Below are 57,671 nucleotides of genomic sequence, written 5' to 3' on the forward strand. Positions count from 1 at the left end.
TTGCTCTATATCTGGTTGAGCGTGAACTTGGCCCCCAGATAGCACACGCAGTGGAACAACTATTTGAGTACGAACGCAGGGGGACAGTTTGGAGAGCAGAAGGAAATATACCGAAAGAAACTCAACAAGAAAATCTTATTGAAACGGCAAGTAATTCGAATTGTCAAACTGATTTGAGCTTTGACTTTCAAGGCAAGTGGGATATAACGATCTCCACTCCTATTGGAGAACTCCCTGTTCTATTAAATTTAGAGTATAAAGATGGACAGATAATTGGGACTGCAAATCAAGGAGATGAGATAGTCACTCTAGACAATACAGTGTTAGAAGGGAATCAATTAAAGTGGTTCATGAAAGTTTCAAAGCCTATGCGTCTTAATTTAAAATTTATCGTTACTGTAGATGGAAACAATATGACTGGTGAAGCAAAAGCAGGAATGCTTCCTGCATCAAAGTTAGCCGGGCATCGAATTTTATAAAACGGAGCGATAATAATGTTTTCAATTTTATTTTTTATAGTAAGTGCGGTATTTTAGGTTGTTTTCATAATAACCATTAAACGCTTTTTAACGCGTTTGGTTTTAGGGGACAGAATCATAAATAACATAACTATTAACAGACCAATTCACAGTTGAATTGGTCTTGTGTTTTCGTTGATATTAAAGGTTATTCACTCTTTTAACGCGTTAAATATCACAATAAATAGCATATAAATTAACAAGTGATTTTGTATTGTCGAACAAACGCTATCCTTTAGTTGAGGAAGAAACGAAAGCCTCCAATCATTAATCAGCTTCAGTCTTGCTTAAAAGTTCACCGGTACGACTTGTGCTTAAAATACTTGACGTAATTCAATCTGACCTTCCCCAAGTCCTTGTGGATCGGGCATCCGTTTGGCCCACTCTATTGCTTCTTCTCTCGACTTCACATCAATCAGAATAAACCCTGCAATCAATTCTTTTGTTTCCGTAAACGGCCCATATGTAACGACCGGCTTTTCTCCTGATTTTGGAAATGAAAGGCGAATCCCATTTGAACTTGGGTGAAGTCCTTTAGCCATAACCCGTACCCCAGCGTTAATTAATGCCTCATTATACTTATCCATAGCTTCCATGAGTTCAGGGCTGGGGAGAGTTCCGGCTTCCGAATTCTTTGAGGCTTTTACAATCAACATAAACAGCATAAAATTTCCCTCCTTTAATTAGCGGAAAAATTGACCTCATTATAAATAAAACAAACCTGGATCTTCAAAAGCGGCAAATTATAAAAAAACAACAGCAATCTCCCCTTAATAAAAAGAGGGCTATTAAATAGTGAATTGAAGGAATCGATTACTCATAACTAATCAGTGATGGCAACGTATAAATCGATTTCATTTTCAGGTTTTCCCGGTTTGTACCTATTATCCCAAATTTCAAAGTCATAACCAGCTGGCTGACAGTTATTCAGTTTCATCCATGTTCCATACAAATAATCGTAAGTTCTCGCAAGATCCTTTTCGAGCCCCTCGTGAGTAACTGTCACATATTTATTTTCCGGGACAGTATGCAGGATCATGTCTTCAGGAAGATCCTCTGCCTCTGAGATTTCATAGCCAATTACCTGTGTAAACGGATCTACCATGGGGTCAAAATTAGGCTTCATATCATAAACCTGTACTAAATAGATTTGTTCCCCCACTTTACTTTTCACCAACTCCCCATTCTCTTTCAGTCTTGCAAGTGTTTGCTTCCCTAATTCCTGCTCTTCAATTTCCTGGAGATTTGCTTTAAACTCATATCCTGCAATTGAAAAAGCTTTCTTAGTTACAACTCTTGCCGACATATGTACACGCTCCTTTATTTTAATTTGTAAGCCCCTTTGAAAGGTGCCTGGCATCTGTCGCCCCATTTTTATGCAACCATGTATATCCCTTTCTTTTATTTTATCGTATGTATCTATTTAGTGTTCTGGAAACGTGACAACACCGAGCATGTTTCCATCTGGGTCAGCGAAGTCATAAAATCTCATCCCATCTTCCTCATGGATGTCTGATACTACTGCTCCTTGTTCTTTCATGTACTGGTATGATTCATCTACATCTGTAGTATAGAAGTTAAACGCAATATGTGAGGTTTCAGGGACCTTATCCACTTTGTAAAGTGTTAATCCAGTTTGTAATGGACCTGCTTCATCGAATCTGAAACCCACATAATTACCATCCTGACTCCGGTATCCAACCTTAAAGTTAAACATCCTCATATACCATTCCTCCGAACGGTTCGTATCTGTAACAGGAACAAATACAGTATCAATGCGTTTTACATTTTTCATTTTTGGTCCTCCCTATTTTAATCCTATTGTTATTTTAATAATGTATAGGTATCAGATCTAACTCGCGGCCAAGTTCTTATATAAATGGTAAACCTAAATTCAACAACTGAACGTAATTTAATGACGAACCTAAAAGTAGAAAGTCTGTTTCTTTTCTGTTTATCCTTAAATTGCCGGGCTAATCGTTCCTGTTCAGCCCCTTTATACAAATCATCAATATGCTGCTGCACTAGTCTGCGATCAATTTGATTCATGTTTTCCCCCTTTATTGAACTTACACCAACTGCAAACTGATAAGCGTCATGTACCATTTCAATTCTTTATACCTGTCTACGTTACAATGCCAAACTGATTTCCATCCAGGTCCGTTAGGGTAAACCCTCGTACATTGCCATAATCATGAATATCACTTACTTGTGCACCTTTTTCAATGAGCTCTTCATACACCTTGTCAATGTCTTTTGTAAGGATATTGAAATAGCCTCTCACATCGTAATTGTTTTTTGGAAACTCAGGCTGCTTAATATCCTCACATGTAACAAGGCAAAAAATTGTGTTTAAACCTTTCATAGTCATCGTATTCGCCTCAGGTGCATCACTGTGGAGCATTTCGAATCCGAGCATTTCTTTATACCACTTTGTTGATTTATTTAAGTCACTGACTGGAATGAAAATGCCGGTTCCGTAGTAAAACTTATTTTCCATGCCAGGCCTCCTTTCCTTGTTCTATTTCAATAAACGATGATTTATCGCAAATCCTTACACCTTTTTTTAAAAAAATCACGTGCAGATCATCAGAACATTTCCATCTGGATCTGTTACATTAAAACAAATACTCTTCCCAACACTTCTTACTTTCCTGATTTCCATACCGAGGCCATTCATTGATAAATATGATTCATAGATTAACTTAGGATTTTTAGTACGAAATCCATTTAAAAAGTTTTCAAATAAAGAGGGGTCAATCATTTGGTCTGCCTTTTTCCTGAATTTTTCCTGGGGTAAATTAACTTGTAAATGTAGATAGCGCTTTAATTTCTTTTTAGTTCGGTGCAATGTCGTATAGACATTTGATTCCGAATCTTTGATTAATGCAGCCGTTTCCTTTGCTGTGAAATCGAAAGCTTCTGTCAATAAGATGATTACAAATTGTTTGATAGATAAGTATTCCGCTAGTTCCTCCAACACTTCCCTTATTTCGTATCCTTCATTGTACCGGGCTTCATCTTGAATAATCCCTTCTTCCAATGGCTCGGTACTCAAACATTTTTTTCTTTTTTGATCAATCCATGTGTTTTTTATGATTGTGTATAATAACTTTTTTGTAATTTCACGATCCGGTTTTTTCTTCCAGGCAAGATAAATCTTTAATAAGCTGTCCTGAAACAGATCTTCTGTTTCCCAATAATTTGATGCAATGCTTTTACAATATTTTTTTATATCCGGATAGTAAGGTGAAATGATTTCATTAAATGCTGATTCGTGTCCTTCTTGCATGTTTTCTTCCATAACGACCACCTGTTTTATCATTATTGTTTAAGAACACGAGTGTTTTCCTTTTCTCACTGATGAGTGTCCTCCTAAACATGAAACTTATTGCCACCTATATCTTTAAACGTAATTGTAAGCTGCATGGACCCCCATCTATTACTGGTTCTGCCTCAACCCCTTGTTCGATAAGGTGTTTGCGAAAAACCCGCTATATCACTTGTCTCAAACGTCATTGAGTATATTTCATCCTGCATTATTTAATAAATTTCTATTACGACACCATCCTTTCTATATGTATAGATGCCATTAGAATTATATATCTTACATAATAATATTGTAAATTTCAGAAAATTTCTTTTTCTATAATAAACAAATTTACTGCTTTTGAAAACAAATTAGCGACCTGGAATTGAAAAACTTTTCACAGTGATTGTGACAAAACGAGAAAAAACGCCAGGTCTCATACACCTGCTGTTCTATGCAATTTTTCCCGAAAAGGGAACAGTGCCAGTCACTGTTCCCTAAAAAAAGCAACTCCTTAAATACAAGGAGCTGCTTTACTCTGATAATGCCTAACCTCTTTTATACTCAATAACAGGTAAGGCAACTGCACAAACTAATGAAGTATAATAAGGCAGAAACTTGATTCCCACAGCCTGGCCAAAAACTGTTATACCTATGACACCTATAAAGCTTGATAAGGCAATCCCCAGAATAAATCCTCCAATTAACCCCACTATCATTGCTAAAAACATTTTCATGTTGCTGCACCCTTTCTTACTGTTCAATTTTATTAAAGGTCATCTTGATAATGCTTCTTAAATTAAGACAGGCGATACCTAAAAGGAATAATCCGAATAATGGATGTAATGCTCCGATCCATGGTATTTGAAAGCTCATATTGGCGGTAAAATACATCGCAAATATTAAAATAAACAATCCAAAAATATGCCAGTACATCAAACGGGGAAGAGAGCCAAGATAGGCAAACAAAAGTAAAAGCAAAGGGATATTCCAGCCAAAAAGATGCACGAGGCTCCGGTGATAAACCCAATTAGAGGAATCCACAAACATCGCAAGTCCAACTGTAAAAAACTGAAATAATACACATAAAATAAATACACTGATAAAAAACAGATAAAGATATCTATTAACCTTGACTCGTAATGAGGCTCTATTCAACGGTATCTCTCCTTCTTTTGTATATTTTAAATGACAACTGTTAGTATACTGACAACTTCTGAACAAACTATTAGGAGATTATTAAATATTTCTTAACTATTGGAAGTTCATACAAATAACAAAAAAAGAACAAAAGGTCACTAACTGCCTTTTGCTCTTCCATAAAGAACTGCTGCATTTATTTTTTAAAACGATAGCCTACTCCCCAAATTGTTTCAATGTACTCCGGGGCAGATGGGCTCGCTTCTATTTTTTCTCTTATCCTTCTGATGTGGACAGTAACAGTAGAAATATCTCCCATGGAATCATACCCCCATACCTTTTCAAATAAATGGTCTTTGCTAAATACCTGGTTTGGATTTGTAGCTAAAAATAAGAGTAAATCAAATTCTTTTCCCCTAAGAACCTTTTCTTCCTCGTTAACAAAAACCGTACGCGAGCTTTTATCGATAACCAAACCCCGAATCTGTATTTCATTTTGAGATGAATTACTATTAGTCAGCCTGTGATACCTTGATATATGTGCCTTTACTCTTACTACCAGCTCGTTTGGATTAAAAGGCTTTTCAATATAATCATCGGCTCCCCTGTCAAAGCCTCGAATAATATCGATGTCTTCCTTCCTTGCTGTTACCATTAGAATCGGAATGTTTAACTTCTCCCTGATCCTTTTACAAAGTTCAAACCCATCAATCCCTGGTAACATCAAATCCAGAATGATAAGTTGATAATCATGATTCATTGCCATTTCAAGACCTTCTTCACCGGCTGCAGCTATATCGCATTCAAATCCACTCACCTCTAAATAATCTTTTTCCAATTCTGCAATGCTCTGCTCATCCTCTATAATCAGGATCTTCCCCATTGGTTCCCCTCCTATGACGTGTGGCAGGTAACGAAAAGAAAATACTTGTCCCTTCCCCAGGTTTACTTTTCGCCCAAACAGTTCCGCCAAATCCTTGTATGATTTTTTTTACAATAGCCAGGCCTAACCCGCTCCCGCCAGTAGTTAAACTACGCGACGGGTCAATACGGTAAAAGCGATTAAAAATCGCCGACAGTAATTCTTCTGGTATGCCAATTCCATTATCCTTTATTTCTACAATGACATTTTCTGCTTCTGACTTTAAATAAATCGATATTTCTTTGTTTCCTTTATTTATATACTTCAAGCTATTTTGTATAATATTGTCAACTACACGTTTTAGTTTCTCCCGATCAGCCAGCACAATGTATGACTTATCTTGCTTCTTCTCATAGAAAACCGTACCTCCAACTGGTTCCAGTTCAAATTGTAATTCCGCTGCATAATCTTCCATATAAGCATGCAAATCAACCTCTTCCATCTCAAAGGGAACACTTTCAAGATCCAATTTCGAGTAAAGAAATAGTTCTTCTATTAGCTGATTCATCCCTTCTGCTTTTCGATCGATTGTTTCCATATAACGATCCAGTTTTTCGGGGGTATTAGCTACTCCATCCTGAATCCCTTTTACGTATCCTCTTATCGAAGTGATTGGGGTCTTTAAGTCATGTGAAATACTCGCTATTAATTCCTTCTGATTTTCCTCATACGTTTTTTGAAGCTGTTGGGCTTCCAATAGCTTCTTACGCATGGATTCAAACGTCTCTGCCAGTTGGTCAAGCTCATCTCTTTTCTCCGTTACATCTAATTTATAATTTAAATTGCCATTACTAATTTCTTCGGCAGCATTCATCAGCTTTTTTATTGGACGAATAATACTTTTAGAAACAAAATAAGTAAGCAGTCCATTTGTAATGATAATAACTAACAGCATTCCAATTAACCTGAGAGTCATAAATAACTCAAAATCATCTTCAATGTTCCCTCTCAATAGAAAAAATAAAATATAACCTAAAGCAATCTCGATTGCGAGAAATCCTAAAATCGGAATAAGAATCATCCCTGCATTTGAAAGTAACAGTCGCTTCCTGATCGTCATACAATCACTGCCTTTATACGTTTTTACAGCCCTGACCATTGGAGTTGTTTTTCTAATCATACTGAAAAATGCAGTTGTTTACCAACTGCATTTCATTAACTATTCCCGGGCAAGGCATCCATCTTTCATCACATAAACTTTATCACATAAATCCAGCATCCGTTCATCATGGGTAACCATGATAGCAGCTTTATTTCTTGATTTAACCTCCTGTGATATCATTTCTACAACCTTACGTCCCCGAACAGAATCCAGACTGGCCGTAGGTTCATCCGCCAGTATAATTGAAGGATCATTCATAAATGCCCTGGCAATTGCCACTCTTTGTTTTTCCCCACCTGATAATTCAGCTGGATAATTGTTCCTTCTTTGAAGGAGATCCAGGCGGCTAAGCAGCTCATTTGCCCGTTTCTGGCCTGTCGATTTATTATTTTTAGCAATTTGATTAACTAGCTTCAATTGGCCTGAGACATTTAAATATGGAATGAGATTGTCCGACTGAAAAATAAAGCCTATTTTTCCCGCCCGTAGCTGGTTAAATCGTTTCTTTGACTGCAGATGGACAACCTCCTGATCAATCAGTATATCTCCTTCTGTCGGTGTCAACAAAGCGCCTATAACAGAAAGAAGCGTACTTTTTCCAGAACCAGATGGTCCCACTACAGCAATGAACTCTCCTTGTTTTACGGTTAAATTAATATTTTTCAAAACTCGAATAGTACTATTGCCGTCACCAAAATCTTTTGTGACATGTTTAATCTCTAAAATTGACCTTCCCATCATTCCATCCTCCCTATTGCCTCTAATGCATCAATTTTTGCCACTTTCCAAATAGAAAGCATCGCTCCGAACATATTCAGGATTAAAAACAGTCCGCCAGTTCCAACGATTAGCTGCCAGGATAACTGGACTGGCATTTCTTCTGGCATCAGCTGGACAATTCCGTAGAAAGCAAGACTGCTCAACATCAAACCTAATAATGTAATGAAAGCAACCTGCAGTAAAATTGACTTTGCAATATACCATGTTTGTGCTCCGATTGCCTTTAAAATTCCAAACTGGTGTGTTTTCTGGAGTGTAATAACGTAAAAGAAAACACTGGACACAAAGACAGAAATGATAAACAAAAAGCTTTTCATCATCATAAAAGAACCTTGTGTTTCTGAATAACCAGGAATAGTCCTTATTGTATCCTCTAATGTCTGCATGTCGTAATGCTCAAGATCCATTTCTGAACCTTGATAAAACACCGCATTATACGTATCCTCCATTCGATAGAAAGATTGAAATCCAATCGATGCATCAGTAAAAATAACTGGCATATGGGAATAAACATGATCCTCTGTAAATCCGGCAATCGTCATTTCAATATCTGTTCTGGAATCTTTAATCGTGTCATGTAATTCATAACCAAACCGTTTTAAACTCTCATCAGCCACTACCTCATTATCTTCTAATTCACGTAGATTCTTTCCTTCAGTTATAGTGACATCTCCGTACCTTTCCGTATCTACTGTAAAATAAGCCACGTCTACAGTGCGCTCATTCACTTTTTCCAAGCCCGATACCGTTATGGCAAAAGGAGAATATTGTTCACCTAGTAAATCAAAAAGTTCATCTAAATCATCATTATTTAATTCCGATTTAATTAAGACCCCTTCTGCTTCTTCACTTAAAATGACATATTCCGTTTTCAGATTACTCATTGCTGCGCTGTCCGCATAGCCCAGCCCGTTTGATAAAGCAGTAATAAAAAAGACCAGAAATAAAACAGCGATCATAATCAAACTAAGTAATCCGTAGCGAAGCTTATTCCTCCTGAATTCATTCCATGCTAAAAACATAATCTTCCTCCTCTGATTTAATGATCTTACCTGTGGGATATGACCTGATATCAGAATACAGAGGAAATCTAAATTAACTATTTCCTATTTATTAATAGTTTCTTAAATTTATAGAGATACGATAATTGTTTTTATTGTAAGAGGTCTTAGCTCTGATTATGTTTCTTGTTAGGCATCTCCGCCAGAAATTCACACACAAAAACGACAGGTCTCATGCACCTGCCGTTCTAAAGAAACGGGCATTAATCTTCAATGTTTTCTTTATTCATTTTCTATGTGGGAGAAAAGAGGGGAAAAGGATGGGAACTTTAATGATTCCATTTTATCTTTTCATGAAAAAAGATAACCCTATATTGAGTGCGTGGCTCAAAATGGGGTAACTTATCATCATATCCCTGCGCCAGTCCCCTTTGAAGGGATCTAAGCTGTTTCGGCCGTTATACTGTACCAGCACTAACGATCTTTTTACCACCCGGCAAACATTTGGAACAAGGCATTGATGTCCCCTTTCTAAATAAACGGAAATTTTCCGGTTAAATGGAGATTGGACCTCTTTCCTGGTAGATATAAGGGGAGATTTTCCGGTTAAGCAGCACAAAGTCGTTCATTTTCAAAGTTTTTGAGTAAATAGGCGGAATCTCTCCGCCTATTTATGCGCTTTTATATAATAATTACGAATTAACAGGAATATTTCCGTCTATTTTTTAACCGTGAAAGAGAGACAGGTCCATTTTGACCTCTCTCTCCTTAGTCTTCTCTACTGATTGTCTACAATAAGGGCCCTTTCTTTCATGGTACGAAAGCAGAACTAAATATTGGAGATCTTTTAGAACCGCAACATTTATCAAATTTACAGGATAAAAAAACTAATTATATATATTCTACCGCAACAATAGATGCTACTAGGTCCTTTCAGCATTGAAAAAAACGATTACTTTTAATGTAATCGTCTTTTGGTGGTTGTTATTACGAGTTTCGTTGGACTATTAGTCTTCCTATATTTTCGTTCATATTATTTATCTGTTTGTTTTTGTTTCTTTTTCAAATACTCCGCACGTAATTTTTCGAGTTGCTGCTTTTTATCAAATTGGGCAGATTTCTGTTTTTCATGAAACTTTGTCACAGCCATCTGACTTTTAGCATCCAATTGATATTTTCCCATTTTCTTCACCTACTTTTCTTGTCTTTGTATTAATTCTTTTATTCATCAAACTTTCGCTACGGCTTACATCCTTCTTCAAGTAAATATTGCTTCGCTTCATTATACGATGGAAACGTTCCGTCCAGTTGTTCACCTGCATAGACGTTCCACATGTCATCTTCAAGAATGATAACACAATTTAGCGATACATCGCGACGTTCTAATTCTGGGAAAGACTCGGTAATTTTAAGCAAATGTAAACATAGTTCTTCCAAATAACTCTAATTTAATAATTCATTATATCATTAGTAGATATTATCAAAAAATACACTTACTTGCACATTCAACTAATTTTCAGTTGAGCCTGGTAGTGGGCTTCCCGGGAAAGAAACGAAGTTATGAAACGATGGCTTCTTTGCGTGTTGTATTTTACAATCAGGCTGACAGCCCTGTCCTCGGCCCTTACATTTACCTGAACAAAAAGATTTAACGAAAAATAAGATTTAAAAGCCGCCTAAGTAAATAGACGGCATATCCACTCTGTATTAAAATGTTTTTTGAGCCTGAATTTTATGAAGTGCATCTCTTCCCGTATTTAATACTTCTGCAGATTTTCTTGTAATCTCACCATCTTCATCAAGTAATGGTGTATCAATGACACCTTTAATTAACTGAGCAGTTAAAATTACTTTTTGAATGGCTTCTTTCTCGTCACGTGTAAAATCATTCCAGTTTGTACCTTTGTCTGAAATTATTGATTTCAGTGTATTGATACCAGCGAGAAATACATCATTTATATCTGTTAATAATGAATGAAGTAAATCAGACCTTCTTCTAATAGCTGATAAAACAGTTGTTGCACTATTCATTTGTTCTGCAATAGTTCTGGCCTCACTTAAATTTTCGTATGCAGAATTCAACTTCTTTTTCGATTGGGCAGACATAATTAATCCTCCGACCGCTAAAGCAGGTCCAGCAACAATTCCACCTAATACTAAAGTCCCTCCTGCAATTCCATAACCTCCTGCAGACAGTGCTCCGCCACCTAACCAGGCTAAAGTAGCGTTAGTGGCAGCAACCCCACTTAAACCACTAATTGCCGCACCGGTTGAAGCTGTACCTAAAGCCATTGTACCAGCATAAGCTCCATAAGCTGCCGCAACTCCTGTACCTAATGAAGCCAGGCCTCCACTTGCAACTTTTACAGCTTTGTATGAATCAGTTTCCAGATCATTTAAAAGATCTCTGGAAACACCAATATGCTTCAACTCTTCGATCCCCACAGTATTTTCGTTTAATTCAACATTTTTTAGTAATTGAAAGTAAGTTACAAAGTCTTTTACTGAAGAGGAGAGAATACTTATTTTATTTTTCCCTAAAGTTTCAATACTTTCGTTTGTTGTTTTACGTTCAGTGTTTAATATATGTTCTGCATCGTCTACAATTCCACGAGCCATCTGATTAACATTCTTAGCTTCTTTTGAATTTTTTGCCGCTTTGACTCCACTTCCAACACCACTAATGGCAGTGGCTGCAATTACTCCGGCAGCAATAAAAGGAATTGGCATATTCTCATCTCCTATGATTGTTTAAAAATATTACCCACTTTAATTAGTAAATCAAAACTTAAATACACTTGAATCGTCAGACATAAAATCATCAAACTCATCGAAGTTCGTAAATTGTAGTTCTACTCCAAAAGTAATTGCCAGTTCATCAAGATTTTCTACAAAACTTTGATGGTCGCCAGTAAACAATGCATTATTGATAGCAGAAAAACTTCGTTCAAATACTTCCTGGCGCTGGTTCATATGTACTTCAATTAACTGGGTTAACTCCTGGTGCTGCATTTTAATTGATTCAATAGCTTCCTCTGCCATTTGCTCGACTATTAAACGATTTTCTTCTGATAGATTTCCTTCTTTCAATAAATCCATGGAAGATTTATAAATTGTGGAACTTGTCATATATCCAACCATTCCACCGACGACTGTGCCTACTCCCGGGAAAATAGCAGTACCAACTGCAGCACCCATACTTGCTGCCATCATGCCTGTACCTTTTTCACCTAGTTCTTCTATAAGCTGCAATTCATCAAATTCTTCTTCCGTCAAATAACGTTTTATAGACTTTCCGACTTCTAAACTAGCTGTTGCGATCATGGCAGGCATATTAGTTTTAGAAAGATTGCGAAATACTTCTTTCCCGCTGCGTTCCATAATTGCTTTAACAGCAGTTCCGGAATAGCCTGTAGCATAACTCAAAGTTGCTGCCCCTGCAGTATCTTTGGCTACATTAAGAGAAACTTTCTTTATATCCTTCTCTTCTCCTCTGGCAATTGCAACAATATTTCTTGAAACAGAAATTGCCCCACCAATAATGGCCCCATTCTTTGCCTGTTTTAACCCTGCACGATGCGAAACAGAGTGCACCTCTTTTACTGTCTGGAGTTTCGGGTTAGTTCGAGCACTCATAGCGTCTTTACTGGTCACACTCTTTTTAATCCGCTTATCAACGGATTCTACGCGTTCTAATTGCGCTTTTTTTGCTTCTGCAGCTTTCATATCCCCCTTTTTTTCAAGGGTCTTTATTTGCTGTTTTAAGTCACTTTTTTGCTCTTTTAAATATTTTTTAGCAAAATCATACTGCTCAGATGGTATATCCAGAGACTCGGCTTTTTTGTATTTGGAGTAGTCTTTATTAAATAATTCTTTTACATTATCTTTAGCACTTAGTTCAACAAGTTTCCCTTCTGTTAAATCTTTTGGCGGTTTCCAGTTCGGGTTATTTTTTTGCTTCATTTTTATGTACTCATCAACATCATAATGCCCACGTAGTTTCATCTGGGAAGTACCTGTAAAATTTCCTTGCTGATCGAGAATTGCTTTCCCATTAACATCAGTTTTTACATGGTCAAACTCCTGGTGATTCGTTTTCCCTAATGCATCCGTTCTCCGGATCCTGTCTTTGGATTTGTTAATAATGTTTTCAGCATTTGTTCTGCTTTCATGCAATACCTCACCAGCAAATCCTGCTTGCTGTTTCAGAGATTGATATGTATCACCTTTTGATCTTGCAATATCTTTAAGTCCTTTTATTACACTTCCATCAGGACTAATTTCACCTTTATATCCTTTAATAAACTCGGAGGCAGCACTGCCATAACGCTCTACTACCTCAGAAGCCGCAGCACCTATTGCAGCGTTTACTGCAGAATCTGTATTTTTCTTATTATTGCTTATTTTGTTCTCCAATTAATAACCCCCAGTATTTATCTAGATCAATTTGTGCTGCTTCACTGAGATTATTGTCAACTTGCATTTCTTTACACGCCTTAAGATTTATTAAATAATACTCTTCTTTGGAAAATTGTTTATGATATGTTTTTTCATACATTTCATCAATTCGACAGATCAACGGCCTGGTCTCATATATAGAGCACTTATTATTTATTAAAAATTTGCATGCCCCATCACCATTGTTATAAGCCTCCAACTCGACTATATGACCTATGTTTTTGCAACATAACCCACAAGAGTTACAGGGAAACGGATTAGACTCCAACCAGCTCATTTGCTTGTGAATAAAGTGAATTTACTTTAATTACCCAGCCTTTAAATTGTTCATACTCATCATCACTAATTGCCAAAGCTTCTTTTATCTCCTGAATTAAGTTTTTCTGTTCTTCTTGATAAATACCATCAGCAAAAGCTACAGCTATAGCTTCCAGAAAAACAATACGCTTAATTCTCTCACTCTTAAAAACTTGTACTATTTCCTGCAAAGTCAATTCCTTTAAATCCTCAATTTTATAATTAACTCCCATTTCACGATCATATGTTTCCAGCATTTTTTGTTCATTCTCATCAATAATACCATTCGAAATCGCTACTAAATGAGCTAATTCTAAAAAAGCTACTTTTTCTTCAGCATTTAATTCTTGTAAAAACATAGTAAAATCCTCCTAGTAAATTTGTATCTGTACATTACCATATTATATGAACAGTTAGAATAAATATAGTGTTTTATTATGTTTCAACTATAATTTTTTTTCTGTTTAAAAAGTTCACAATTTTTTTACTGATTTTACGATTATTTTTCCTCTAAGATTGTTGGTGTTTACCAATTAACATCCTCTCCCACCATATGAAAAAAGTTGTCCACCCTATTTCTGCCGCTCAAAATGGGGTGACTTATCTTTATCCAATTCTGGAATAATAGTTCTATTTCCTGCAAAAATGAATCATATCTAAATTAGCCTATATGCTCCTGCCGCTATTCAGAACTTGTCTGATGTATTCAATTCGTTCTGGATCAAAGCCGGCTGTCATGGATCCACCAATTCGGACACCAGTTCCGAAATGATATTCATCGGCAAGGATTTCTTGATGAATCTTTCCGATTGTTTCGGCATTCAAGCCGCTTCCCGGCAAAATAACAGGTCCGTTTGTCTCTCTTTGTAACTGGACAAGTTTTTTTAGAACGGGTTGTCCTTGGCTGCAGTTTGGCGTACCGCCGGATGTTAATATCCGTTTCACATGTTCCTTGTATGGCATTAAATCCTGATATCCTTTTTGCAGATCGGAAAGTTCATCAAAAGCACGGTGAAAAGTAATATTAATCTCGTTATTTTGCTCTATCGCACGTTCAATCAAATCCCTGTCGATTGTTCTGTCTTCCTTAATGGCTCCTAATACAATACGGTTCACACCATAACTCTTGAGAAGTTTAATATCCTCCAGTATCACATTTTTTAAATCATCAGTGTAAACAAAAGAATAGGCATCTGGCCTGACCATTACTTGAACAGGAATCGTAACAGCATCCACGACTTGTCTGATAAGGGCGATACTTGGTGTTACACCGCCCACTGGATAACTGGATATCAATTCCAGCCGGTCTGCCCCCAGCTTTTCTGCGGAAACAGCATCCTGTTTATTTTCAACAATCCATTCCATCATTAGAACCCTACCACCTTTACAGAAAAATAGAAAAGACACAGGGACAGGATTGATGCGATCTGTCCCTCTTTACTTTGCTCAACTGATCTCTATAATAACTATAAAAAACATTATTACAAAAAGTCGTAATAATGTCTTCAGACACTTTCTTCGATTAGCAGGATATTAATCAATTAGTTGGCATTGACTGATAATAGCCTGACCCCCAGCACGTTAAAGCTGGGGGTCAGGTATTGTTATTCCAAATTATTTTTTCACACGAAATCTTTACGCGCGCCGCTCCATCAAATTGATTCCAATCCCCATGCAGACAACGCCGAACAATAGCATAATCGATATTGGCTGTACCAACTCAGGCAATCCAAAGTTATAAATCGCTGCCCCTTTCAAAGCATCCAGTCCGTAATAAATCGGCATTCCCTTTGATAAAGCAAGCAAGATTTCATTCGTGACAATCTCAATCGGCCAATAGGCTCCTCCAAGCATTGCCATCGCCGTTGCCAAGATGGGAACTACCGCCTGCATCTGCTGAGATCTCTTTACTAGTCCCATCACCAGCATTCCAAGACTTACAATTGCAAAGGTATAGCAAGCAATAACGAGTAATAACATACCATAACGCTCTCCTAAGTCAAATCCAAATAAGAATTGGAAAAATAAGAAGGCGACAAGAATTTGAAAATATCCTATAAGAAAGCTGTATAGCAGATGCCCTGTATAGATCTGCCATTTATACAGTGGGGAGACAATGAGACGGTCCCATGTTCCCACTCTTTTTTCTTCCGCCACATTCATTAAACTGAACATGATCGTATATATGGAGAAAAACAACGTCATTCCGAACAACACGTGGAGCTGGTCATCATATATAAATGTGCTTTCCTCGCCACTTAAGGATTCAGTTACTATCTGAATCGCAGGTTCATTCATTACTCGTTCCAACTCTGAACGAAATTCCTCTCCGTCTGCCTGTGATGCCACTTCCTGTAACCGCAATTCCTCTGAAAATACTTGATATACATAGTTTTCCACCGAAACACTAGATGGCTCCTGCACAGCAATTAGAATGCGGTAATCATCGTTCATCAGCTTCAGTGCGAGGCCAGCGTCCCTGCTGGAAACAGCATCGTGTGCTTCTGATTCTTCCACCCACTTGAAAGTCAGGTTCTCCGCTTCATTCAATCGATCCAGCCACTTCACCTTCATTTCTTCCTCCAAGGATGGATCTCCGTAGGTGTAAATTGTAAACTGGCTGTTCGGCCCGCCAAATCCTGCAAGCACTGATACAAACAAGATCGTCATTCCAAGGAAGGAAAGAACAAGTATAGGTGCACGGCGGAACCGCTGCCACTGTAATATAAAGACTGATTTCATCTACACCGACCTCCTTTTTGGAAAAATGAGAATGCTGCTGGCAATAAGGATGACAGATAACACTGCAATTCGAAGCAAATACGGGAGAATCACATTCATATCAAGCTCCTGCATCCACTTTAAAAATGCAGTCAATGCCGCGCCATTTGGTGTCCAGTTCCCCATTGTACCAATGATTGCAGGCATTTCAGAGGTTGGAAAGAAACTTCCTCCAATAAAGGCTAATAACGTCACAATTCCACCTGCGAAAATGTGATTTAGAGCATCATTTTCGTATTTCACCGTAACCGCAGTTAACAACGCTGCAAAGCCACCAACACAAATGGCAAGAATCATTGCAATGACTGCAATCCCTCCCCAAAACGCAGGTTCATCGAGAGGAAAGGTACGGAATACTAAGCTCGACACCAGAAAGAGAATGAATAGCTGGAAAAAAGAAATGAATGATGCCGAAATGATTTTTCCACCTAAATAAACGATCGGATGTTGATTGGAAAGTATGATTCGGTTAAACACATGTTGCTTTTTTTCTACATAAGCTTTACTCGCAATAGCCGACCCAACAAACAATACAAACATTACCGCCATACTAATCGTATAATATTGGAAGGAGGTGACCGGCTCCCTAGCCGAAATGGATTCTACCCCTCCCAGCTCTTGTGCTTCTATATTTTCTCCTTCACTTCCACTCAAGACTTCCTCATGTCCCAATTTTATTAATGTTTGAGATATAGCCGTTTCAAAATTCATAGTGCTAACATACCGATCTATCATATTGATAAATGCATCTGTTCTGATGGAACCGTAGTCTTTCACGGTGATTAGCAGGTCACTTCCGTCCCCTTCATTCAACAACATTTTTTGTAGAGAACGATATGTGAAATCTTCGGGTATCGTTAGAATTGCAACGATATCTTCGTTTTCCAGTGCTTCCTCAGCTTCAGAAAAATCAAGTTCTGCCACCGTTACCATGTCGCTGACGGTTTCGCTTTCCATCAATTGTTCCAACATGGTATAAGGTTTTACTTCCTCTACTGCATGTTCCAGCTCAAGAACAACTTCTGGAGGCATCCCTGTGTTTTCTAAATCCGCTATAAATTCTACTATCCCTTGCTGCTCATCATCCTCTATCACAAATGCCACATCCATATGAAAATCAGAAGTTTCGCCTCCAAGTAATCCCCTTAAAGCGAAACTCAAAATTGCGATTAAAATGATTGGCATGAGCAGGAGAATCATTAGCTCTGTTCGATCACGAAGCAGAACTAGTATATCCTTTTTCAAAAAGTTTCCCATCACCTTCACCTCAATCCCTTAGCTTTCGGCCTGTAAGGTGTAAAAACACGTCTTCCAACGTCGGCACTTTTACATTGACATTTAAGATTTGCGCCTGATGGCGTTCAGCAACTTGAAAGATGCTTCCAAGGAGCTTACTTCCCTTAGGTACGATTAACTTCAGGCCTTTCTCCGTTTCAATCGTCTGACGAATCCCATCGTGTGACTGTAAATCCGTAACCAAGTCTGGGTACGGACGGTCCAGGTCGATCAAAATCGTTTCCTCACCAGATAAAATGCTCTTTAACTCATCCTTGGTTCCTGAAGCAATAATCTGGCCGTGATCCATAATGTAAACCCGATCGCACAGACGCTCCACTTCCTCCATATAATGACTTGTATAAAGCACAGTTAACCCTTTCTCCTGGTTGAGGTGCCTCACTGTATCCAGAATATGGGTTCTTGATTGTGGATCGATTCCCACAGTAGGTTCATCCATGATCAGAAGCTCTGGTTCATGCAGCATCGCTGCTGCCATATTAACCCGACGCTGCATTCCCCCTGAATAAGTTTTGACAATCTCTTTTTGCCGTTCCTTCAAACCTACTATTTCAAGGACTTCCTGGATTTTTGCCTCAAGCTCTTTTCCTTTCAACCCGTATATTCTTCCAAAAAACTTTAAGTTTTCGTAGGCTGTCAATTCTTCATACAAAGCAATTTCCTGAGGAACAACACCTAACACATTCCGAATAATGCCTGGATCCTTCAAAACACTCTGGCCTTTCAGCTTCACATCTCCTGAAGTTGGTTTGATAAGAGAGGAAATCATAGATATAGTTGTTGATTTCCCTGCTCCATTCGGCCCTAATAGTCCGACTGATTCCCCTTTATCCATATATAAGTTGACACCATTTACGGCAGTCTTTCCTTTAAAAACTTTTTTCAGTTCTTCTGTTTCAAGCATTTCACTACCTCCTTGTTATCGTAAAATAATTATTTATTACATAAAGCTGCTTCACTTCTTGTTTATGTATCAAAGTATAAACATTAAAAGACAGTGTTCCCACTGTCTCCGGTCATCAGTTTTTTCTATTTTCATGACTTAAGTCATTTTATTTACAGCTTGCTGTCATTTTTTCAATCAACACACTTATACAACGTTATGTCTGATCGCATAAATCGCAATCTGTGTACGGTCTCTCAGCTCCAGCTTATCCAATATTATGCTGATATTATTCTTTATGGTACCAACCGACAAAGAAAGTTCTTCTGAGATTTCCTTATTGCTTCTCCCCTCGCCTATGCGACGAATAATATCTAATTCCCTTGGAGTTATCGACGGATCCACCTCTTGGGAGCCTGTCTGTTGTTTAATCAAGCGGGGCATTACTTTTGCTGCCACTTGGTCCTGTAAGGAGAGGCCTCCTGCCAAACAGCTGCGTATTGCTTTGATAAGGTCATGCGGTTCTGCATCCTTGAGCATGTAGCCGCTCGCTCCACTTTTCAGTGCCTCTAATGCATATTCATCATCATTAAAAGTTGTCAGCATGAGCACTTTTCGGTCCGGCCAGCGGGAGTGTATGATACGGGCAGCTTCCAAGCCATTCATTTCTGGCATGCGAATATCCAATACAATGACATCAAAATGTTGTTTTTCACAAAGAGTAACAGCTTCCTTCCCATTACTCGCTTCTCCTGTTACCTTCAACTCAACGTCTGTCTCCACCATCAATTTCAATCCCTGTCTGACCATCCCCTGATCTTCAGCCAGTAAAATACGAATCACTCCATTTTCCCCCTCTTCATGTCGAGAAGTGGTAACGTCCCGCGCACGATAAAATTCCCATCATAATGATTAACTTCCAGTTTTCCACCAGTTTGTTCAATACGTTCTCTCATAGAAGACAATCCAAATCCTTCTTGATGCTGTCTTGACGTTTTCACTGGGTTCGATACTTCAAATCTGAATACGCCGCCAGCTGGTGCTTCAAAGATAATATTCACTTCACGCCCGCCGGAATGGCGCATTACATTTGTCAGTGCTTCCTGCACAGCACGGTACACTGCAATAGCCTGCTCATTTCCCAATGGAGCAGTTAACGCTCCATGTCGAATGGAAAACTGAATTCGCATATAGCTTTCAGCTTCCAGTTTTCGAATCAGCCTGATAATCGCTGACAACCCTCCTGCTTCATCTTGCTTCAATGTTTTTACTGCATTGCGGGTTTCCTCCAGACTATCCTTTGCAAGTTTTTTTAATTCCAGAAGCCTTTGATCAGCAGCTTCATCCTTTTGTTCCATTCGAACTACTTCCAGCTGCATGAGCAAAGCTGTTAGTTTGTGCCCGACAGAATCATGGATTTCTCTTGCGATCTGAGTACGTTCCTCCTGCCGGGCAGCATTTTCATCTTCCACGAGGCGCCGCTTCATTTTTTTATATTCACTCATTAGCGCTTCGTTCCTCGCTTCAATTTCATCTGCCCTGATTTTCGTAAAACGGTAATTCGCCAAAGCAACTCCTGCAAACAACACATACAACACAATAAATATTTGTGAATGACTTGGATATCCGAAAAAAGAAGGTACGATCATGCCCGCAAGTAAAATTGCCGCGACAATAAGACTCTGCCAAGCCTTAAGATAAATAACTGCCATTCCTGCTATGATTGCAAAAACAAGGAGAGTATAAAGGTTGATTATTCCCTGACTCTCAGGCCACAAAGTTAATACCGCCAGTACAGCCATAATACTAGTGATGATCATAAATATTATTTGCTGTTTCTTTAATAAAGGTGATAGGAAAAACAGGGCAAAAAAAGCTGCACTTCCTATTAGGCGATCAGGAATATCTAATAAACCCCCTTGAAACTGCAATAGGGCAAATAACCATGATATTAAAAGTAATAATAGCCAAATCCAATATGTATACAAGCCCATTCTTCTCCCCCAGCCTTATTTTGAATGATGATTCCCGCGTGTTCTTGAACTTTAGCTAGTCATATCATAGCAAATTAGATTAGGGGAAAAAACAGGAAATTAAAATAGTGAGGGGGATGAAAAAGAACTTTATTTGCATAATCATTCTCATCTTAAACTTATAATTATCTCTCTCTTCTTTAAAGGCGGGTATTTTTAATAGCTGAAAAAAAGTGTTGGTTAAAATAAGTACAACGAGGTGATGGTTCAGAAAGAAGTTCGTCAACGACAGTGAACTTTCCGAAACACCTGTAATTTAATATGACTTCTGACGACCTAAAACAAAAAGACGCTTTTCCTGTTGTAGAAAAACGCCAGATTGTTGAAGTTTGTTGGTATTAAAATTACCTGTTGTTTTCAAGATAGAGTCAAGCTTGAATGAAACCTTCCCGCAAGCCATGTTGTAATAACGGGCTCGGTTCACCTACGCTGTAAAGAAGCAAATAATGCATCGCTCTTGTGCAGACAGTGTATAAAACTCTGCGCAGACTCTCATCACCGTATACCTGCTCTGATGCATCATAAATGATGACGGCATCGAATTCGATTCCCTTGGACAAATACGATGGTACAACAACAACTCCTTGCTCATATTCAATCGAGCTGCTCTTTAAAAGTTTAATCTCATCAATACCAGTCAGGGATTCATATGCACGTGCACTTTCCTCAGCAGATTTGCATATAATCGCAATGCTATTAAGTCCAAGACTACGAAATTCTTCAACTTTGGCTGCAGTGCACCTGTGCAGTTCTGAGTGATCTGCCACTTGTTTCAGCACCGGTTTCTCACCTTCCCGTTCAAATGGAACAATCTTATCTCCATTAGGAACGAGTCTTCGAGTAAATTCAATAATCGGTTTCGTAGAACGGTAACTTTGTGTGATATTGATCAATTCCGTTTCATCTGATCCGTAAAGGCTTGTTAGTGTGTTGAAATCAGCTCTTTCGCTGGCATGGGCGAATATCGCCTGATTAAAGTCGCCAAGTACTGTCATCCTTGCCGCCGGAAACAATCGTCTCAAAAACTCAAATTGAAATGGTGAATAATCCTGAGCCTCATCAACAACAATCTGTTTGATTGAGCTGTTCGTCTGAAAGCCCTGTATCAGCTCTTTCAAAAGTAAAAATGGAGTTGCATCCTCATAAAATAATTTATTTTCATCCAGCATTTTCAGCGTCACTTGGCAAATATCCGTCCACTGTACCGGTGTTTCCCCTTCAACCCAACGTTCAATTTGCTTAGGATCTGCAAAAAGCTGCTTGTACATTTCCTTAAAATCAATGAAACGAAACGCTCGGACTCGTTTTCGTAACGGCTTCAATTTTTGGTGAACAATCAATTGGGCAAGTGCTTTTGGCTCCATCTCATAGTCGGCAATTGCTTCCCTTTTAAAGCCTCGTTTTTCTGCTAAGTAACGATGCGCCATATGGTATTCATCGTTGCTAAGGAGCTCGATTTCCTCCTGTACCCACGATTTTTTCCATTCGACCCTTTGGACCTCTTTTATTTCTTTTAGCAGCCATTCCACCAATTTATCAAGTCTGTTATGAAAGCGGAGTGAAGTATCATTACTGTAAAACCTTTCTGCTATTTGTTGAGCAGTTACAATTGGCTTTCCACTGAAGTTAATGTCGAAAAATCTCATTCCTGATAATTCCAGTGACTGTCTATATAATTGAATCGCATCAAAAAACCGGGTAGACGCTTTAAAACGGATACTTTCAAGTCTTGATCTGTACGAAGGAGTATTCGCCTGAGTTAAAACATACTCCAATTGCTCATATGGATTTTCAACTTGAAACTCTTTACTCAGACGACGATTCAAGTATTCCTGAAATGTGACCTGCTGCATATTCTCTTCACCAAGTTCTGGGAGCACATTGGACACGTAACTGCTAAACATCGAATTAGGCGAAAAAAGAATGATTTGATCAGCATTCAGCCGATCTCGGTATTTGTAGAGCAAATAAGCAATCCGTTGCAGGGCGGCTGATGTCTTGCCGCTGCCTGCTGCACCGTGAACAATCAGCAGCCTCCCGCGGTCATGGCGAATAATCCGGTTTTGCTCCTGTTGAATGGTCGCTGCGATATTGTGCATCTGTTTGTCAGTACCTTTACCGAGAACCTGCTGTAAAACCTCGTCTCTAATGGTAAGACTCGTATCGAACATCGATTGAAGAACGCCCTCGCGGATAAGATATTGCCACTTTTTCTCCAATTTGCCTTCGATTGTACCACCAGGTGTTTCATACTTAGCCGGACCAGGCTGATAATCGTAGTAGACACTCGAAACCGGAGCTCTCCAGTCGTAGACCAGGAAATCTCCATTATGATCCTTAAGCGAGGAAAGACCAATATAGAATTGTTCCTCAGTTACATCCCCTTCTTCGACAAAATCGATCCGGCCAAAATAAGGAATCTCCTTCATTCGCTTTAGTGTTGATAAGCGTTTTGAAGCATGTCTATGAGTACTTTGGCTAACAGACAGAGCTTGAGCTTCTTGCCGCAAGCCAATAACGGTCTCAAGGTAATCATCAAAGGTATCCGTATTCACTTTGACTTCATCCCAAAAGTGCTTGCGGATCTGTATCACTTCTTTCTTACGCCTGGAAGTTTCTTCTTCCAATCTGTTGATTTCATCCGTGATTGTTTTCATTACACTTTCTACTCGCTTTTGCTCCAGCTGAAGTTTCAAATTCAAGGCAAGCACTCCTCGTAAAAAATTTGATAAAAAGGGTTGACTAACACATCGATAGTATTGTATAGTTATAGTAGGAAAAGTATGTTTAAATTCCAACAAGTGAACACATACTTATATAATTTACCATAGAACCTCACTCTTTTCAATATATTTGTGAGGAATTTTAGGATTAAAAGATCCACGATTCTTTCTGGTTCTTTTAATCCTTGGTTCACGGCTTTATCTAAACTTCTTTTATAATCAAAACCACCCGTAATAGCGGGTGGTTTTTTCTGCCAGAAGCCTTTGGTACTGGCCTGACCTAAAGGCTTTTACATTATCCTCACTTTCAATGAATTCAATTACACTGTTGTCGGTTTCTTTCATCTTCGGTTCATACATATATGCGCCCACCTATTTTCTAAGTAAATACTTGTAACATTCTTCATGGAGTTTACACCTTGGGTTATTTTGCAGGCAGAAAAAAAGAGTTGCAGCTGCAACTCTTAATTTTACTCCAGCCATCAATATTATTTCATATTCGTTCAAATAAGCTTCCGATACAAAAGTTACGTTACTTGAAGATGTCTGTAACTTTTTATCAATATTATTTATTGTTTTGCCTGAACCCACCAAAGATTTTGAAATGGGTCAACGAAACCACCCATATTACCAGTTTCTTCAGATGGTTCCATTAACGGGGTTGCCCCTTGGGAAATTGCATTTTTGTAAGTATCAGTAACATTTTCCACAAAAACATACATTTGTATAGGAACTAAACCATCATTATTTAAATCTCCACATACTCCCGGGCCACAGCTTCCATCTGCAGATGTATCTGCAAAGTATATGGTACTGTTTCCTATTTTCATTTCTGCATGAATGACACCCTCTGTGCCTTCCAACTTATCAATTCTTACTACTTCTGCCTGGAAAACCTTCTTAGTAAATTCAATAAATTGTGGTGCATTCAGTACCATAAAATAAGGTACTATTGTTTGGCCCACTTGTTGATTGTTCATAAAATCCGCTCCTTTTAAATTAATTTTAACCTTACCTTTCTATAGTATAATATTAATGCAAATGCTAATGTTTCATATATTTTTCGTTAAAAATATTATATTATATAACTATAACCCGTCATGAACTTTAACTTTAAATTGTAGGTTAAGTAAAGGAGGATACCTTTTATGAAAGGTATTGAAATTGCCAGGAAATTGAATATAAGCACCAGTGCCTTAAGGCATTATGAATCATGGGGACTAATTCCAAAAGTGGAGAGAGCAGAAAATGGATACCGCATTTATACAAAGGAACATGAGGCATATTTTCAATGTATACGTGCATTGAATGCTGGATTCGGAATGGATTTGGTTAAAAAGATTATGCCACTTATAATAAATAGGAAAATTCATGATGCCTTATGGCTAATTAACAAAGCACAAGTTGATCTTTATACCGAAAAGGAAACAGTACAAAAAACAGTGGAAATACTCGATTCTAAAGAGTTCAACGAATTGACTGATATAAAAAAGTACCGTGGCAAAGATTATTTCTCAATTGGTGAAGTGGCTAAAGAGGCTAATGTCTCTCCTTCATCAATTCGGCATTGGGAAAAGGAAGGGTTAATTGAACCTGAACGGCATAATGAAAGTGGGTTTCGTATATACAGCTCATCTGATATTAGAAGAGTATTTATTATTCGGACGGTCCAAAGGGTCGTTTACTCTCTGGATATTGTTCGTGAGGTATTATCGGATATTGATAAAAACAACATTGTTCGGACGAAGGAAATGGCTCTTCAATCTCTTCAATACATTGATCAGGCACTTGTTGAGCAAATTCGGGGTATCGCTTCATTGCAAAATCTTCTGGAAGTTGTGTCAAAAAAAGATGAACAGGAGATATAATCCATTTACAGTTTTATAAGAGTTTATGCGCTGTTTTAGGTCCCCTTCATCTTACATATTTCCCAATGGCAAACGGGGACAGTTCCCGTTTGCCACTTATCGCACTTTGCTAATTAGTTGTAATATTGTTTTTTTGTTATTTATAACTCCTCTAAGATTTGAAGGGTAGCAATTACTCTCAAATGTTCAACTACTATAAATTCCTGGCAATTACCATTAATATGAACCCCCTTTAAGAAGTACTTTAAAGTATATGACTACTTTAGTTTTTTAAACATCCAATTAACGGCTTTTGTATTCACTAACCTTAGCATTTGCTTCAATTTAATAGAATAGAAAGAGTAGTATGCAATTTTTAAAAGAATAGAAAATGTAAGGATGTGATGTTTAGGTGGATAAGGAAAAATTAGTTGAAAAAAACCGTAACCGTTCTGTCCCTCTTTTCGAATGTGATTACAACTTATTTGATCATCATCTGGAATTTTATACTGCTCTGGGGTTTGAAATTATTTACTACCAGAAGGCACCGTACCGTTTTGCTTCTGTTATTAAAGAAGGAATTGGAGAATTTGGCTTTTACGGAAATAAAAACTTTAAGGAAAATGGCAATAGGGGTGGTTGTTACATCTATGTACCTAATATTCAAGAGGTATTTGCCGATTTAAAATCCAATTTGAAAGCCTATTATGGAAAAATCCCCTCGAAAGGCATACCAAGAATCTCCCGGATAAACAAAACAGCGGAAGACTGGAGAGTAAATATTACGGACCCTGGTGAGAATACCATCATAATTGGAGAAACGTTCGGTGATTCAACCACACTGATGGAAGCAGAAGATGAACGAGTAAGAGAACTTGAATCAAAATTTGAAAAAGCCTACGCTGCAGCTTATCGATTAGCCTACTCCAAAGAAGATTTCCTTGCTGCAAGAAATACATTAGAAGTTGCATTTCGCAAATTCACTGCCGGCCTTAATAGTGATATTTTATTTAAGGCGAAAGTTCTGCAAGCTGAAGTTTTTGCATCTTTAGGACAAAAAAAGCAAGCAAAAGGAGCAATACGAGAAGCAAATGAAATACAACTAACCGAACATGAAAAAGTCCAGCTTAATAGGTTTTATGAACGTCTTAAAGAAATTAACGAACAAGTTGAAACAGATTAGCCGCATTTTATTAAAAGAAAGAAGGTCTGCATTAATGCAGACCTTCTTTACTCTAGACCTCTCGAGAAAAATTAATATATTAAAACAAAGTTAACATGCTAAGTAAAAGAATATTTTTCCATGCAGAGTATCGTTGTACTGTTCAGTAAAATCATTTGTGTGTTTTATGAAGAAAGAATTAAATACTTTAGAGACATCTAATGTCTTTAATTAAACAAAAAATAATTGCTTACTCCGTCTTCTGTGCAACTAGCATGTATAGAGATTCTGCTGGAAAGAATTTTTCCGTTACTTTGAATCCTGCTTCGTTCATTTCACGCTCCATGCCTTCCAAGGTAATTCTCGGTGCTTTACCGGCACTTACCTTTGGTTCTAATTCCAGACAGATTAGATAACCTTCTTTTTTCAGTACGTTTTTCATTTGCTGTAATTGCGGTGCGAGTGGCTGAATTTCATGCAGGACCAAAGAAGCAATAATGATATCGATAGAACCATCTTCTAAAGGAAGTGCCTCCATACTCCCCTGCACTGTGACAACATTTGTCACCTGTTCCTTCAAAGCTTTCTCATTGATTATTTCCAGCATAGCAGCATCGATATCTAATGCGTATACGTTGCCCTTAATCCTTTTCGCAGCAGGGATGGAAAAATAACCGGTTCCAGCACCAAAATCCAACATGCTGTCCGTTTCTTTTAAAGGAATCATGTTCAGCAGTTGTTCTGGAGAGAATTCCTTTCTTCGTTCGGGACTTTCCAAGTACGATACTTTTCCTTTACTGTGCTTACCATGCGAGTGATGCATCATATAAATCCTCCTATTCTTTATTGTTATATCTCCTGGCTGAATTTTTCTTCTATAAGTGCTGCATTCACAGCAATGGCGGCCATACTACCTTCCCCTGCCGCAATAATTAACTGGGAAGGACCGGCAATTCGCGTATCACCGCAAGCATAGAGCCCTTCTGTTTTCGTGCGTTGCCAGCTGTCAGTTGTAATCCCTCCCTGCTCATTTAACGTATAGTCGAGTGAATCAAAAGAAGCAGCCTGCTTCCATTCCGCGGTGATAAACCCTCCTTCACGGAGCACTGAGGTTCCATCTTCAAGCTGGACTTTTTCCAGCATCCCCTCTTTGCCACTGAGTGAGGAAATCTTCTTTTCATTAATACTGATGCAATTGTTTTTGAGCAATTCTTGTTCTTCGAGCGAAAAGATTTTCCTGCCGTTAGTAAAAATAATTAGATCATTCGTCCAGTTGGACACCACTTTCGAAAAATGAAAAGCCTTTTGATCTTCAGTGATCACTGCCAGCGGCCGATCTCTTAATTCCCAGCCATCACAGAAAGGACAGCTGAACAGGCTCTTGCCATAGAACTCTTTCACCCGTGGAACATCTGGAAGGATTTCTTTAAAGCCGGTGGCGAGTATGACCTTTTTCGCGCCGTAAACTTCCCCATTTTCTGTTTCTACTTGAAACAAGTTGTTTTCTTTATTTATACTATGCACCCGATGCTGTTCAACCCTCACATCCGGGTACCTGCTCAATTCTTCCTGGGCAATCCTTTTGAATTCCTGCGGATGTATACCATCCCTTGTGATAAACCCGTGGGACTCAGATGTCACCGCATTTCTCGGTTTATTGTCATCAAACAGGATCGTTTTCCGTCTTGACCTTCCCAATACTAAAGCAGCATTCAATCCAGCCGGTCCTCCGCCAATCACAGCGCAGTCTAATGTCATTTTGTTCACTCCCTCTATAAATTTAACTTATTACTTATTTCTGATTCGATTCTGCCTCTTTAGCAATATCGATCAAAAGCTTTGATGCCAGTTCATCTTTCATGTTTTCTTCTGCCTGTCTCATGACGTTCTCAATCAAGCAGCCTTCATGATGAATGGAGCAGTCGAATAAGCTAGTCTCTCCTTCAATCGCATGAATAACATCCAAAAAGGATATTTCATGTTTTGTTCTGGAGATCTTATAGCCTCCCTTCGCTCCTGGTGTCGATTCAATCAAACCCGCTTTCGCAAGTTTGGTTAAAACCTTGGAAAGGTACGTCGGGGAAAGATGCTGCATTTCGGCTAATTCCTGCACTCCCACTGAGCTCCCCCCAGGCTTCAGCATTAAATGGACCATCGTATGCAAAGCGTAGTTAGTTGCGTTTGAATATCTCATACATAACCTCCTTAGACATAAAAGATATTAAAGACTCTTAATGTCTGTAATTTGTTTTAGTTTATCACCTGGCTTAAAGGAAGTCAACTAGAGAATCTTTAAACTTCGACTAAACACCGCTACCTTAAATACAATATTTTACAAAGAAGAGTAAATTTATTTGGTCGTTCAAGATCAGGATGAACCTCACCTAACTCAACTCTTCGAATATAATACTCTGATAGAACAGTAGACTATTTATTCTATGTATTTTCAACTTCGATGTTGGGTACAACTCTTTTAAAGCTGCGACAAAATTTGATAAATATTTGTTCTCCTTGGTTCATAATAATCAACTCTCCTTAGATTTTATTAGTAAACTAAGGATTACTTCAATAAATACATTTTTTTTAGAATAGGATAGTTTCGTATCTTGCTAGGCCAGGTGTTCTTTATGTAAGAAGAAAGACGATTACGCTAAGCATAATCGTCTTTCAATGATTGTGTATTGCCAGTATCGTTGCTGCATATTACTTTTTCTTATATCCCGCTCTCCTTGCAAATCAGCATTACAAATTACTAATCTGTTATTGCCCCTTTCGATGCAGAGGAAACTAAACGTGCGTATTTAGAAAGATACCCTTTTAAATTTTGTTGTGGAGCAGACCATTCCTTTGCTCTTACCTTAAATTCTTCTGGTGAAATATCGACCTGGAGTTCCTGAGTCTTACTATTGATCGTTATCATATCTCCTTCTTTAATTAATGCTATTGGTCCACCTGCCTGTGCTTCAGGAGAGATATGGCCAACGACTAATCCATGTGTACCCCCTGAAAATCTCCCATCAGTTATTAAACCGACCTTTTCGCCTAAACCTTTTCCGACTACGATGGCAGTAATAGACAGCATTTCAGCCATCCCTGGTCCACCCTTGGGACCTACATAACGGATTACTATAATATCTCCTGAATTAATCTCATTGTTTAACACAGCATTAGTAGCATCTGTTTCTGTATCAAACACACGAGCAGGTCCGGTTATTTCTTTTATTTTTAATCCTGACATTTTTGCTAAAGCTCCCTCAGGTGCCAGGTTTCCTTTCAAAATAACTAAAGGCCCTGTTTTACGCTTAGGATTTTCAAAAGAGATAATTTCCTGACCTTCCCTTAATGGTTCCACTTCAGCAAGATTTTGTTCGAGTGTTTTCCCAGTAACTGTCATACACTCACCGTGAAGAAGCCCCTTTTCAAGAAGTAATTTCATGACTCCCGGTACGCCTCCAATTTCTGACAAGTCTTCCATAACATATCGCCCGCTTGGTTTAAGATCTGCAATATGCGGCACACGCTCTCTGATTCGCTCAAAATCATCTAGCTCAAGGTCAACATCAACTGTATGAGCAATAGCGAGTAAATGGAGCACTGCGTTAGTAGATCCACCAAGAGCCATTACAACTGTTATTGCATTCTCAAACGCTTGTTTAGTCATAATATCCTTTGGAGTAATCCCTTTATCCAGTAAATTCATCACTGCTTTGCCTGCTTCTGTACAATCTGTTAACTTTTCTTTCGTTTCAGCTGGATTGGAAGAACTTCCTGGCAGACTCATTCCCATTGCTTCGATGGCCGAGGCCATTGTATTTGCTGTATACATCCCGCCACATGACCCAGCTCCCGGACAGGCCTGACATTCAATTTTATGTAGTTCATCACGGTCTATATCTCCATTATTGTATTTTCCGACTGCCTCAAAGGCAGAAACAATATCTATGTCTTTCCCATCTGCTTTTCCTGGTCGAATCGTCCCCCCATACACAAATACAGACGGCAAATTTAAACGCCCTATCGCAATCATACATCCTGGCATATTTTTATCGCATCCACCAATAGCTACAACACCGTCATAATTTTGTGCACCGATTACTGTTTCAATTGAATCCGCTATGACTTCCCTACTCGGTAATGAATAACGCATCCCTTCCGTTCCCATAGAGATACCATCTGATACTGTAATCGTATTGAAAATAAAAGGAGTTCCCCCATTCTCTAAAGTTCCTTCCTTTGTCTTTAGAGCTAACTTATCAATATGCATGTTACACGGTGTAACTTCACTCCATGTGCTGGCAATTCCTACAAAGGGTTTATTAAAATCCTCGTCATTAATCCCCATTGCCCTGATCATTGCACGATTTGGGGCACGGTTAATATCGTTAAAAACTGAACTACGGCTTTTTGAAATATTTTTACTCATTTGAACACATTCTCCTTCATCTTTATATTTTTAAAATATATGTATAACTAGATAATTCTATCTAAAAACAAGTTAAAGTATCTCGTTGACCAATCTTGGTAGTACATACACTATACATCCAATTGCAAACTTACACTTCCAAGTAAACATTAAGTTTACTTTAATTAGAAAAAACAACCCCTCAACTTGAAAGATCCTGAATTTTTGTAAAATTTTATTGAAAAATAAAGAATATATATATATCACACAACATACTTCAACAAAAAAAGCATTAATCCTTCTTTAGATCAATGCTATTTTTAGAAAGTATATAGTCAATCAATCTTTGCCGCTGTTAAACAAATTGAATCGGTCTCATTCTCTGTGGGGTATCTCTGGTTGTAAAATACATGAATGACTACGCAGTAAATACTTTGGCATTTCTTCATATTCCAAATAAGCAACCTTTAGCAATTAAATCGATCAACCACCTCAAAGAGTCTGAAGTTAGGGGATCTTCCGACAAGATAAGGCGTAAAGAGCGTGAACGTGTCTGAAGAGTTCATCTTGTTCTCAAACTCTTAAATTCTTTCACAAAGTCACTTTAGAATGAAGACTATGCTGCACAGTATCTAGTCTACGGTTTATTATGGACAAAGCGAAAATCTTATTCAGCTATTGTGATCGTAATTAATGTAGTGATTTAGTACAAAAAAAATCCTTACACGAAAGAATGAGTAAGGACGGAAGAGATGCTCACATTGCTGGCCATCTCTTCCCTGTTAATATTATTATTTCATTTTTTTATCAAACTTTCGCTTCGGCTTAAATCCTTCTTCAAGTAGATATTGCTTCGCTTCATTATACGATGGAAACGTTCCGTCCAGTTGTTCACCTGCATAGACGTTCCACATGTCATCTTCATGAATAATGGTAAGCTTATGTCCTTCTTTGTCCATCCATATTTCATCAATATTTTGAAGAGTTTCCTCTGCTTCACTAACTGCGTTTGATTGCAGAGACTCAATTGAGCGTTGAATGATCGAACGTAATTCCTCTTCTGAAAAATCACGGATGTTAACCATCCCTTTAGGATCTTTTTTCGGCACTTTAAGTGTTGCAGCATAAACAAACCCATTTCCGTTTGGGTGCAGATGGTAGACGACATTTTTTTTATCACTGTCGCCTCCCACATAATGAAAATTAACACGATTTAGCGAAACATCGCGACGTTCTAATTCTGGGAAAGACTCGATAATCGCAAGTTTTTGATCAAATGTAAGCATATTTCCTCCAAATAATTCTAATTTAATAATTCATTATATCATTAGTAGATATTAACAAAAGATACACTAACTTACTTGCACATTCAACTGGTTTTCATTTGCTCCTGGTTAAACAATCATCTTCCTCACCAAAGCGGGACACAGCCACTGGTTCCCTTGTCCCTCAGGATGGTTTCTTACAGTTTTCTCCTTTGGCATTTAAAAAAAAACCAACAAAGTAATTATTTTATCTGTTCTACCTTATTAGGAGCATATCAAAGATTATTATCACACTTAAAATTTATTAGGTTTTTTGACGAAAATATGGTATGCTCTATCTAACCATTTTAACACCTGTATCATATTTTGGTTTCTGAGGCTGGCTATAATGTCTAATCCATTTATTACGAAAATATAGACCTTTTCTTTCCTTTGGTCTATTTTTAAGTTTTAATCAGGGTTCGGCATTAATTAGTCAGCTTTTTTTATACATATGAATCAATTTCATAATTCAAGATATTCATAATTAATACGAACATTATCTTAAAATGTTACTTTGGTGTTCGATTTACGCTTCAGACGGACGCGTTCTGCGGGCACGGCTTCAACTAATTTTTGACGGCTGAACGCCGTCAAAAATGGATTTTCAGCTTTCCATGCTTTTCCCGCAAGAACGAGCATCTTCATCACGCAAATGCATCGAGTTGTCTAGACGGATATTCTCCAGAGCTAAGCTGGCAGAGGAAGAGACAGTCACCGCCGTCTTCCGCTGTGATCGAAAAGTATGCTCGTCTTTTTTTATGCAAAGTCTAATCTATATATGAAATTCATTCATATATTTTAAAGAACCAGCTTGCGGCGGACAGTCAAAATAAGAAAACAAAAAGGACTCTATAAAAGAGTCCTTTAATAATTATGCCTTGTTAACGTTAGTAGCTTGAGGTCCGCGTTGACCTTGCTCTACGTCAAAAGTAACTGTTTGGCCTTCTTCTAAAGTTTTGAAGCCTTCGCCTTGAATAGCTGAGAAATGTACGAATACATCGTCTCCACCTTCAACCTCGATGAATCCAAATCCCTTATCAGCGTTAAACCATTTTACTGTACCTTGTTGCATGTTTGTTTCCTCCTGTGTGGATCTTTTCCACTATTTAATACTATTATTGCTCAGTTTTCAAAGGAGAAAAGCATATTTACTAATTTTTCCTTAAAGACACGAACAAAAATAATTCTTATTAAGAATAACAGTTAAAATTCATAAAGTCAAACTTTTTAAAAATAAGTCGAGCTCATTCACTATGATATTTAACCTTAACAGCAATTCTTCGTTATCTTGAATCAGTTTGTGTAGGTCCTTATGGGTTGCCCCATCTTTTTCCGAATACCCCATAGAACTGTTCCACTATTTTCTGGCTGCACTAACCTTCAGTTTTTTACCTTTGATCGTTGTATGTTGCATTGCTTCTAACACTAACGAACCTTTTCCATTATGAATATCAACGTAGGTTAACGCATCCTGGATAGTGATAATCCCAATATCCTCTGCAGTCACCCCTGGAATATTGGCAATCGTTCCAACAAAATCAACTGGCCGAAGCTTCTTCTTTTTCCCGCCACTAAAATGGAGCTTCATAATATCTTTATTTACCCTTGCTGTTTTATTATTTCTGACGACTCGACGGCCGCTCATTTTTTCCTCAAAAGCAGCTTTTCCTCTGGAAACTTCCTCTTTAAGTGGTGCCTCCATGACCGGTATAGAAAAACCAATGTACTTTTCGATTCCTTTAAGGTATTTTCCATCGTTTGGTGTTGCCAGCGTAATCGCTTTTCCTTTATGACCGGATCGGCCCGTTCTTCCTGTCCGGTGAACATAACCTTCTTTTTCCATGGGTACGTCATAGTTGATGACTAAAGTTACATTGTCAACATCAATTCCCCTGGCAGCTACATCCGTCGCTATAAGATAACGGAAATTTCCCCTCTTAAAACCATCCATTACGGAAAAACGGTCTTCCTGCTCTAATCCACCATGAAGTTTTTCACAAGAGAAATTAGCGCGCTCCAGTTCGGAAAACACCGCATCCACATTCTCTTTCGTATTACAGAAAACAATACAGCTGTCCGGATTCTCCACTACGCTTATATCTTTAAGAAGTGTTAACTTTTCTTTTGGGTTAACCTCAATCAAATGATGTTCAATCGAAGCGGTAGTTATCCCTGAAGACGCTACCTCAATATGCCGGGGATTTTCCATATATTTATGACAGAGATTTTCCACATCTTTTGGCAGCGTCGCGGAAAACACCATCGTAACCCTGCCAGCAGGAAGTGCTTTAATAATCGCTTCCATATCGTTGATAAAACCCATATTCAGCATCTCATCTGCTTCATCAATAACGAGGTACTTTATTTTCTCCAATGCTAAGGTTTCTCTTTCTATATGGTCCAGTACCCGGCCAGGTGTCCCAACAACAACATGATTCCTTTGTTTCATTTCCTCTTTTTGTTTCGCGAATGGCTCTTTTCCATAAACAGCAATAGCTTTAATCCGCTTAAACCTTCCAATATTAGCGATATCTTCACGAACTTGGGCGGCAAGCTCCCTCGTTGGTGTAAGTATTAACGCCTGAGGTTTTCTTTCCTCCCAATGCATCATTTCACATATTGGGATGCCAAATGCTGCCGTCTTTCCGCTGCCCGTTTGAGATTTAACTACCAGATCTTCCTTATTCATGGCTAAAGGGATGACTTTCTCTTGAACCTCTGTGGGCTTTTCATATTTCATTAATGAAAGTGCCCGATTTATTTCCTCACTTAACTGATACTTATCAAAACTTTGTTCACTCATACCGTAACCCCATTTTTTATAGTGATTGTTAATGTTGGCTTTTGCTTCAGAAACTTGCTTTCCAGGTGGAGTCTTTAAATTACCTTGTCCTTAATTCAGACCACAACTGCTCAAGCCACTTATCAAATTCCTCACCTTTATTTCCTTCATAAGTATCATACACATCAATTCTCATCTTTTTCAGTTTTTCTTTAAATTCTTCATAAGAATGATCCTTAGGCAGGCTCTTTTTTATGCGAACAAGAATTTTTTTTGTATTTTTAACGGCATCTTCTTCCTTCGGTTCCGGCTTCGATACATTTTCTCCTAAGGCCAGAAGCTGACGGTATGCAGCTTCCCGAACTTTATAGACAGAATCACCTGCCATACTATATTTCAACAGTTCAATCGTCTCTCTTGTTTTCCAGTTCCCTAACTCTTCTACCGCATCCAGTCGTTCCCGCCAATTTGCTGTTCTGTTGATGGACTTTTTCAGCTCATCAAAATTCGCAGGTAAATCTGTTCTTTCTTCATAATTACTCAACTCATTTGCCCCCTCTTCTCTTTATATATTCGCCCAAATACTTAACAGATATTAAAGAAATGTTCGCTAAGACAAGGGAACCAAATGCTGGTGCCACTCTCTTTATACATCTGCTAACTATGAAATTTTAATTGACGGCTGTCTGAATGCAGGTGTTAAGGTCAATGCGATCGGTATTCAGACACACCAGCATCAAGGATATTGTGGGTGGGAAAAATCAGAAGAAGTATTAGAACGCTTCTCCCAGTTTGGTCTGCCTATCCATTTTATCGAAAACACCCTTCGAAAGGAATACCAAGAATCTCCAGGATAAACAAAACAGCGGAAGACTGGAGAGTAAATATTACGGACCCTGGTGAGAATACCATCATCATTGGAGAAACGTTCGGTGATTCAACCACACTGATGGAAGCAGAAGATGAACGAGTAAGAGAACTTGAATCAAAATTTGAAAAGGCCTACGCTGCCGCTTATCGATTAGCCTGCTCAAAAGAAGATTTCCTTGCTGCAAGAAATACATTAGAAGTTGCATTTCGCAAATTCACTGACGGCCTTAATAGTAATATTTTATTTAAGGCGAAAGTTCTGCAAGCTGAGGTTTTTGCATCTTTAGGACAAAAAAAGCAAGCAAAAGGAGCAATACAAGAAGCAAATGAAATTACAATTAACCGAATATGAAAAAGTACAGCTTAATAGCTTTTATGAACGTCTTAAAGAAATTAACGAACAAGTTGAAACAGATTAAAAGATATAGCCGCAATTTATTAAAAGAAAGAAGGCCTGCATTAATGCAGACCTTCAGGCTGTTGAGAAAGTCTTCTCAACAGCCTGTTTTTTTGATTAATTATCCAATTATTCAGATAAAAATAGTATAATAAAGATAGGGTTCTTAAAATTTGTACAATCTCATTCGCTACAGACGGACGCTTTCCGCGGGCAATGCTTCAGCTACCTCCGGAGCTGAAAAGCGCTCCGGAGGGGATCTTCAGCTATTGCTTTTCCCGCAGGAGTCGCCGTCTTTCTCTTCTTCGATTGCAAGATATACATAAAGTTTTGATTCAAAAATTCCTTATCCGAGGTGAAAAGAATGTTACGTCCAATAAGGGAAAAACAAGTTGAACTTGAAATGGTTTCTATTGATCAGCTCGTGCCGGAAGACCATATGGTTCGAAAAATAGACGAAAAGATCGATTTTAACTTCATTTATGACAGAGTGAAGCCTTTTTACTGTGAAGATAATGGCAGGCCGCCAATTGATCCGGTAATGCTTTTTAAGATGATGCTTGTTGGTTACTTCTTTGGGATCCGGTCAGAGCGGCAGCTGGAAAAAGAGATTCAAACCAATGTAGCTTATCGATGGTTTCTTGGATTAAATTTAACAGATAAAGTTCCCCACCATTCCACGATTAGCTTTAATCGCCATAAACGTTTTAACGATACTACCGTCTTTCAGGATATTTTTGATGACATTGTCCTGCTTGCGGCTGAAAACGGGATGGTAGGAGGAAGAGTTCTTTTTACAGATTCCACTCATTTAAAGGCAAATGCTAATAAGCATAAGTTCGTTAAGAAAAAAGTACAGGTAGAAACGCAGGAATATATAGAAGAGCTTGATAAAGCCGTTGAGGAGGATCGCAAAGCCCATGGAAAAAAGCCCTTAAGAAAAAAAGAGAAGGAGGTGGAAGAAAAGGAAGTCAAGGTTAGTACAACCGATAAAGATAGCGGATATATGTACCGGGAAGGGAAACCAGAAGGCTTCTTTTATCTGGATCATCGCACGACAGATATGAAATATAACATTATTACAGATGTCTATGTCACTCCCGGAAACGTCCATGATTCCCGTCCTTATTTGTCTCGTTTGGACCGCCAGCGAGAGCGTTTTGGTTTTGAAGTAGAAGCTGTTGGACTGGATGCAGGTTACTTAACCGTCCCTATTTGCCATGGGCTGGAGAAGCGAAACATTATGGGCGTCATCGCCCATCGGCGCTTTACTCCCAAGAAAGGCTTATTTCCAAAATGGAAGTTTACCTATGATAAAAAGACAGACAGCTATACTTGTCCCAACGGAAGCACGTTGACCTACTCTACAACGAACCGGGAAGGTTACAGGCAGTACCATTCAGATCCGAGTAATTGCAGGGTTTGTCCTTTCCTCTCCCAATGTACGTCTTCCAGAAATCATAAAAAGGTGATGACGAGGCATGTATGGGAAGAAAGTAAAGAGATGGTCAGGGAAAACCGGCTGTCTCCCGAAGGGAAACTACTTTATAAAAAGAGAAAAGAAACGATTGAGCGAAACTTTGCGGATGCGAAACAACTCCACGGGCTTCGCTACTGCCGGTTGAGGAGTGTGAAGGGCGCCAGTGAACAAGCACTGATGACAGCCATCGCACAGAACATAAAGAAGATCGCAAACCACCTTACGAGGGGGTAAGATGGTTTGCGATCTCCTTTAACCCACTAAGAACCTGTCTTTATTAAATCATTTTTATAGAAAGAGAAACCCTCTGCTTTAAAAAAGCAGGGGTTTCTCGACAATCTGAAGGCCTGCATTAATGCAGACCTTCTTTACTCCAGACCTCTCGAGAAAAATTTATATATTAAAGCAAAGTTTTCTTTATCACCCTCAAATAGTAAAAGTACTTCCCAGTCATTTATTAAAGGACCTTCAGAAACAACTATGATTGATTGGATTGATATAAATCAAACTGATTACCGTCTAAATCCTCAAATCCTACCCCTCTGCCACCTGGAACAGTTTTTACCTCTCCATGAAAGACTACACCTCGTGCTTTCATTTCCTGGTAATCCAGCTCAATATTATCTGTAGCAAACATCACAAGAACCTGATTTGCTGCCTGTTTTCCTATCAATTGTTTCTGTTCTGGCGTTTCCGCTTGGAACAATTCTAGTTTCATTTCGTTTTCCTTCTGTGGGGCAACAGTAATATAACTCCACCCTGGTGCAAATTCTGCCTCCTCACAAACAACAAACCCCAATTTCTCCACATAAAACTTTTTAGCTTTTTCCTGATTTTTAACAAAAACCGTTATTTGAATTCCTTTGGTAATCATCCTATTCTCCTTTATTCAATAGACTAAATAACCTAATCGCTTATTTCCCACTCGTTAATTCAATCAGATAAGCGGATAGTTTTTTTATTTTGCTATCGCTCGACTGATCAAAAGTATATATATCGCAAAAAGCATACATCTTTTCTTCACCATTCTCACTTGGGGTTTTCATCGTCCCCTCGATGACCGCATTATTTCCCTGAACAATAATATTTTCAATCGCATTCTCTACAGCAACAACATCACGCATCGGCTCAAGCATATTACTAGCAGCTTCTTTGCCATCTATTACGGATTCTCCAACAAAATTCCATTGAACATCTTCAGCTAAATTTTCAACAATATAATCCGTATTACCTGTCACAAATGCCTCATTTAATCTCTTTACTTTCGCATTTGCAACAGAATCATCCTTTAAATCGAAGCCGAAATAGACCGTGATTTCGCTTATTTTCCCGTCAAAAAACAAAAAGTGTTCCATATTTTGAAAAGTTGCACCAGACTTTAGAGTACATTCGTATCGAATGATAACTTCATCTCCATCTGTAAATAGATTTTGGATATGATATTTCTGTATGTCCCTACAACTTGGCCAACACCTTTCAAAATATGTCTCACGATTGATTTTGTCATCAACCGGGCTGTTAAACGTGAAATCATGGCTTAACAATCCCTCTAAAGTCTCCCTTTCCTTTGTTTCATACGCTTTAAAATAGTTTCGTACAAGTTCCGATAGATTGAATTGACTCATTCGTTTATCCCTCCATTAGTATTTTACCGATAGGCTTACACTACCTGGTTAGTAAAAGGCATATTAAAAGCCAAGTTTTCCATATTCTAGCACGTTAAGCAGTGCAATATTTCTTAAAAATTGCTATTGTTTCAGATTTAAAAAGTTTTTCATAAGTAGCGGTAAAGAAATAAGAATTGGAGGGTCATCCAGGCGTGGTTCACGAAGTGTAATGTTTTGTTTGGGTATTTTTATCTTTGAATTAACTTTAATTGGAGTGCTGGCTTTTCCACGTAAATTTTGATTGGGGACAAGTATCTCATTCGACTTCATCTCCCAAGTAACTGCAGTTACCATTAAGTAGTAAATACCTGGCCGAACATGTGGAAAGATAAAATCTCCTAACGATGTGAGTATGGTGCCATATTGAGGAAGACCAGCAGGAATTGGTTTGGTGAATAATCCAACTAAAATAACACCATGAAAGGGAATTTTCGCTTCAATGGATCCCTCTACTATATTAGAATGTGCAGCCATTATTGATTGGTGTGACAAATTGGTGTGAGTTTTTAAGGACTTCAAATACTTATTGATGTGTGAGGGGGATTTTCTGAATTGGGAAGGCGAAATACCGACTCTTTCTGTGAATCGGGTCGTAAAGGTACCTAAGCTTTGTTGTCCAATTTCCATACCAATATCACGAATTGTTAATTCGGTATTCAATAGTAAGTCTTTTGCTCTTTGAAGTTTTAACGAAGATACGTAATGATGAGGTGAAAGACCAGTTCTTTGTTTAAAAATACGCGAAAAATGATAAGGACTATATCGCGCATAATCTGCTAAATGGGAAAGTGACAGCGGACCATCAATATTATTATGAATATATTTGATCACTTCATCTATTTCGGAATAGATATGATTCATTTATCCCTTTTCTCCTATCATTATACTTTTCTTTAACCATAGCTTAACTCAATACATGTTTTGTTGGAATACATTTACTTTCATTTCACCTATATTTTTTTAGATAAAAGAGATTTCATGAAGAAAAATTAAATAACCCTGGAAGTAAGTTTTGAGCGATAGCCTCTATGGGACAAAAATAACTTCAAGTATATAAAGGACATTAATATGAGCAATTTTAATGAAGGAATATTCGCTTATAGTACAGATCTGCTAACAAATTTCAATGTAAACTCCCATTAGTGGCAAAGTGTTTACAATTCTTTTCATCTGAAAAAAGAAGAACGTTCCTTCTCATGACAGGAACGCATTCACTACAAGAATATAAAATCCTTCTTAAAGTCCATATTCTAAGAGTTCTGAAATTGTTACAAATGTATACCCTTCTTCTTTTAAAGTACTAATAATACCTTCCACTGAATTGAGAGATTCTCTTCTGCTTTCATACATGACATGCAACAAAATGATGGAACCAGGTTTTATTTTTTCTGCTACATAGTTTACGATTTCATCAGCATCATCAGCAACTTCGGGATAAGATTCAGGCTCTATATTCATAAAAATAGTATCCCTGTCTTGCCTGGATAGATAATACGGCAGCAAAACTAACCTTCTTCCATACGGCGGACGGAAAGTGATTTCTCCCTCATAACCGATTTCCCGTATTAATTCATCTGTTTTATCTATTTCATCTTTTATAAAAGATGGAGATTTAAAAACCATTCTTTGATGAGAATAAGAGTGATTTCCAATTTCGTGTCCTTCATCTACTATTTTACTCGCATCATCAAAATATTTTTCAATCTCATCTCCTGTTAAGTAGAAAGTGCCTTTCACATCATGTATTCTTAATATATCTAATATTTCATGTGTATTTACCCCAGGCCCATCATCAAAGGTTAAAGCTACAACTTTCTCGTCTGTTTCTACACTGGTAACTAAACCACCAAAAAATTGGAACGTTCTTGATTGAGATAATTCATTTAATAAATAACTTACAGCAATCAGGATTATGATGGTTATGCTGCAGATTTTAATTATTTTTTTCATAAGTCCCCCATAATTAAACGATATTCCACTTATTTTACTGTTTTCTTTTCAAAATAGAGTATTGTGTCTTCCTGATTCTGGCTCTTCATACACACTTTCCTCTAGTATCTTCTATCTATTATAGCAGACGAATCAGGAAATTCTCCTTCTGCTTCCTAAAAGCAAAAATGCAACACTGAACAACAGCATTATTACTAAAGGGACAGCCAGCTCTTCCACTGCACATGAAAGGAAACACACCCGCATCGCTTCTGAAAATATGCGTACCCATGGCTTTTACAACCAGATGGTTGCATCAGGGGGAGAGCCTGCTTGGCGGAGTAGCATTTATAAGATCGAAAACATACAAGGCATTCACCTTAAATGACGTGGCAGGTCTGGGAAATCGTTTCCAGATTCTAAAAGGGCTGGATGAAGAATAGTGTGGAGAAAAATGAAGAACAGAATGAGTATAATTCACAAACAGCAAGCTTAACTCAGAAAAAACACTTTTTGTAACCCCCCCCATCAGGGATATTTACTTGCAGTTTTCCTATGGAGGAAGCATTAACTTTAATGATTTTATAGTAGCCATATTATCTAATTATGAAAAAAGATAAGCCCCAAATTGAGTATGCACTCAAAATGGGTAACTTATCTTCTTATCCCGGTGTACCAGTCAATTGCGACCATCAGTCATTTGGAATACCAGCTTTCAGTATCCTTTTTCTTAACCTTTCTCTCGCCCAATTACATTATCTTTTTGCTTTCCACATTCAGAAATCAGCTAACATATATTTAAGGTAGTCTCATTACTCAATGATTAAGTATTTCAAATTAAGAATTATAGCATTCCACAACTTCATTTATTAATTCTTCTAAACTTCTATCTGACATGGAATTTAGTTTAATATCATGATTTTCAAAAGGTAACTTAGCTGTAACTTTATTAGGGACGATGACACAGGAAGCACCAGCTGCTTTTGCTGCCTTTAACCCGTTTAAAGAGTCTTCAAAGATAATAGTCTCGTTTGCATGAACACCAAGAGTAGATAATGTTTTATTGTAGAGCTCAGGATCAGGTTTCACTTTTTCTACATCATCTCTTGTGTGAATAACGTCAAAGTATTTAATAATATCGAATTTCTCTAAATGTCCTAATACCCACTCTCTAGTGGAACTTGAAGCTATTCCTAATTTTAAGCCTTTTTCCTTTGCTGATTCTAAGTATTCTTGTACACCACTACGTAATTTTTCTTTTTTCATAGCTTCAGTTATTTTGGCTGTCAACTCTGCCTGCATTTCTTTGAGGTCAACGTTTTGAGCTGAATTTATTTTCAGATGGTTAAAAGGATCAAAATCAGCAAACGAACTTCCTACACACTGAACATATAAATCTAACGGTAAATCGAGTCCATGGGATTCATAAATTTCACAGAAAGCATGATATTGCACTGTCTCTGTATCAATTAATAAGCCATCACAATCAAATATAAGTGCCTTTATCATTTTATTCCTCTCCTATCCACTCTTCAAATAGCATTGATTATTTTGATTTAATATGAATACGACTATTTATAAAATGGAACAGAATTTTCCCCAAATGCCTTCTTCCAATCTGAGCTGAATTGGTTCACGCTCCATTCAGTAAGTAAATGTTCTTGAATTCCGTCAATCATATCCGGGCTTGCTGTTATTGCATGACTACCATTTAATGCAACTTGTTTGATTTGATCAACATTTTTAAAGCTGGCACCTAATACTTTTGTTGAAAGCTGATAAATGTTAAATAAGTTGACAATTTCCCCCACTACTTTTGTTCCATCAACAGAAAGGTTACTCACGCGATTGACATACGGGGCGACATAATCAGCTCCAGCCTTTGCTGCCATCAATGCTTGTAACGGGGTAATAACAGCTGTTGCAGTCAACTTCACTCCTTCTTGATGAAGTGTTTTCATCGCTTTAATTCCCTCAGGTATTACAGGAATTTTCACGTAAACATTTCCATCTAATTGATCAGTTAATTGCAATGCTTCATTAACAATATCATTTGCTTCAGTGGATAACGTTTGAACATGGAGCGTTTTTTCATATCCAATATGACGCTTAATCTCCTGAACGAGAGGCAGAAAGGTTTCTTTTTCTTTCGCAATAATAGTGGGATTCGTTGTGACCCCGTCGATCGGATAAAGATCAATCAACCTGCTTATCTCTTTAATATTTGCACTGTCTATAAGTATTTCCATTGTTAGCTCCCTTCTTTTTCGACAGATTATAAAATAAGCTTATTAGAATAAGCAGTGAAGGACACCTCCACTGCTACATTTTTCATCTAAACAATACGTAAAACATATTATCTCCTAATAATAGAAATTGTTGCCCCTTCGTTTATTGGCTCAATTGGCTGATCCTCTAAAACTAGCGTTCCAGGCAAATCTGCATTGTTTTCCCCATTAAACTTAAGAGTAATATGTCCTAAATCCTGAAGGTTTTTATTCACTGCATCACCTACCGCAGTAACTTTATACTCTTTTTCATTCAGGAATAAGCTGTCGCCTGTTTGAATTTCTCCGTCCAATTGGTTTTTAGCATGAAGAACACAATATTCCTGCAATTCTTCCGGAGCACCTTCTTTAAACAAAATCACCATTTTTTCCCCATAAAATTCTTCAACTAATGGGCCAACTTTTGAGACGTTCGTTTCATAAATTGTAGTCACATATATTCACTCCTTCACAAATATTTTATTTCAGATGTAACCTCCTAGTTATACAGGTTATATCTATATCTTTTAATAATCAGTAAATAACATGAAGCTTGCGAGCCAGGCGACAAAGACGGTAGGCGCCCCGGTGAGGAACCTTGAATACAGAACGGAAGGCACCCCGACTTCTACTGTTTCAGTTTCTGCTTCCGCTAACCCTAAACCGACTGGGATAAAGTCCGCAGCAGCTTGTGAGTTAATTGCAAACAAAGCAGGTAACGCTAGTTGTGGCGGGATGTTACCTTGTCCAATTTGTACACCAATTAATGTTCCTACAACTTGTGCGATAACTGCACCAGGTCCTAAGAACGGGGACAGTAACGGGAATGAACATACTAACGCAATAAGTAATAACCCAGGTAAAGAACCAGCTAGCGGCGATAAGATAGTTGCAAATAAATCACCGATCCCGGAATATAAGATAACCCCGATTAACATAGCAACGAAAGCCATAAATGGCAGTATCGTTTTTACAACGGTATCAATTGTTTCTCGTCCTGCCTGGAAAAGAGTATTAACGATGTTCCCCATGAACATGCCGACTTTAACCATTAACCCTTTTGGCTCTGTTTGTTCACTTATTTTTTTGTTTGTGCTATACTTTTGCTTAGATGTACCTTCAGTTTCTACTAAAGATGCTGATTCTGATTTATTTTCTTCTTCATTATGTTGCACAGGTGTTGCCGCACCTTCGTGCAACATAATATTTTCTTCTTTAACCCCAGAAACATAAATATCTTCTGTTATATACTTTGCTAATGGCCCACTTTGCCCTGTTTGCATAATATTGATCGTCTTAATACGCTTTTGTGGGTAAATACCGCATCGCAATGTGCCACCGCAATCAATAATGACACAAGCAATCTCTTCTTCCGGAACCTTTGTTTTAAACCCATCTACTAATTCTGCGCCTGTTAAATTTGCAAGCTTTGTTGCAATACCAGGCTTACTTCCTCCAGTTATATAAACGATTTTATTTTGCGTTTCACTCGGACTGATGACAAGTGGTCCGCCAAACCCGCCAGAACCTGCATGAACAACTGCTGATTGAAACGTTTCTACTGTTGCTGACATTTTGCTCCCTCCTTAAAGTTCAACTTTATCTTTTAATATAACTCCTTGTTGTTTTGCAACATAGGCAGTTGTGAAATCTGTAACCCATCCTCTGAAAAAGTTAGTAATAATACCAACTATGAAATAAAATAATGCCAATTCAGCTACTGGCAGACCTAATGTTGTTATTCCAGCTGCAACTCCTAAGAATACGAATAGTTCTCCTGGATTGACGTGAGGGAAAAGCCCATTATGAGTGTGACAGGAAAAAGATGCTGAAGCATAGTAGCTTGGCTTATATTTTTCCGGCAGGAATCTGCCTAAAGATAATGTCATTGGATTTGCGAAGAAGAAAGTACCAACAACTGGTAATACAAAATATCTTGTAAAAGGATTCTTCCCTGATTTTTTCGCTAATTTCTCTACTCGCTTAGTACCTACTAACTTAACGATGGCATTCATGGCAACTAATAAACAGATTAATAATGGCACAATCCCAGTTACTAAATCTATAAACACTTCTCCACCCTGCTCAAACATACCCATAAAGCCGGATGCTAAATCTGTTAAAAAGTTCACTTTTGTTCCTCCTCTTGCCCTTATTTTTTAAATATTGATATCATTTTTTCGAATAAAGTTTTCTTTGGCTTTAATTCACCTCCTTTAGAAATAATGTCATAACTGGCTACCGCATCTTGAATGGCTGCAGCGGTTAATCGGTGAAACTGATTTAAGTCTTCTTGTTTCAATTTCAGTAAATGCTTATTTTCTAAGCCTTTCATCGGTTTTACACGAGCTAACACAGTAAGCCCTTCCATTTTTCTGGCATCGATTATTTCATTTTTACTATTAATCGCCAGCATAACTACTGTACCGGCAGTTAACATCCCTTTTCTTCTTCCAATCGCCACTCTGCCTTTTGCTCTCATTTCAATATAATTTTGGTTGAAGTTTTTTATTTGGAAAAAACCAAATACACTTTGCACCAGCCATGCCAGTGCCATTAAACCACCTAGTAACAAAATGACTTCCATACTCGACACCCTTTTCTCTTTCCTAAGTAATCCAAAAGACATACAGAAATGCAGGATTAGTTATTAACCTTTTTCATAATGTTTCATAAAGTCATCATAATCAGTACACTTTATTAAATTACTCAATAATGCCTTGTCGTTTGCTGTTCGAATGATCTCATCATATATCTTCACTAATAAATGTTCTGTATTTATCGATTCCTGCTCTGGTACACCTAATAGAAAAACGAGTTTTACTTTTTTGTTATCTGCCGTGACTGCCTTAGGAAAGACTCCGATAGCGAGCTCTATTTTACTCGACAACGTGTTATGGGTATGCGGGAAAGCGATATAATTATCGAAAACCAACGACCCTTTTTTCTCACGTTCAATTAATCTTTTATGGAAACCGCTGTCAAAAGTCCCTTTGTCAATTAATGACTCGACCATGTCATAAATATTTTCTTTATAACTTTTCTCACTGTTTAAAACAAAAAACTTATCCTTATCTACTAATTTTTTAATAAATGACGAATGAAGATCGTTATTAGTGAACGGAAGGTGATGTACATACATTACTTCTTCTATTTTTTTTGCAACACTGTGCTCATCAAAAATTTCATTGATCATAACAATTGGAGTTTCTGTTTTTACTCCTAATTTAACAGTAGAAAAGATAATGTCATACTCACTTAACAGCTCTTTTGAAATATCCACATCAGAATATAAATCTATTTCAGTATTTTGCTTCAATACTCTTTCAAGTTGCATAGATACTAATCTGGATGTTCCTCTTCCAGTACCGCAAACCACCGCTGCTTTGTTAATCTTTTTTACTTCGCTCTCACTTTTAGCGATAAAAATCCCAAAATAAAATGCGATATAACCGAGTTCATCATCCGTAACTTTAACTTTATATTCTCTTTCAATAACGTCACCAGCCAGTTCCGCCAATTTAAAAGCAAGTGGATATTTCTCTTTAACTTCAGCTAATAATGGATTTTTCAGACGCAAACCATAAAGAAGCCGATTCAGCATAAAGGTTAGATGATATTGCAAATCTTCAAAAATTGTTTCGTTCTCCAGAATCACTTGTTTATTGAAACCTAATTGCTCAACAATGTTATTTAACAATCGAGTTACATCTTCCGGGATAGTAATGTCAGCCATTGTACGATTATTTGTAGGTGTTCGCCGACCAGCAATTGGTATTGTTATAAACAAGATTTCATACTCTGGTATTTTAATCGGCAGCTTCGCCTCAATTATTTCTACAATATTTTTAGCGATTTTGTAATCATTCGTATCTATTAATTCTTTATGCTTTTCACTTAGCTCAACGAGTGGGTGATCTTTAAGCATACGGTCCAGCATCACATTAACAAATTGCAGTAATGCTGATTGCGTTGTTGATTCTAAATCATACTCATTGGAGATCCTCACAATTTCGTTTTTCACATCTTCGTCTAATGCAAAATCTTCGAACAAAAAGTCGTATATATTATCTAAAATGAAGAAACGTAAATTGATTTCATTACCATCCAGAAAAATTCCATGGCTTTGTTTTCCTACAATCGACAGGTTATATGCTTCCAGAGATACCTTTGCTTTCTTCAATTCGTTGACTAGCGTACTCCTGCCAATATTCATTTCGTGAGCAAGTTCATCCATTGTTACCAGGTTTTCTTTATTCAGTAAGCGGTCAAAAATATATGCGATTCTTCCTTTCGGTGAATCAGAAGACTTGCTCTCTGCTTCCATGTTCTCGATCAAACTTGCAAACTTTTGTTCATCTTCAACTTTTAAATAAAAACCTTTACCTTTTTCATTGACAAACACTGCTATGCCGTTTAATTCACTATTTAACTGCTTTATATCATTACGAATAGATCTCGTGCTGACACCTAATGTCGAGGCTAGGTAATCAATTGAAGTATGTGGTTTTTTTCTTGCTATATTAATTATCTGGACGATTCGATCGTCTAATGAATAGTTAATCACATTACCACCCTCTAACAAAACCTGACTTATCGCCAAGTTCTTATAACGAATACTTTCCTGGCGTTTTACAAGCATTCTATAATGTATAAAAAGTAAAACACGTGACTCATCATACATATAAAGCAAATTAATGTAAAGGTTAGGTACTAGTGCATCATTTGCCTCGTTTATTTTACCGTGATACGTAAATTTCCTGATGATTTAACCTCTTGATTTACCACCGGATATATTCAAAGTCGTTCCAGTAATATAGCTTGAGCGATCTGATGATAAGTACGCTACTAAGTCACCAACTTCATTTAGTTGTCCTTCTCTGCCAAGTGGAATTGACTTGCTGTAGTCTGTAGTTAATCCTTCCACTGTAACACCTCTTGTATACGCCAAAGCTTCATTGTAACTCTCTGTTCTTAAACCAGTTTCTTCTAAAATTCCAGGAGCGATACCGACAACACGAATATTATGTTTACCAAGCTCTTTTGCCCATGCACGGGTAAATGATATTACTGCGCCTTTTGTTGCTGAGTAACAACTTTGCCCTGCAGAACCTTCTTGTCCAGCTTCAGAGGAAACATTAATGATAACCCCTTTATCCTGTTTTAACATTTGCTTCGCTGCAGCCTGGGCAAACAAATAAGGTCCTTTTTGATTAATCGCAACCATAAAGTCAAAGTCTTTTTCACTCAATTCATATTCTGGTCGTTCACCTTTGTCATCAACTAATAGTCTTGGTAAGTTTACTCCGGCGTTATTAACGAGAATATCAACAGACCCGAATAATTCTACAGTTTTTTCTACCGTCTCATCAACATTCTTCTTACTAGTTACATCACATTTTAAAGCGTATGTCCCGTCCTCTTGTTCACCATCTTCTACACTTAAATCTGCTACAACGACCGTTGCACCATTATTTTGCAGTTCTTTAACGATACTTAAACCAATCCCGGATGCTCCACCCGTGACGATTGCTACTTTGTTTTCCAGACCTAACCATGAAGTATTCATTTCGCTTTCCCTGCCTTTTTTGTAATCACTTTCATAAGATAGTTATAGTATAAAAGTAGTAAGCGGATACATTAATACACCCTTTTGCAATTGAAATTGCAAAAGGGTGTATTAATCATAATATGTAATGATTTAGCGGATTTAAGTTACTCAACTTTATCAGCTGCTGTTCTGATTTCTTAAGCTTTCTCAATTCACTACTAGACATTGAATAGGACTTTTAGCTGCCCTTCTTATTCAGGAAATACAAAAAAGAGCTTTCCAGTAAGTCAGGCTTCTGAAAAACTCCTTTGTGTTTATATAGCCAATATTAAAATACATTATTTAATGTGATTAAAGTATGTTGAAATTCTGGCAGAGGCAATGCTTATACAAACAACGGTACGATTTCAAAACCTGTGTCCGTAATTCGCACTAACCCTTTGTCAGATAGACGAATTTCGGGTATAACGACAAGAGATAACAAGGATAACGTCATAAAGGCATAATTCATCGTGCATCCGGCATCTTGCAGAGCTTTACTGATTGCTTTAGAACCTGCTGCCACTTCTTCAAATGGAGCTTCCGAGATTAAGCCGGCAATCGGCAATGGGAGTTCTGTCACTTCCTCTTTCGTAACGATTACAATCCCGCCTTGCATACTAATAATTCGATTAGCTGCTTGTGCCATTAAATCATCATCATTTCCGATCACCATTAAGTTATGGCTATCATGCCCTACCGTTGTAGCCATTGCTGCTGGCTTTGTGAAACCAACGCCTGATAATAACCCTTGCCCAATGTTTCCATTTCTACCGTGGCGCTCGAACACTGCCATTTTAGACAGGGCATCCTCCAGCTGGACGTGGCCATTCTGACACTTCACTGAAACATGTTTTTCCAAGCTGCCTACATGGTTTTCCCTTACTTCAATCACTCTGGCCTCGGCTGTACCCGTGTCCACTGGCCCCTTTATGACAAAATCTTCTGGAACAATATTACGGTCTATATGCACTGATTCAACTGCTGACTTGGGGTACTCAAACTTTGGTAACTCTACTTTCATCGCACCATCCGCTGCAACTACTTCCCCAGCTGCAATAGTCATCCCAACTTTCATATCAACTAACGGCCCATCCAAAATGACAATATCCGCAAACCGGCCTGGTGCAATCATACCGATATCATTGGAGAGCCCGAACCGTTCCGCTGTATTAATCGTTGCCATCTGAATCGCAACAACTGGAGGAACCCCTTGTGATATAGCATGGCGGATGACAAAATCCATGTGGCCTTCATCCACTAACGATTCAGGACTGCGATCATCTGTTACCAACATCATTCTTCTCGTATCAAGTTTTAACTCTGTATAAGCTTTAATCGTTTCTGCCACATCATGCCAGGCAGAACCTCTGCGCATCTTTACATATTGTCCTAATCGCAGCCGGTTCACTACATCTTCCACACTCGTTACCTCATGATCTCCACTCACCCCAGCAGCCACATATGCAGAGAGCTTAGCGTCATCATCCGCTGGCCACGTATAGTGTCCATCGACGATCCGTTTAGCTTTCAAAGTCTCTTCTATTTCACCTAGCATCTTCTCGTCCCCATAGACAACACCTGGAAAATTCATTACTTCACCTAATGCAACGACATCTTCTCCCAAGGTAAATGCTTCTGCTACTTCTTTTGCTCCAATGGAAGCACCATTCGTTTCAAATTCATCACTCGTGGAAGGCACAGAGGATGCAATTTGCATATAGGCTGCCATTGGTGTTGTACGGGCCTCTTCCAGCATCAGTTTTAATCCATCAATCCCTAACACATTGATGATTTCATGGGGATCAAAAAATCCACCGGTTGTTCCCTTTGGCAGCACAGCTCTGGCAAATTGTACTGGAGTTATTTGACTGCTCTCAATATGGCAATGACCATCCAGAAAACCTGGAGTTACATATCGGCCTGCTGCATCAATGACTCTTGTTTTTCCACCAATGGTGTGACCTGCATCTTTCCCAACATAAGCAATTCTCGCACCCTGAACAGCAATGTCTACATTAGGAAGGATTTCACCTGTTGTCACATTTACTAACTTTGCTCGCTGAATAACGAGTGTTGCATGTTGATCACCACGCGCCGTGGCATTCAACTCTCGTAAGGTTTCATATTGCGGTGTACGTTTATAAGCCATTTTTTACTTCCTTCCTTCTATGGATAGAATAATTATAGTACCCACTAACCATGTGTCTTTCATATCATCTGCGAAAAAACTCGAAGCGCACGCTTTACTATGTAAAAAGCATGTACTTCGAGCTTTATAGTTCGATATTATAAAACATCCGTCTGAATGTTATCCGTACTAGCTTTCCATAGTCAGTTTATTTACGGTAAACTGGTAGAAACTTGCAGGCCATATCCCCGCGATTATATGAAAAACATGATTTAGTTTGTAATTAGTATATCATCCAAACATTGTATTTCAACAATTTGTTTCCAGTGATGTGTTTTCGTATCCAGTTTACTTTCTTCAGCAAGATTAAATACACAAACCTTTTCTGATTCTACCTTACTCATTATTCTCTTTCTCATTATAATATGATTTCAATGCCTTATAAATATAGTCAGCTATGTTTTCAGGAAAATAAATAGTAAATTCATGATTGTACTTTGCTAAAAAATGATCATCCTCCACAAGTCTTAAAAAGTTTCTAATCGCAGGGAATAGGTTATCCATTTTATCTAGAATTTCCTGTACTTTTTTTCTGCTTGCAGAATCATCATAATGAATAGCATTTCTGATCGCTCGAATTAATTGCCAGATTTCTCTATCCATCTGCTCCTTGTATTCAGGATCATTAAGCAGCTTTATTTCTTTCAGGATCTCCTTGTCATTTATAAAATGTTCTTCCCATATTTGGATTTGTGATTTTTCCCGCCTGAATAAATCAAGCATAATAAAAGCAAATTCATTTAATTCTTCCTCAGAAATACCTTCTATATTGTACAGCCTCTCCATTCTCGTAATTACTTCTAACTTATCATTTAATTCCGCTTGTTTTTTTTCAATTAATTGCTTTTGTACCAGCAATAAATCTCTATTTTTTAACTTTTCATTAGTCAACTGTTCTTTTATTTCTTTTAAGGATAAACCAAAATGTTTCAAAATCATTATTTGCTGAAAAAGTTCCCAGTCTAAACGTGTATATACTTTTCGGCCGTTTTTATTATATTTTTTTGGGGTTAGTAACTCAATTTTATCGTAGTATCGTAATGTTCTTACTGTCGAACCTGTTAATTTTGCAAATTGACCAATTGTCATTTCCATGTAAACACCACCTTACTAAATTATAAACTGTTACGCAGGGTCACAATCAATACACTTTAATAATAAAAGTTTGCTTACGACATTACGTCACAATTTATGATTGGTTCTATAAATAAGTTTGAGAGGAAGATTATCTATGGAACAACAATCATTATTTCGAAATCGCCCTTTTATATTTCTATTTATCGGTGGGTTTTTGGCAATTATTGGTTTCAGCATGTTTTTCATGACCACATCCTGGTTTGTCATTTCTGATTTAGGTTCTGCCCGTTCATTGGGCATTATTCTTATTGCCATTACTGTGCCACGTATTCTCATGATGGCATTTGGTGGAGTTCTCGCCGATAAATTCAAGAAGACGACAATAATGTTCAGTACGAGTTCAATCCAGGGAGTTCTGCTAGTTATCATATTTTTATTGCACCATGCAGATCAATTAACATTTGCATACTTGATCATTTTGGGATTTTTTTTCGGAACATTAGATGCCTTTTCCGGACCAGCCGGGACATCATTAATTCCGAAAATAGTACAGAAGAATCAAATAAAACAAGCAAATGCCGTTATTCAGGGACTGGGTCAAATTGGTTTTGTTATTGGACCTGTTATCTCTGGAAGTGTCATGGAATACGGTGGTGTAACAACTAGTTATTTAGTCTCGGCCATTTTTGTTCTATTGTCTGCCTTTTTTATGTTTCCACCATTCTTAAAAGAAGGTCCTGTAGTGAATACAATAAAGCAAACACCATTTAAAGATCTCAAAGAAGGTTTTTTCTATGTAAAAACAAGTAAATTTTTGATTACAGGGATCCTTATTTTAATTACGTTAAACTTTTTTGCCTTCGGAGCGATATCCATTGCAATCCCTATTTTAGTAGAAACGTATGGAGGGTCACCCATTAATCTTAGTTACATTGAAGCTGCTTTAGGGGTTGGGATGCTAATAAGTACAGCAGTAATCGGTATGATCAAAATACGCCGCAGGGGATTAACATCAATTGCAGGCTTAATTGCAACATTAATCGTGGCTATAGCTTTTAGTCAAATTCCTAATTTGTATGTTTTAACAGCGTTAGCGTTCTTAATTGGATTTACCATGACATTTGTAGCCATCCCATTTTTCACTTCAGCACAAGAAGATACTGACCCCCGCATTATGGGAAGGGTCATGAGTATTGTCTTTTTAGCAATGAACGGTTTTGATCCGCTCGCCTATGGAAGTGTAACTTTACTCGTTTCCAGAGGATATGATATTCAATTAGTCATTCTGTCCTTTTCTATTGTTGGATTAATTATTGCTCTTGCCATTTTATGGAGAGGGAAGACGTTTAGAGATTACAAGTCTAACTACTAATATACCTTCAGGAAAGTTTTTTTGGATTTATGGCTTTAAGGACAATCGAATTAGTTGATGCATCAGGGGATTCCGCTTCCGGAAATGAGGTGACGTTTAAACAAACCGTAAGTTTTTGGGTGTGAAAAATTAGAAGAAGTATTATAACGATTTTCCCAGTTTGGTCTGCCTATCCATTTTCCCGAAAACACCCTGTTATCCGGCCACCTTATGCCACCTGAAATTGTGGATCCAAATGACTATAAAGTAACAGATTGGCCGTCTACTCCTGAATGTGAAGAACGCAAGGCAAAAGAATCAGAGGAAATGTAAATCATACTATTTGAACATCCTTTAGTAGAAGCCATCTCCTCCTGGCAATTCAGTGACGATGGAGCCTGGATTAATGCGCCTTCCGATTCATCCGAAAAGATTATAGTCCGAAACCGTCATACGAAGTATTAAAGAAACTGATCAAAGAAGATTGGTATACAAACGTGACACACAAGACAGATGACAACGGAAAGGTCACTTTTGAAGGATTCCTAGGTGATTACGAACTTATCTGTGGAGATAAAAAAGAAAGCTTCCGACTGGATAATGATGCTGAGACTGTGCGGTTGGTGATCTAAAATTAGATAAGATAAGATAAGCAAAAAATAGGAAGTGCTAAGACGCCGGTGTTGTTTATTAAATAGGAGGAGTTTATCAGATATAAAGATTTACAATTTAACAATGAGGACTTCGCACCTGATGAATGGATATTATTCCATGCTGGTGTAATAACAGACATCCCTAAATATGTAAGGTCCCTGCATGTACGAGGTGTTTTAGTGAAAGCTAAAAATGTGAAATATGGATGTTAAAGTCGGACCGATTTCTACACCGCCATTCCAGGCCAATGCTTGAAAGAAGCTGAATTTTCTATAGTTGGACAATGCGGGAAATACTTAACCCTTTACCTGTCACCAGAAATTATGGAGGACTAAGAGGCTTTATACTAATCAAACAAAGTAAGCACACCGAGCGACTTTCCAATGCTTATTGTGCTTACTTTTTATTTTCTCTGTTTTCTTCCAATTCTCAAGTGTTCGTCGCTCTAACAGCACCTAAACTTACGAATATAAAGTAGTTAATATTATAAATATTTATCTAATTCAAACCGGTATAAACCGCTTATTCTCTTTTTATACTCTTTGAATTCCTCATTAGTTTGAATGTTGTTTTTATCATCAAAAGTAATATTAGCTAATTGATCATCCTTTTGGAGTTGATTAATTAAATTTAAAGATAATCCAGTTTTTATAAACTCAATTTTTTTTAGGTCTTTTGTTCCGTAAATAGCTAAGTAATATGAATCCTCTGTAATTAAATTATAATCAAACAAAGCGATAATTAACTTATTAAGTTTGTGATCAACGAAATTATCCTCCAACTTTAACTTTACAATTGCCAGGTTAATAATCTCGACATCAGTTTTCTTTGATAAATCAACATAAACTCTTTTGGGGCTTATATAACGATTATTCTCATTTACTACCTCACCATAAGATTCACCCATAAAAAATAAACTGTTATTAGATTTAGCTCTTCTCTTAAAGTATGTATAGGTGGATTCGATATTTTCTTTTAATGATTTTTTACGGCTATTTAGTATATGCATTTTATAAAAGTTTCTTGACTCAATATATTTTAAACGATAAAATTCATAATCTGTAACATAATCTTCTAAACCGTAAATAAAAATACAGTAAATTTTATCTATTAAGTCCATGTTTGACCAATTTTTTATAAATTCTCTAAAACCACCTTTTAATCTTTCTAAGATTTTTTCTAACACAAATTCATCTAACTTATATATAGGTTCTATGCCTGAATTAATTAAGTATCTTCTAAGTTTACTTAATTCATCTTGCTCTTCATTAAAAACAAAATCTTCATTTTCTTTTATGTTTATTAATTTTTCTTTGAGGTTTTGGCTTCCTCTAACCTTTTCAATATCAAATGTATTCAATACTGGGTTTTTAATTTCATCTTTAAATATATTACTTCTAAGAGTTGTTATTTGATTTTCCATTTTACTGTTCGTTCGATTATAAGTCTCATGGTTAACAAAATGTATACGAGGCAGTAATTTTTCAAGACGATTTTCATTTTTGGAACCGAATATATTATTTAATCTATTCACTCTTCCAATTAAATTCGTAAGTTTCTTTTCTTTTAACTCATATGTATTAAGAATAAAAAGAGTATCTATAGGCAAATTTATCCCTTCTAAAATTACACTATTAGCCACAACAAATTTTAAATCACTAATTTTCTTGAATTTAAATTCTAAATATTCTTTTAATATATCCGGTAGTTTTCCATGCAGATACATTACACCTTTTAATAGTAAATCAATCATAAAGAAGTCTTTATGCACAAACCTTTTAAGTTCATCAAGCAGTTCTTCTAAATCGTCTGTTTTCTTTATTAACTTTAGTTCATCTGCAAACTCATTAGCAAACATTTCAATTTTTTTGGGAGAACGTATATATATAAAGTTTTTTTTCCTTTTCTCTGCAATAATATATGATAAGCTATCGGAAGAAGACTTTAGATAAAAGAATTCGTTAACAAATCTGTTATATTGATATACTTCACCGTTCAATCTATATTCATAAATTTCAGGTTCCTTAAGATTATGTGTGATTCTTTGCTCACTGATTTCTTGCAAATCATCAAATTTTAAATTATTACTATCAGTAATTAAAGGTGATAGGTAAACCACTTTCTGTTGAGGATTTATTACTCTATTTTTTCGAATTAGTCTAGAAAGCATTATATTTCGCGGATCATTATCAAAAATGTTATGTGCTTCATCAATATACAAAATGTCAAATGCGGTATCATGTTTATCCAATAATCTTAAAGCTCTTTCTTGTGTTAATACAGCAATAAATTCTTCGTCTTGTTGATACATTTCATCATGTATTAACATTCTTTTTTTGAGATTAGCTTCCCTAATTAATTTATACGTTTGAGTCAACAGTGATTTAGTTGGAACAATTATTCCAACCCTTTTATTGATATTACTTAAAAGATGCTCAATTATTAAAGAACTTTTACCAAACGAAGTTGGAGCAACATAACTCATTTCTTGATTACTATTATTTATTAAATTAAGTCTAGCCTTATTTTGCTCATATGTTTCAATATATCCATTATTTATGTAACTATCTAGCTTTAATTCGATTAGGCTATCATTTAATTTAACCTCGTCTAATAAATTATGATTAATTATCTCTTTAGCTATTGGATAAAAACCAAAGTTAAGAGCAAAATCAAATAATGGAGAATAATCTTGATATTGTATAGAATATTTTAATATAATATAATACCCAAACTCTAAATAACTTGTATATCTACGATCTTGCTCATAATGCTGAATAAACATAATTGCACAACTAAGAATATAACTTTTCTCATTATTTTCTAGCGATTCCCCTTTAGTTATTTTTTTTAATATACTATTGAATACATCAATTTTGTTTATACTAGTTAGCTTCCTTTTTTCTTTTTCGTCCATTTCAGCACCTCACAAATCATATAAAAAATCCATAAATAAGTCTATTGATTTTTTAGTAACACAAATTACTATTATCTCTTTGAATTTAAATTCGGAAATGCTTTTAATTAGTTTTGATCTTAAATCTTCATAATCATAATTTTCCCAATCACCCTCTAAGTAAATAGTAGAAGCAGGAATAATATGAAAATCATTTATAGAAGCAAATTTTTTATTAGTGAAATTATCTGATAACTTTTTAATGTTATCTCTAATATTTTTCTCAGTACCTACATCTATTTGAGAAGCATGATTATAAGCATTTTTCCACGGGTTATTTTTTACCTCCCCATTAAATTTATCGACTAAATCATCATAGGCCTTGGTAATTTTATTATGATGACTACTATTCTTGCTGTCTTTACTCCCCGATTTACTCTCCATTATCCATTCAACTTCTTCAAACGAATAATAACCATCGAAGCCTTTTTTTATTGAGTTTTCTTCTAAATTAAAGAACATACATTCCTGTTTAAATCCTAAATTTTTTAAATATAA

At 37.2% G+C, this 57,671-nt stretch carries 61 protein-coding genes, 1 pseudogene and 1 riboswitch (2 of these 63 cut by a window edge); of the genes and pseudogenes, 10 read left to right on the top strand and 52 right to left on the bottom strand.

What is annotated here, in order from left to right; translation table 11 throughout:
- A protein-coding gene (locus BK582_RS17435) for a DJ-1/PfpI family protein (RefSeq protein ID WP_078596265.1) crosses the window boundary here: on the top strand, positions 1–479 show its 3' end. The gene continues 523 nt to the left of window position 1, outside the view; only the last 479 of its 1,002 coding nucleotides appear in the window; its start codon lies off the left edge, out of view; the stop codon is at positions 477–479.
- A gap of 353 nt (positions 480–832) precedes the next feature.
- On the opposite strand, the gene BK582_RS17440 is transcribed toward BK582_RS17435, so the two are convergent.
- The 12 genes from BK582_RS17440 to BK582_RS17495 form a co-directional block, all read right to left on the bottom strand.
- Positions 833–1,183: a YciI family protein gene (locus BK582_RS17440; protein WP_078596266.1), complete on the bottom strand. Its 351-nt coding sequence runs from the start codon at positions 1,181–1,183 to the stop codon at positions 833–835.
- Positions 1,184–1,341: 158 nt separating this feature from the next.
- Positions 1,342–1,824 carry a GyrI-like domain-containing protein gene (locus BK582_RS17445; protein ID WP_078596267.1) on the bottom strand — a complete coding sequence of 161 codons (483 nt, stop codon included), beginning with the start codon at positions 1,822–1,824 and terminating at the stop codon, positions 1,342–1,344.
- A 117-nt stretch (positions 1,825–1,941) separates the two neighbouring features.
- A complete protein-coding gene (locus BK582_RS17450; protein WP_078596268.1) occupies positions 1,942–2,313 on the bottom strand; it encodes a VOC family protein in 372 nt (123 codons plus the stop codon).
- Between the two features lie 29 nt (positions 2,314–2,342).
- Positions 2,343–2,567, bottom strand: coding sequence for a hypothetical protein (locus BK582_RS17455; protein WP_078596269.1), 225 nt, complete (start codon positions 2,565–2,567; stop codon positions 2,343–2,345).
- A gap of 76 nt (positions 2,568–2,643) precedes the next feature.
- Positions 2,644–3,018 (bottom strand): VOC family protein, encoded by a 375-nt coding sequence (locus BK582_RS17460; protein ID WP_078596270.1) that lies wholly within the window; start codon positions 3,016–3,018, stop codon positions 2,644–2,646.
- A gap of 75 nt (positions 3,019–3,093) precedes the next feature.
- Positions 3,094–3,822, bottom strand: a complete 729-nt coding sequence (locus BK582_RS17465; RefSeq protein WP_169911097.1) for an RNA polymerase sigma factor — start codon at positions 3,820–3,822, stop codon at positions 3,094–3,096.
- 554 nt (positions 3,823–4,376) lie between these two features.
- Positions 4,377–4,559: a DUF5957 family protein gene (locus tag BK582_RS17470; RefSeq protein ID WP_244895417.1), complete on the bottom strand. Its 183-nt coding sequence runs from the start codon at positions 4,557–4,559 to the stop codon at positions 4,377–4,379.
- Positions 4,560–4,581: 22 nt separating this feature from the next.
- Positions 4,582–4,986, bottom strand: coding sequence for a DUF6220 domain-containing protein (locus BK582_RS17475; RefSeq protein WP_078596273.1), 405 nt, complete (start codon positions 4,984–4,986; stop codon positions 4,582–4,584).
- 178 nt (positions 4,987–5,164) lie between these two features.
- A complete protein-coding gene (locus BK582_RS17480) occupies positions 5,165–5,851 on the bottom strand; it encodes a response regulator transcription factor (protein WP_078596274.1) in 687 nt (228 codons plus the stop codon).
- Positions 5,823–6,911 (bottom strand): sensor histidine kinase, encoded by a 1,089-nt coding sequence (locus tag BK582_RS17485; protein WP_236939199.1) that lies wholly within the window; start codon positions 6,909–6,911, stop codon positions 5,823–5,825. The genes BK582_RS17480 and BK582_RS17485 overlap by 29 nt, the downstream gene beginning before the upstream one ends.
- A 138-nt stretch (positions 6,912–7,049) precedes the next feature.
- Complete coding sequence (locus BK582_RS17490; RefSeq protein ID WP_078596276.1) at positions 7,050–7,730, bottom strand: ABC transporter ATP-binding protein; 681 nt, start codon at positions 7,728–7,730, stop codon at positions 7,050–7,052.
- Positions 7,730–8,794, bottom strand: coding sequence for an ABC transporter permease (locus BK582_RS17495; RefSeq protein ID WP_078596277.1), 1,065 nt, complete (start codon positions 8,792–8,794; stop codon positions 7,730–7,732). The genes BK582_RS17490 and BK582_RS17495 overlap by 1 nt, the downstream gene beginning before the upstream one ends.
- A 760-nt stretch (positions 8,795–9,554) precedes the next feature.
- Between BK582_RS17495 and BK582_RS17505 the strand changes: the two are divergent.
- Positions 9,555–9,701: pseudogene (locus BK582_RS17505) on the top strand (NAD(+)--rifampin ADP-ribosyltransferase); the annotation flags it as partial.
- Between the two features lie 105 nt (positions 9,702–9,806).
- Here the strand turns inward: BK582_RS17505 and BK582_RS27180 are convergent.
- The 14 genes from BK582_RS27180 to BK582_RS17565 all read right to left on the bottom strand — a co-directional run bounded on the left by BK582_RS27180 (position 9,807) and on the right by BK582_RS17565 (position 24,224).
- A complete protein-coding gene (locus BK582_RS27180; protein WP_088034771.1) occupies positions 9,807–9,956 on the bottom strand; it encodes a hypothetical protein in 150 nt (49 codons plus the stop codon).
- Between the two features lie 524 nt (positions 9,957–10,480).
- Positions 10,481–11,503, bottom strand: coding sequence for a hypothetical protein (locus BK582_RS17510; protein WP_078596279.1), 1,023 nt, complete (start codon positions 11,501–11,503; stop codon positions 10,481–10,483).
- Positions 11,504–11,554: 51 nt separating this feature from the next.
- Entirely contained in the window at positions 11,555–13,189 is a 1,635-nt protein-coding gene (locus BK582_RS17515) for a hypothetical protein (RefSeq protein WP_078596280.1), read from the bottom strand.
- Complete coding sequence (locus BK582_RS17520) at positions 13,167–13,508, bottom strand: YkgJ family cysteine cluster protein (protein ID WP_078596281.1); 342 nt, start codon at positions 13,506–13,508, stop codon at positions 13,167–13,169. Before BK582_RS17520 ends, BK582_RS17515 begins: the two co-directional genes overlap by 23 nt.
- On the bottom strand, positions 13,489–13,887 hold the full coding sequence (locus BK582_RS17525) for a tellurite resistance TerB family protein (protein ID WP_078596282.1): 399 nt from the start codon (positions 13,885–13,887) through the stop codon (positions 13,489–13,491). Before BK582_RS17525 ends, BK582_RS17520 begins: the two co-directional genes overlap by 20 nt.
- A 307-nt stretch (positions 13,888–14,194) precedes the next feature.
- Entirely contained in the window at positions 14,195–14,896 is a 702-nt protein-coding gene (locus tag BK582_RS17530; protein WP_078596283.1) for a copper homeostasis protein CutC, read from the bottom strand.
- Positions 14,897–15,163: 267 nt separating this feature from the next.
- Positions 15,164–16,270, bottom strand: coding sequence for an ABC transporter permease (locus BK582_RS17535; protein WP_078596284.1), 1,107 nt, complete (start codon positions 16,268–16,270; stop codon positions 15,164–15,166).
- Positions 16,271–17,566: an ABC transporter permease gene (locus tag BK582_RS17540; protein ID WP_078596285.1), complete on the bottom strand. Its 1,296-nt coding sequence runs from the start codon at positions 17,564–17,566 to the stop codon at positions 16,271–16,273. It lies immediately after the preceding gene.
- A gap of 10 nt (positions 17,567–17,576) precedes the next feature.
- Positions 17,577–18,509, bottom strand: coding sequence for an ABC transporter ATP-binding protein (locus BK582_RS17545; RefSeq protein WP_078596286.1), 933 nt, complete (start codon positions 18,507–18,509; stop codon positions 17,577–17,579).
- A 186-nt stretch (positions 18,510–18,695) separates the two neighbouring features.
- The gene (locus BK582_RS17550; protein ID WP_078596287.1) at positions 18,696–19,331 is read right to left on the bottom strand and encodes a response regulator; all 636 of its coding nucleotides are present in this window, start codon (positions 19,329–19,331) and stop codon (positions 18,696–18,698) included.
- Positions 19,328–20,308 carry a sensor histidine kinase gene (locus BK582_RS17555; RefSeq protein ID WP_244895419.1) on the bottom strand — a complete coding sequence of 327 codons (981 nt, stop codon included), beginning with the start codon at positions 20,306–20,308 and terminating at the stop codon, positions 19,328–19,330. The genes BK582_RS17550 and BK582_RS17555 overlap by 4 nt, the downstream gene beginning before the upstream one ends.
- Positions 20,309–20,889: 581 nt before the next feature.
- Positions 20,890–23,223, bottom strand: a complete 2,334-nt coding sequence (helD, locus tag BK582_RS17560) for an RNA polymerase recycling motor HelD (RefSeq protein ID WP_078596288.1) — start codon at positions 23,221–23,223, stop codon at positions 20,890–20,892.
- 240 nt (positions 23,224–23,463) lie between these two features.
- Positions 23,464–23,604: a hypothetical protein gene (locus BK582_RS27185; protein WP_169911099.1), complete on the bottom strand. Its 141-nt coding sequence runs from the start codon at positions 23,602–23,604 to the stop codon at positions 23,464–23,466.
- A gap of 209 nt (positions 23,605–23,813) precedes the next feature.
- The gene (locus tag BK582_RS17565; protein ID WP_078596289.1) at positions 23,814–24,224 is read right to left on the bottom strand and encodes a VOC family protein; all 411 of its coding nucleotides are present in this window, start codon (positions 24,222–24,224) and stop codon (positions 23,814–23,816) included.
- Positions 24,225–24,392: 168 nt separating this feature from the next.
- On the opposite strand from BK582_RS17565, the gene BK582_RS17570 reads away from it, so the two are divergent.
- Positions 24,393–25,112, top strand: coding sequence for a MerR family transcriptional regulator (locus BK582_RS17570; RefSeq protein WP_078596290.1), 720 nt, complete (start codon positions 24,393–24,395; stop codon positions 25,110–25,112).
- 391 nt (positions 25,113–25,503) lie between these two features.
- Positions 25,504–26,274 carry a VOC family protein gene (locus BK582_RS17575; protein WP_078596291.1) on the top strand — a complete coding sequence of 257 codons (771 nt, stop codon included), beginning with the start codon at positions 25,504–25,506 and terminating at the stop codon, positions 26,272–26,274.
- Positions 26,275–26,503: 229 nt separating this feature from the next.
- Here BK582_RS17575 and BK582_RS17580 read toward each other — a convergent pair whose 3' ends face one another.
- The 9 genes from BK582_RS17580 to BK582_RS17615 form a co-directional block, all read right to left on the bottom strand.
- Positions 26,504–27,079 carry a class I SAM-dependent methyltransferase gene (locus tag BK582_RS17580; RefSeq protein ID WP_078596292.1) on the bottom strand — a complete coding sequence of 192 codons (576 nt, stop codon included), beginning with the start codon at positions 27,077–27,079 and terminating at the stop codon, positions 26,504–26,506.
- 23 nt (positions 27,080–27,102) lie between these two features.
- On the bottom strand, positions 27,103–28,011 hold the full coding sequence (locus tag BK582_RS17585) for an NAD(P)/FAD-dependent oxidoreductase (RefSeq protein ID WP_078596293.1): 909 nt from the start codon (positions 28,009–28,011) through the stop codon (positions 27,103–27,105).
- A gap of 34 nt (positions 28,012–28,045) precedes the next feature.
- The gene (locus BK582_RS17590) at positions 28,046–28,447 is read right to left on the bottom strand and encodes an Rrf2 family transcriptional regulator (RefSeq protein ID WP_078596294.1); all 402 of its coding nucleotides are present in this window, start codon (positions 28,445–28,447) and stop codon (positions 28,046–28,048) included.
- Positions 28,448–29,005: 558 nt separating this feature from the next.
- Positions 29,006–30,676 carry a dihydroxy-acid dehydratase gene (ilvD, locus tag BK582_RS17595; RefSeq protein WP_078596295.1) on the bottom strand — a complete coding sequence of 557 codons (1,671 nt, stop codon included), beginning with the start codon at positions 30,674–30,676 and terminating at the stop codon, positions 29,006–29,008.
- A 770-nt stretch (positions 30,677–31,446) separates the two neighbouring features.
- On the bottom strand, positions 31,447–31,941 hold the full coding sequence (locus BK582_RS17600; RefSeq protein ID WP_078596296.1) for a hypothetical protein: 495 nt from the start codon (positions 31,939–31,941) through the stop codon (positions 31,447–31,449).
- A gap of 522 nt (positions 31,942–32,463) precedes the next feature.
- Complete coding sequence (locus BK582_RS27190) at positions 32,464–32,607, bottom strand: hypothetical protein (RefSeq protein ID WP_169911101.1); 144 nt, start codon at positions 32,605–32,607, stop codon at positions 32,464–32,466.
- Positions 32,608–32,833: 226 nt separating this feature from the next.
- The gene (locus tag BK582_RS17605) at positions 32,834–33,034 is read right to left on the bottom strand and encodes a cold-shock protein (protein ID WP_078596297.1); all 201 of its coding nucleotides are present in this window, start codon (positions 33,032–33,034) and stop codon (positions 32,834–32,836) included.
- A gap of 285 nt (positions 33,035–33,319) precedes the next feature.
- Positions 33,320–34,765, bottom strand: coding sequence for a DEAD/DEAH box helicase (locus BK582_RS17610; RefSeq protein WP_078596298.1), 1,446 nt, complete (start codon positions 34,763–34,765; stop codon positions 33,320–33,322).
- 79 nt (positions 34,766–34,844) lie between these two features.
- Positions 34,845–35,288: a HEAT repeat domain-containing protein gene (locus BK582_RS17615; protein ID WP_078596299.1), complete on the bottom strand. Its 444-nt coding sequence runs from the start codon at positions 35,286–35,288 to the stop codon at positions 34,845–34,847.
- 175 nt (positions 35,289–35,463) lie between these two features.
- Between BK582_RS17615 and BK582_RS27875 the strand changes: the two genes are divergently transcribed.
- The 3 genes from BK582_RS27875 to BK582_RS17630 all read left to right on the top strand — a co-directional run bounded on the left by BK582_RS27875 (position 35,464) and on the right by BK582_RS17630 (position 37,725).
- Entirely contained in the window at positions 35,464–35,601 is a 138-nt protein-coding gene (locus BK582_RS27875) for a hypothetical protein (RefSeq protein ID WP_244895503.1), read from the top strand.
- A 92-nt stretch (positions 35,602–35,693) separates the two neighbouring features.
- Positions 35,694–35,966, top strand: coding sequence for a hypothetical protein (locus tag BK582_RS27685; RefSeq protein WP_078596300.1), 273 nt, complete (start codon positions 35,694–35,696; stop codon positions 35,964–35,966).
- A 409-nt stretch (positions 35,967–36,375) separates the two neighbouring features.
- On the top strand, positions 36,376–37,725 hold the full coding sequence (locus BK582_RS17630) for an IS1182 family transposase (RefSeq protein WP_078596301.1): 1,350 nt from the start codon (positions 36,376–36,378) through the stop codon (positions 37,723–37,725).
- A gap of 244 nt (positions 37,726–37,969) precedes the next feature.
- On the opposite strand, the gene BK582_RS17635 is transcribed toward BK582_RS17630, so the two are convergent.
- From BK582_RS17635 to BK582_RS17650, 4 genes are all read right to left on the bottom strand, one after another.
- Complete coding sequence (locus tag BK582_RS17635; protein WP_078596302.1) at positions 37,970–38,365, bottom strand: VOC family protein; 396 nt, start codon at positions 38,363–38,365, stop codon at positions 37,970–37,972.
- A 40-nt stretch (positions 38,366–38,405) separates the two neighbouring features.
- Positions 38,406–39,116, bottom strand: coding sequence for a nuclear transport factor 2 family protein (locus tag BK582_RS17640; RefSeq protein ID WP_078596303.1), 711 nt, complete (start codon positions 39,114–39,116; stop codon positions 38,406–38,408).
- A 123-nt stretch (positions 39,117–39,239) separates the two neighbouring features.
- Positions 39,240–40,019 (bottom strand): helix-turn-helix domain-containing protein, encoded by a 780-nt coding sequence (locus tag BK582_RS17645; RefSeq protein WP_078596304.1) that lies wholly within the window; start codon positions 40,017–40,019, stop codon positions 39,240–39,242.
- 375 nt (positions 40,020–40,394) lie between these two features.
- Positions 40,395–41,108: a polysaccharide deacetylase family protein gene (locus BK582_RS17650; protein ID WP_078596305.1), complete on the bottom strand. Its 714-nt coding sequence runs from the start codon at positions 41,106–41,108 to the stop codon at positions 40,395–40,397.
- A 224-nt stretch (positions 41,109–41,332) separates the two neighbouring features.
- Between BK582_RS17650 and BK582_RS27195 the strand changes: the two genes are divergently transcribed.
- Positions 41,333–41,530: a hypothetical protein gene (locus BK582_RS27195; protein ID WP_169911103.1), complete on the top strand. Its 198-nt coding sequence runs from the start codon at positions 41,333–41,335 to the stop codon at positions 41,528–41,530.
- A gap of 394 nt (positions 41,531–41,924) precedes the next feature.
- Here BK582_RS27195 and BK582_RS17655 read toward each other — a convergent pair whose 3' ends face one another.
- The 11 genes from BK582_RS17655 to BK582_RS17700 all read right to left on the bottom strand — a co-directional run bounded on the left by BK582_RS17655 (position 41,925) and on the right by BK582_RS17700 (position 52,230).
- Positions 41,925–42,596 carry an HAD family hydrolase gene (locus BK582_RS17655; RefSeq protein WP_078596306.1) on the bottom strand — a complete coding sequence of 224 codons (672 nt, stop codon included), beginning with the start codon at positions 42,594–42,596 and terminating at the stop codon, positions 41,925–41,927.
- A 62-nt stretch (positions 42,597–42,658) separates the two neighbouring features.
- The gene (locus BK582_RS17660; RefSeq protein ID WP_078596307.1) at positions 42,659–43,336 is read right to left on the bottom strand and encodes a transaldolase family protein; all 678 of its coding nucleotides are present in this window, start codon (positions 43,334–43,336) and stop codon (positions 42,659–42,661) included.
- 107 nt (positions 43,337–43,443) lie between these two features.
- On the bottom strand, positions 43,444–43,809 hold the full coding sequence (locus tag BK582_RS17665; RefSeq protein WP_078596308.1) for a PTS glucitol/sorbitol transporter subunit IIA: 366 nt from the start codon (positions 43,807–43,809) through the stop codon (positions 43,444–43,446).
- A gap of 72 nt (positions 43,810–43,881) precedes the next feature.
- The gene (gene srlE / locus BK582_RS17670; RefSeq protein ID WP_078596309.1) at positions 43,882–44,928 is read right to left on the bottom strand and encodes a PTS glucitol/sorbitol transporter subunit IIB; all 1,047 of its coding nucleotides are present in this window, start codon (positions 44,926–44,928) and stop codon (positions 43,882–43,884) included.
- A gap of 12 nt (positions 44,929–44,940) precedes the next feature.
- Positions 44,941–45,486, bottom strand: a complete 546-nt coding sequence (gene srlA / locus BK582_RS17675) for a PTS glucitol/sorbitol transporter subunit IIC (protein WP_078596310.1) — start codon at positions 45,484–45,486, stop codon at positions 44,941–44,943.
- Between the two features lie 20 nt (positions 45,487–45,506).
- On the bottom strand, positions 45,507–45,941 hold the full coding sequence (locus BK582_RS17680) for a transcriptional regulator GutM (protein WP_078596311.1): 435 nt from the start codon (positions 45,939–45,941) through the stop codon (positions 45,507–45,509).
- Between the two features lie 63 nt (positions 45,942–46,004).
- Positions 46,005–48,038, bottom strand: coding sequence for a BglG family transcription antiterminator (locus BK582_RS17685; RefSeq protein WP_244895421.1), 2,034 nt, complete (start codon positions 48,036–48,038; stop codon positions 46,005–46,007).
- An 84-nt stretch (positions 48,039–48,122) separates the two neighbouring features.
- Positions 48,123–48,923, bottom strand: coding sequence for an SDR family oxidoreductase (locus BK582_RS17690; RefSeq protein WP_078596313.1), 801 nt, complete (start codon positions 48,921–48,923; stop codon positions 48,123–48,125).
- Between the two features lie 367 nt (positions 48,924–49,290).
- The gene (ade, locus tag BK582_RS17695; protein ID WP_078596314.1) at positions 49,291–51,096 is read right to left on the bottom strand and encodes an adenine deaminase; all 1,806 of its coding nucleotides are present in this window, start codon (positions 51,094–51,096) and stop codon (positions 49,291–49,293) included.
- 159 nt (positions 51,097–51,255) lie between these two features.
- Positions 51,256–51,357, bottom strand: a riboswitch (purine riboswitch).
- Entirely contained in the window at positions 51,348–51,479 is a 132-nt protein-coding gene (locus tag BK582_RS28125; protein WP_276328214.1) for a hypothetical protein, read from the bottom strand. Its footprint overlaps the riboswitch before it by 10 nt.
- Positions 51,472–52,230, bottom strand: coding sequence for a MerR family transcriptional regulator (locus tag BK582_RS17700; RefSeq protein WP_078596315.1), 759 nt, complete (start codon positions 52,228–52,230; stop codon positions 51,472–51,474). Before BK582_RS17700 ends, BK582_RS28125 begins: the two co-directional genes overlap by 8 nt.
- Before the next feature lie 136 nt (positions 52,231–52,366).
- On the opposite strand from BK582_RS17700, the gene BK582_RS17705 reads away from it, so the two are divergent.
- Positions 52,367–53,584, top strand: a complete 1,218-nt coding sequence (locus tag BK582_RS17705; protein WP_078596316.1) for an MFS transporter — start codon at positions 52,367–52,369, stop codon at positions 53,582–53,584.
- 476 nt (positions 53,585–54,060) lie between these two features.
- The gene (locus BK582_RS28130) at positions 54,061–54,195 is read left to right on the top strand and encodes a hypothetical protein (protein WP_276328215.1); all 135 of its coding nucleotides are present in this window, start codon (positions 54,061–54,063) and stop codon (positions 54,193–54,195) included.
- A 506-nt stretch (positions 54,196–54,701) separates the two neighbouring features.
- Here BK582_RS28130 and BK582_RS17710 read toward each other — a convergent pair.
- Together BK582_RS17710 and BK582_RS17715 are read right to left on the bottom strand one after the other, a co-directional pair.
- Entirely contained in the window at positions 54,702–57,134 is a 2,433-nt protein-coding gene (locus tag BK582_RS17710) for a DEAD/DEAH box helicase (RefSeq protein ID WP_078596317.1), read from the bottom strand.
- A gap of 9 nt (positions 57,135–57,143) precedes the next feature.
- Positions 57,144–57,671, bottom strand: the 3' portion of a protein-coding gene (locus tag BK582_RS17715) for a hypothetical protein (protein ID WP_078596318.1). It continues 243 nt past the right edge of the window; only the last 528 of its 771 coding nucleotides appear in the window; the start codon falls outside the window, past its right edge; its stop codon occupies positions 57,144–57,146.

Origin of the sequence: Evansella clarkii, assembly GCF_002019695.1 — a bacterium.
In the GTDB taxonomy this organism is placed as follows: Bacteria; Bacillota; Bacilli; order Bacillales; family Salisediminibacteriaceae; genus Evansella; species Evansella clarkii.

What these genes read in the sequence shown, in the direction of transcription:
- BK582_RS17440 (WP_078596266.1), bottom strand. Translation starts at nt 1,183, where the DNA reads ATGCTGTTTATGTTGATTGTAAAAGCCTCAAAGAATTCGGAAGCCGGA.
- BK582_RS17445 (WP_078596267.1), bottom strand. Translation starts at nt 1,824, where the DNA reads ATGTCGGCAAGAGTTGTAACTAAGAAAGCTTTTTCAATTGCAGGATAT.
- BK582_RS17450 (WP_078596268.1), bottom strand. Translation starts at nt 2,313, where the DNA reads ATGAAAAATGTAAAACGCATTGATACTGTATTTGTTCCTGTTACAGAT.
- BK582_RS17455 (WP_078596269.1), bottom strand. Translation starts at nt 2,567, where the DNA reads ATGAATCAAATTGATCGCAGACTAGTGCAGCAGCATATTGATGATTTG.
- BK582_RS17460 (WP_078596270.1), bottom strand. Translation starts at nt 3,018, where the DNA reads ATGGAAAATAAGTTTTACTACGGAACCGGCATTTTCATTCCAGTCAGT.
- BK582_RS17465 (WP_169911097.1), bottom strand. Translation starts at nt 3,822, where the DNA reads ATGGAAGAAAACATGCAAGAAGGACACGAATCAGCATTTAATGAAATC.
- BK582_RS17470 (WP_244895417.1), bottom strand. Translation starts at nt 4,559, where the DNA reads ATGTTTTTAGCAATGATAGTGGGGTTAATTGGAGGATTTATTCTGGGG.
- BK582_RS17480 (WP_078596274.1), bottom strand. Translation starts at nt 5,851, where the DNA reads ATGGGGAAGATCCTGATTATAGAGGATGAGCAGAGCATTGCAGAATTG.
- BK582_RS17485 (WP_236939199.1), bottom strand. Translation starts at nt 6,911, where the DNA reads ATGATTCTTATTCCGATTTTAGGATTTCTCGCAATCGAGATTGCTTTA.
- BK582_RS17490 (WP_078596276.1), bottom strand. Translation starts at nt 7,730, where the DNA reads ATGGGAAGGTCAATTTTAGAGATTAAACATGTCACAAAAGATTTTGGT.
- BK582_RS17495 (WP_078596277.1), bottom strand. Translation starts at nt 8,794, where the DNA reads ATGTTTTTAGCATGGAATGAATTCAGGAGGAATAAGCTTCGCTACGGA.
- BK582_RS27180 (WP_088034771.1), bottom strand. Translation starts at nt 9,956, where the DNA reads ATGGGAAAATATCAATTGGATGCTAAAAGTCAGATGGCTGTGACAAAG.
- BK582_RS17510 (WP_078596279.1), bottom strand. Translation starts at nt 11,503, where the DNA reads ATGCCAATTCCTTTTATTGCTGCCGGAGTAATTGCAGCCACTGCCATT.
- BK582_RS17520 (WP_078596281.1), bottom strand. Translation starts at nt 13,508, where the DNA reads ATGAGCTGGTTGGAGTCTAATCCGTTTCCCTGTAACTCTTGTGGGTTA.
- BK582_RS17525 (WP_078596282.1), bottom strand. Translation starts at nt 13,887, where the DNA reads ATGTTTTTACAAGAATTAAATGCTGAAGAAAAAGTAGCTTTTTTAGAA.
- BK582_RS17530 (WP_078596283.1), bottom strand. Translation starts at nt 14,896, where the DNA reads ATGATGGAATGGATTGTTGAAAATAAACAGGATGCTGTTTCCGCAGAA.
- BK582_RS17535 (WP_078596284.1), bottom strand. Translation starts at nt 16,270, where the DNA reads ATGAAATCAGTCTTTATATTACAGTGGCAGCGGTTCCGCCGTGCACCT.
- BK582_RS17540 (WP_078596285.1), bottom strand. Translation starts at nt 17,566, where the DNA reads ATGGGAAACTTTTTGAAAAAGGATATACTAGTTCTGCTTCGTGATCGA.
- BK582_RS17545 (WP_078596286.1), bottom strand. Translation starts at nt 18,509, where the DNA reads ATGCTTGAAACAGAAGAACTGAAAAAAGTTTTTAAAGGAAAGACTGCC.
- BK582_RS17555 (WP_244895419.1), bottom strand. Translation starts at nt 20,308, where the DNA reads ATGATCATCACTAGTATTATGGCTGTACTGGCGGTATTAACTTTGTGG.
- BK582_RS27185 (WP_169911099.1), bottom strand. Translation starts at nt 23,604, where the DNA reads ATGTATGAACCGAAGATGAAAGAAACCGACAACAGTGTAATTGAATTC.
- BK582_RS17565 (WP_078596289.1), bottom strand. Translation starts at nt 24,224, where the DNA reads ATGAACAATCAACAAGTGGGCCAAACAATAGTACCTTATTTTATGGTA.
- BK582_RS17570 (WP_078596290.1), top strand. Translation starts at nt 24,393, where the DNA reads ATGAAAGGTATTGAAATTGCCAGGAAATTGAATATAAGCACCAGTGCC.
- BK582_RS17580 (WP_078596292.1), bottom strand. Translation starts at nt 27,079, where the DNA reads ATGATGCATCACTCGCATGGTAAGCACAGTAAAGGAAAAGTATCGTAC.
- BK582_RS17585 (WP_078596293.1), bottom strand. Translation starts at nt 28,011, where the DNA reads ATGACATTAGACTGCGCTGTGATTGGCGGAGGACCGGCTGGATTGAAT.
- BK582_RS17590 (WP_078596294.1), bottom strand. Translation starts at nt 28,447, where the DNA reads ATGAGATATTCAAACGCAACTAACTACGCTTTGCATACGATGGTCCAT.
- ilvD (WP_078596295.1), bottom strand. Translation starts at nt 30,676, where the DNA reads ATGAGTAAAAATATTTCAAAAAGCCGTAGTTCAGTTTTTAACGATATT.
- BK582_RS17600 (WP_078596296.1), bottom strand. Translation starts at nt 31,941, where the DNA reads ATGCTTACATTTGATCAAAAACTTGCGATTATCGAGTCTTTCCCAGAA.
- BK582_RS27190 (WP_169911101.1), bottom strand. Translation starts at nt 32,607, where the DNA reads ATGAAGATGCTCGTTCTTGCGGGAAAAGCATGGAAAGCTGAAAATCCA.
- BK582_RS17605 (WP_078596297.1), bottom strand. Translation starts at nt 33,034, where the DNA reads ATGCAACAAGGTACAGTAAAATGGTTTAACGCTGATAAGGGATTTGGA.
- BK582_RS17610 (WP_078596298.1), bottom strand. Translation starts at nt 34,765, where the DNA reads ATGAGTGAACAAAGTTTTGATAAGTATCAGTTAAGTGAGGAAATAAAT.
- BK582_RS27685 (WP_078596300.1), top strand. Translation starts at nt 35,694, where the DNA reads ATGGAAGCAGAAGATGAACGAGTAAGAGAACTTGAATCAAAATTTGAA.
- BK582_RS17630 (WP_078596301.1), top strand. Translation starts at nt 36,376, where the DNA reads ATGTTACGTCCAATAAGGGAAAAACAAGTTGAACTTGAAATGGTTTCT.
- BK582_RS17635 (WP_078596302.1), bottom strand. Translation starts at nt 38,365, where the DNA reads ATGATTACCAAAGGAATTCAAATAACGGTTTTTGTTAAAAATCAGGAA.
- BK582_RS17640 (WP_078596303.1), bottom strand. Translation starts at nt 39,116, where the DNA reads ATGAGTCAATTCAATCTATCGGAACTTGTACGAAACTATTTTAAAGCG.
- BK582_RS17645 (WP_078596304.1), bottom strand. Translation starts at nt 40,019, where the DNA reads ATGAATCATATCTATTCCGAAATAGATGAAGTGATCAAATATATTCAT.
- BK582_RS17650 (WP_078596305.1), bottom strand. Translation starts at nt 41,108, where the DNA reads ATGAAAAAAATAATTAAAATCTGCAGCATAACCATCATAATCCTGATT.
- BK582_RS27195 (WP_169911103.1), top strand. Translation starts at nt 41,333, where the DNA reads ATGAAAGGAAACACACCCGCATCGCTTCTGAAAATATGCGTACCCATG.
- BK582_RS17655 (WP_078596306.1), bottom strand. Translation starts at nt 42,596, where the DNA reads ATGATAAAGGCACTTATATTTGATTGTGATGGCTTATTAATTGATACA.
- BK582_RS17660 (WP_078596307.1), bottom strand. Translation starts at nt 43,336, where the DNA reads ATGGAAATACTTATAGACAGTGCAAATATTAAAGAGATAAGCAGGTTG.
- srlE (WP_078596309.1), bottom strand. Translation starts at nt 44,928, where the DNA reads ATGTCAGCAACAGTAGAAACGTTTCAATCAGCAGTTGTTCATGCAGGT.
- BK582_RS17680 (WP_078596311.1), bottom strand. Translation starts at nt 45,941, where the DNA reads ATGGAAGTCATTTTGTTACTAGGTGGTTTAATGGCACTGGCATGGCTG.
- BK582_RS17685 (WP_244895421.1), bottom strand. Translation starts at nt 48,038, where the DNA reads ATGTATGATGAGTCACGTGTTTTACTTTTTATACATTATAGAATGCTT.
- BK582_RS17690 (WP_078596313.1), bottom strand. Translation starts at nt 48,923, where the DNA reads ATGAATACTTCATGGTTAGGTCTGGAAAACAAAGTAGCAATCGTCACG.
- ade (WP_078596314.1), bottom strand. Translation starts at nt 51,096, where the DNA reads ATGGCTTATAAACGTACACCGCAATATGAAACCTTACGAGAGTTGAAT.
- BK582_RS28125 (WP_276328214.1), bottom strand. Translation starts at nt 51,479, where the DNA reads ATGAGTAAGGTAGAATCAGAAAAGGTTTGTGTATTTAATCTTGCTGAA.
- BK582_RS17700 (WP_078596315.1), bottom strand. Translation starts at nt 52,230, where the DNA reads ATGGAAATGACAATTGGTCAATTTGCAAAATTAACAGGTTCGACAGTA.
- BK582_RS17705 (WP_078596316.1), top strand. Translation starts at nt 52,367, where the DNA reads ATGGAACAACAATCATTATTTCGAAATCGCCCTTTTATATTTCTATTT.
- BK582_RS17710 (WP_078596317.1), bottom strand. Translation starts at nt 57,134, where the DNA reads ATGGACGAAAAAGAAAAAAGGAAGCTAACTAGTATAAACAAAATTGAT.